Here is a 43,299-nt window from a genome sequence, read left to right on the forward strand (position 1 = left end):
AAACAGAAATCGTCGATGAACTGTTAAGCTACAACGAAGAATTGCGAACAGCGTATCATTTTTGTCAATTATTACGCTATTATTTCGTTAAACGAGATACGGAAGGCTTTCAAGAAACCCTTAAAACAATTTCATCTACGTTACCTCAGTCGTTTAAAAAGAAATTCACGATCTTCCATCGCTACCAATCGGGCATTTCAAATGCCTTTAAAGTGTCCCACTCAAACGGTGTCACGGAGGGGCTGAATAACAAGATCAAGCTGATTAAACGAATTGCGTTTGGTTATCGCAACTTTTATAACTTTCGGGCACGGATCTATTTACAACAAGGTCTGATCTTTGAAAACTAAAAAAATATGCGGCGCACAGAACGCGCCGCATATCGGACTAAGTTTTATTCAAATTTGTCTTCACCAACACGATTTGACGAAGAGCCCGTTTTTTAAAAGCGAATATTTATTTACAAAATAATCACTAATATGAAAACAACTAATCTCTAAAGATGAATCGACGGAATCCATGATACTTTTTTTCAGCTTGAACTGGAGCGTTATCTGTAATCAAAAGGGCGATCATGACATAACCAATCCAACTATCACGGGAATAGAGTACGTATTTAGGTAGCCATTCATTGGCATATTTATCTTTGTATTCCTTTAGCCCACCAAAGGAATAAAAGCGGGAACCGAAATTATAAACTAAATAGGCAATTCGTTCCTGGGTGAAGCTTTTGCGGGAGGTTCCAACATTTGCTAACGGTGCCATGCCTAGGTCGAAGTATTCAATGCCCATTTCATCTCGCATATATTGGAACAGGTTGATGAAAAGAAAGTCCATCGTACCGCTTGGTGCCTCTTCTGGACTGTGGCGCATCAAGTCGATCGTGCCGATGCTGTTGGTATAAGTAGGCATGAAATTTGCGAAAGCAACAATCTTTTCATCGCTATTTCTAATCACCGCGATTGGCGCTCGTTGCAAATAATCTTCTGAGAAAAAACCTAAGGAAAAGCCTTTTTCTTTGCGACCTCCCAACCATTCATCTGAGACAGTTTTTAAAGCATAAATGGTTTCAGACGAGAAGGGTGGTGTGATCACGTCAAATTGATACCCTTCCTTAAGAACCTTGTTGAAGCTAGAGCGCTGACCTTTCATTTTCTTTCCGCTTAACGTAAAGTCAGGCAGGTGAACATGGGCTCTTTCACCGAATTTGATAAAATCATAGCCGAACTCGTGAAGAATCATGACCATCTCTTCGCTATTTTCATAAAAAACCGGTAAATAATTGTAGCGATCAACTTCATTAATCAGTGCTTCTGTAGCAGCCTCGAAGTCACTTGCTTTCCCCGAAGGATCGCCCATTACTAAAATTTTATTATTGAAGGTCGATAATTGGAAGAAAACTGTGTCTTCATCACCGTTGTTGTAGTAAAAGACCTTTTTATCCTTTAAAAAAACCAATTGACTGTCAGGATTACCGCCATATGTTGATAAAATGTGTTGGATACGAGACTCATCTAAGGCTTCTCCAATTTGAATTCGTTTATTTTTCAAAAAGCGGATTAATAATAGGATAATGAAAGCAACTATCAGGATAGCGATAAAACCAACGAACCAAATTCTTTCGCTTGGAAACAAGAAAAATTCTGGCAAACGATGACGATGATGAATGTTTGGACTATTGTAAACACCGATAATAATGTATAGAATTGCTAAACTGCCCATAATTATCCCATCAATCGTCATCCATTCAGCAGAATAAACTAGTTGTTCTCTAAATAACTCATTCTTTGAAAAAATAACAAAAAGCAACAATAGCGCAAGGAATATTCCGGTTGAGAAACGAAATCCTGCTAACAATGAGTATAGAAAAGTTAAGGTTACAATGATGATCGTAGGAATATAAGCTCTCTTCACTCGTGCAGAGGTTCCACGACCGGAAACAATCAATAAAAAGCCTAAAAGAATAGCTGGAAAGACTACAATTACACGGGAATGAATAGGATTCAGCCGTTGCAAGAAAGGCAACCGGATAAATGCTTCAGGAATTGTTGCTGATAAAACCAGCATAATTCCCGTAAAATAAAGTAGAATAACCTCGAACTTGTGTGCCAATTCTTTTAATAGACTAATTGGAATTCCTTTATAACGTGCATTAATCGTTGTACCAAGATTCTTGAAGAAGAAAATCAGGCCGATAGCAAAGGGAATCAGGTAATAGAAAAGTCGAAATAATAAAAGCCACGCGACAACTGTTTCGCGAGGAGTTCCCAGAGCTGAAAGACCGATAATCATCATCAGATCAAAACTGCCGAGTTCACCTGGTATCATCGAAGCAATTCCGATTACTGTCGCAGCAATAAATAACGGAACAACATCGCGAATACTCACATGGATACCCATCAACAAACCAATTGAAATGAAACTGACTAACGTCCCCGTCCACTCGAGAAAGGAGGTCGCGATCAATTCCAAACGATGTGAACTTTTCAGGTCGCCCAGATATTCTCCTTTACCGAAAAGACTTAAACAAAAGACAATTGGAAAATAGAGGCCACCACCAATTAACCAAATCCAGTATTGTCGTAGATATTGATTGTGGTCGTCGAACATAACTAAGAAAAAAGAAAGCAGTGCATAAATTGAAAGTCCTGACATTGTAAAGACTAAAATTTTTGATAATGCTTGAATAACTTTTTTCCCAGATGTTTGTTTGCCATAAAATTCAGAGCGTAATCCCGCACTAACGAAGCCACCAAAGCCAGCAATATTGTTTAGGGTATTAACCAACCAGCTTGTTTCAAAGATGTATAACTTCTTTGGTCTCTGTTCTAAGATGTTATTTAAGGTAAAATCGTAGCCGATCATTGGGACCACAGAAACTAATCCGATTAGTGCCATTAGCAAAATATTCCAGATGCTGATTTCGCTAAAAATAGTTGAAAGCTGATCAAAGGAAATTGTTTTTGCAATATTGGATAACTCGAACAAGACAATAATAATAACTGAAATCAAAAAGATTGTTTTAAATTTACTTAAATGTGTTTTTATCCATCCGATAAGATTTTCCATCGAATCACTCCTCACCAATTAAAAATTGAAGGACTTCTTGATTGAAACGCTTTGGATTTCTACGCGCGAACATATGTCCTTGTCCTGAAACGATTGCAAAACTCGCGTTTGGAATCGAACGAGCAATATACATTGAATGTTGCGTTTTAATTGAATCATGTTTACCCACGATAACCAAAGTAGGAGCCTGTATCTGGTTCAAGTCCTCAGTTGTCAACCCGATATCGCGGAAAAGCAGACGCAGAATGGGTAAGAAATTTCGCATACCTGTATCTACAAACGCCCCGATCCAAACGATCGCGTATTGTACATAACTCAAGAGATGATAAAGCGTTCGAACACCACTAGGAACCGTATTTCCAGCATTCAAAACCAGATGATCCACTTTTTCAGGAAAAAGTCGCGCAAAAACCATTGCCAAATTTGCACCATCACTAAAGCCCAAGAGATCGGCATGATTAAGTCCTTCTTGTTTCATAATGGTTGCGAGATCTTCTGCCATTAAGTGAAAACTTGTTTCCTTTTGCGTATTAGTTGAACGACCATGTCCGCGGCTGTCAACAACATAAACGTTGAAATGTTTGCTGAAACTGTTTAATTGTTTTGAAAAGTATCGACCGCTTCCGCCGTTACCGTGAAGCAAAAAGAGCGCTGGCCCTTTTCCGTATTTTTCGTAATAAATTTCTGAACCATCGCTCATTTGAGCGATTTTTTTTTCATTTTTCACAACATCACCTACCAGTGTTAAGTATACCGATTTTTTTAAGTATTGCACATTAATTTAATCATGGAATAAAATGAAAACTTTAGAATGATTAATTAAATATAAAGCTATCATATTTTACTTTTAAAAGATTGATTGACTCTTGTAGTATGGAAAGAGAAAAAAGAAGACAGATGGGTAGATTTCATGTTAAAGATAATTGGAAAACTTTTGAAAATAATTATTATAGTTGCAATTCTCACGGTCCTTGTGGTCGGTGGATTTTTTGCAATTCGAATATATAAAAATACAAATACTGTCAACGGCTATCGCAACGATGTGCAAGTTTTGGCGGATCAAGCAGGGGTAGGAGATTATACGGACGTTATTTTAGGAATCATGTATACTGAATCAAAGGGTCAGGGGACGGACCTGATGCAAAGCTCCGAAAGTGCTTATGGAAGTCGTGGAAAGATTATTAGTCAACAAGAGAGTATCGAAAGTGGCGTTAAGCATTTTGCGGAAAGCTATAAGCAGGCGAAGGCTGCTGGATGCGACCTCGACACTGCAATTCAAGCGTATAACTTTGGAACAAAATATATTCAATATGTGCAAGAGCACGGTGGTAAAAATAGTGTGGAGCTTGCTGAAGAATACTCGCGAGACGTTTTATCCCCAGGCTATGGCAATGATCAGCAGCACACTTATCGTTATATGCAATTGCAATCTGTGTTATACAATGGCGGGTATCTGTATCAAAACGGTGGAAACATGTTTTATGCTGAAATCGTGCAAATGAATAAGCGTTTCATTACGATGTTTCAAAGGTTTCAAGATAGTTAAAATAATGAGCGGAAAGCTTGTAATAATAAAGAAATATGCTAAAATGATAGACGTATAAGTTTGTCTAAAAAAATCGCGCTGATCGAGAGATGAATTGGGGCGATTTTTTACGGCTGTTATCATATTTTTGGGAACTGGGGTGAGGTTTTTTTGGCGCAAAGAATTCCCCAACAAGTGATTGATGAGGTTCGTGAGAAAACAAATATTGTTGAAGTGATTGGGCAATATGTTCAATTAAAAAAATCCGGCAAAAATTATTTGGGACTTTGTCCATTTCACGAAGAAAAGACTCCATCATTTTCGGTTGCTGAAGACAAGCAGATTTTTCATTGTTTTGGATGCGGTAAGGGCGGCAATGTTTATACTTTTTTACAAGAGCTAGAAGGAATCAGTTTTCCTGAAGCTGTAAAAAAAGTTGCCGACATGGAACAAATTCCTTTAGGTATTGAGATTTCTAGTGAGCCTGTGAACCAAACGTCAACAGGGCAGCAACAATTAATTGCGTTGCATGAACGAACGGGAGACTTGTATCATCATCTGCTAATGAATACGAAGGTTGGTGAAGAAGCGTTAGAGTATCTTCATGAGCGCGGTTTAAGTGATGATTTGATCAATGAATTTAAGATCGGTTTTGCACCTAGTCAACGGGATTTCTTAGTTCAAGTGACACAACAAGACAAGGTGAATGCTGATTTGATGGAACGCAGCGGATTATTTATTCGTAGAGATGACGGTAGCTTTAGCGATCGTTTTTATCAGCGAGTGATGTTTCCTCTGAATGATTTTCGTGGGAAACCGATCGGATTTTCTGGACGTTTGTTGAAAACAAAGGATTTTCCTGGAGAAGATCAGCCGAAGTATCTGAATTCTCCTGAGACGGAGCTATTCAATAAACGGCAGGTATTGTTCAATTTTGACAAAGCCCGAAACGAAATTCGTAAACAGGGGGAAGCAATACTATTTGAAGGTTTCATGGACGTATTAGCTGCTTGGCAGGCCGGTATCAAAATTGGACTAGCTTCCATGGGTACAAGTTTAACGGAGCAACAAATTGCGACAATTGAGCGTGTGACTGGTCAAGTGGTAATCGCCTATGATGGTGATGATCCTGGACAAGCGGCGACGGAACGTGCATTAACAATTTTAGATGCACATAGTCGATTGAATCTGTCCACTGTTACTGTGCCGGAAAAACTTGATCCAGATGAATACTTGCGAAAATACGGTGAGACTGAGTTGCAGAATTTGTTGCAGCATGGTCGCCAGACTCCTTTTGCTTTTAAGATGCATTATCGGAAGAAAGGGTTGAATCTGGATAATGAAGCGGATCGTTTGAACTACTTGGAAGTCTTAATGCAAGATTTGGCAAAAGTCCAATCTCCAGTAGAACAAGATTTGTATTTGGGTCAATTAGCCAATGAGTTTCATTTGACGCGAGAAAGTTTGAAGCAACAATTGCAAATGGTTCGCCAAACAATCCGTACTGAGCGACGTCAGCAGCAAGCTCCGGTTTCTACGGCACCGACTCAATCGGTCAAAAGAGTATTGACCAAAGAAGAAAAAGCCGAACGAATGTTACTGTATCGGTGCATGAATGAAAGTTCGATCCGTGAACAATTAGTCCAGATGGAATTTCAATTTATCCACGATCAGTATCAAGAATTGCTTCTTTACTTAGATAGTTATATGATGGTTCATGGAAATTTTATTTTAGCAGACTTCCTGAACTATTTAAAAGAGGAGGAGATGAAGCAGCTAGTCATCGACATCTCTATGATATCCATGTCAGAAGATAGTAACGAACGAGAAATCTATGATCTGATGCGGGTAATTTCCCAATCTGGTATTGCTGAGGAAATCAAACAACGACAAGAAGAGCAGCTTGAGGCCAGAAAAAGTGGAAACCAGCAGCGGGAATTAGAATTAACCGTGCAAATTATCGAATTGACAAAACGCTTGAAACAAGCCTAGAAGTGAAAGGGGCATTTATTTTATGGCAGATGTAAAAAACAAAAAAGAGTACGAAAAAGCTTTAGCAGCCTTCATTAAGGAGAAAAAACCTTTAGGACAGGTGGTCTACGATGAATTAACCAATCGTTTGGCGACACCTTATGAATTAGGTGCAGAAGCAATGGATGAATTAATCCAAAAAGTCGAAGATGCTGGTGTTAGTGTCGTTGATGAAAATGGTGAACCTTCTAAGGCTAGCTTGAAACAAAATGAAGAAACTGCAAAAGCCGCACAAAAAGAAGATTTATCGGCCCCAACTGGCGTTAAGATTAATGACCCAGTTCGTATGTATTTAAAAGAAATCGGACGCGTTTCATTGTTGACTGCCGAAGAAGAAGTTGAGCTTGCATTATTGATCGAACAAGGGGATCAAGAAGCAAAACAACGCTTAGCTGAAGCGAACTTGCGTTTAGTTGTAAGTATTGCGAAGCGGTATGTTGGACGTGGAATGCAATTCTTAGATTTGATCCAAGAAGGAAATATGGGCTTGATGAAGGCCGTTGAAAAATTTGATTACCGTAAAGGTTTCAAGTTCTCGACCTATGCAACATGGTGGATTCGACAAGCAATTACTCGTGCGATTGCTGACCAAGCGCGTACGATTCGTATTCCGGTTCATATGGTAGAAACGATTAATAAGTTAATTCGTGTACAACGTCAATTACTACAAGATCTAGGCCGGGAACCAACACCGGAAGAAATTGGGGCTGAAATGGATCTGCCTACTGAAAAAGTTCGTGAGATTTTGAAGATCGCTCAAGAGCCAGTTTCATTGGAGACGCCGATTGGTGAGGAAGATGATTCACATTTAGGTGATTTCATTGAAGACCAAGAAGCGACAAGTCCAGCTGAACATGCGGCTTCAGAGATGTTGAAGGAACAACTAGAAGATGTCTTGGATACATTGACTGACCGTGAAGAAAATGTCTTACGTCTACGTTTTGGTTTAGATGATGGCAGAACACGTACATTAGAAGAAGTTGGCCGTGTATTTGGTGTTACCCGTGAACGGATTCGTCAGATTGAAGCGAAGGCTTTGCGTAAATTACGCCATCCATCACGTTCTAAGCAATTGAAAGACTTTTTAGAATAAAAAAACATTTAAGCTCCTCGAGGATTTCCTTGAGGAGCTTTTTTATGGCAAAAATACAGCTAAACTGCATGATTGTGCAATTTCCAAAAAGCATACGGAATTTATTATTTTTGATTAATTCGTTCGAAAATTGCTTGGAACATCCCTAAACATATGATAGATTAAAGCATATGATTGAAAAAAAGGAGCCGATTTCATTGCAAAAATGCCCTAACTGTGGTTATGAACCAGTCGAAGGATGCACAACTTGTCCGAAGTGTGGCTTTTCACTACAGTTAAATGATCAAGAAAATACCAAAGAAATCAATGATAAAAATGATACGATCGAATGGTCTGATCTAGCAGATATGCCAATTGAATCTGTGCAAAAAATGTTTAAGGATAACGAGGATAAAATGAAAGAAGAAAACTCTAAAGAATCAACGGAAGAAACTCCTGAAATGAATCCGATATTAGCGCAGTATATTCGTGAGCATAAAGAAGGCCAGGACAAACCCGAAAATAGTGAAACTGAAAATAAATCAGAGGAAGTCGATGAGACAGATTCTGTTAATATCGATGAAAATAAGATTGCAGAGACGAAAGAAGTAACAAATGACAAAGCTCCAGAGACTGACTATGAAGAAATTGCAGAAGAACAAAAGAGTGAAATGGACGAACCAATAGAAGAAACGGCTGAAAATGCAATTGAAGCAGAGAATGAATCGAAGGAAGCATATCTGTTAGATCCTGCAGTTCCTTATGACGAAGAAAACACAGAATCCGCTTCTGAAGAGATAGAAGAAACACCACTTGATTCAGAATCAAATAATGGAGCTATTCCGCCAGGAGATCAACAGTCTTCAGAAGAAAAACCCAAGAAAGGCCGCAAAAAGGTTTATATCACACTTGCGGCAATTGCCGTGTTAGGTATTGGTGGCGCTTATTACTATCAACACGAGAAGGAAGTTGAAGCGCAGCGGATTGCAACCGTTAAAAAAGAAAATAAAGTCCTTGACACGATTGAGGAAAGTATTGATAGTTATTACACGGACGATCAACACACATTTCTCGTTGCCGACAAAGTGAATCTTAACACGGGTAAAATTGATGAAGAATTATCCAAGTATAAAGATCACAAACGATACGATGAATTGAAAAAAGAGTACGATGAGTTATCGAATAAGCAAAAGGCTGAGCAATCTGTAAATCAGCTATTCACAAGCCCTGCGATCAATGGGAACAAACTAGCAGACAAACCATTATTGAAAACAGCCGAACCTGTGAATCTTACTGTTAATACAGGAGATAAAGAGTTTGATACTTTAATGAGTCAAGCCATCACGAATGCAAAGGATCAATATACCAAGTTTGAAGCAGCGAAAAAAGCGGCTGATAGTTTGTTAAAGGACGGCAACGTAATTGATTCTGTCAATCGTGATCAGTACAATAAGGCTAACGATGCAGTGAAAGCGGTAGCTAATCAAGAGCTAGTGCAGACTCAAAAGGATGAATTAACGAAGGTTGATCAAACGTTGAAGGATAAAGAGAAAAAAGCTGCTGAAGAGAAAGCAGCAGCAGAAAAAGCCGCTCAAGAAAAAGCAGAACAAGAAAAGGCAGCTCAAGAAGCCCGAGATAGAACTTCTTCTGATACTAGTCAGGCAGGAGATACAAGTAGTGATGCATACGCTTGGGCGCCAGGCGTCAGGGAGAAGGTTATACAAACATGTATTTCCCGTGGATATATCGTGGAAGGCGGATATAGCTTAGAACCAGTGAAAGTTGAAAATGGAGAAGGGTATTATAATTTATACGCCACTTCTAATCGTGCTTCATTGACAAAAGGCTACTCGGATAGCGACTTGCCAATGTACCTAGTAACGATCAACTGTAAAACTGGATGGTTCAAAGGAAACGGGCCAAACTAAAATAAAAAAAATAGAGGCTGGGAAGAAAGTTTTCTTTCCAGCCTTAGTCATGAGCTGTGGTAAAATAGGGGAGATAGTTAGTTTTAAATGGTGTGTAGAAAATTAGATGTAGTAAAATCAAAAGGAGCAGCAGGTATGAATGAATTATTAGGTCAAGTTTTTACAGGCTTGATCATTGATGAAAATGACATGATGTATTTAGTACAAAAAAATGGGGTAACGTTCCGTTTTTTGAAGACTGAGGATACCTCTTATAAAATCGGAGAATCAGTTGAAGGTTTTGGGTATGTGAATCAAAAGAAAGAGGCGATTTTTACCACAATAATCCCCCAAGTTCGGATTGGACATTATGCTTTTGGAGAAGTGACAGACGTTCGCAGAGATTTAGGTGCGTTTGTTAATATTGGATTACCTGACAAAGATATGGTTGTTTCTTTAGATGAAATGCCGAGTATGAAAGAATTATGGCCTAAAAAAGGTGATCGTTTGATGATCAGTTTACGTGTTGATGAAAAGGACCGGATGTGGGGTGTTTTAGCAGATGAAGCGATTTTTCATTCATTAAGCCGTTCAGGTACTGCTGAGATGCAGAATGAGAATAAAAAAGGAACGATTTATCGCTTGAAAGTTGCTGGTTCATATTTAATTACGGATGATTTTTATATTGGTTTTGTTCATCCCTCAGAACGTTATCAGGAACCACGCCTAGGAGAAGTCGTTGAAGCTCGTGTCATCGGTGTTCGTCCAGATGGTGTTTTGAATATGTCTTTGAAACCACGCAGCTATGAAATGATCAATGATGATGCTGCGATGATTTTGACTATGCTGCAAAGAAATCCAGACCACTCATTACCTTATTGGGATAAGTCTGCGCCAGAAGAAATCAAAGAGGCGTTTGGAATCAGTAAAGGCCAGTTTAAACGGGCAATTGGTCACTTACTGAAAGAAAAATTGATCGAACAAAGCGAAGGTCAAATTCGTTTGAAAAGCTAATTGAGAATGTCCTTGCATAAATAAAGGTGATAAACTATAATAATTCTAAGAAAAGCAGCAATTACTTAACTGTTAGTTTAGAATTATTCTAAAATAGATGAAGGAGGGTTCTCTTGAACGCAATCCTAGCCTTACAAAAGACCAAAAAGCAGCTCCACGATTCGGGATTCAAGTTGACACCTCAGCGCGAAGCAACTGTTCTCGTATTATTGGAAAATGAAAAAGATCATTTATCAGCCGAGGAGATATACTTTTTAGTAAAGAAAAAAAGTCCTGAAATCGGCTTAGCAACGGTTTATCGTACATTAGAAATTTTGACTGAATTGCAAATCGTCAACAAAATCAGCTTTGATGATGGTTTAGCTCGTTATGATCTTCGTAAAGAAGGAGCAGAGCATTTTCATCATCATTTATTGTGTCTTGAATGCGGAAATATTGAAGAGATTGAAGAAGACCTTTTAGGCGAAGTAGAACGTGTAGTAGAATCACGATATCACTTTTTAGTGAAGGATCATCGTTTAACTTTTCACGGCATTTGTCAAAGCTGTCAAGAAAAAAAAGAAGCGTAAGGCTTCTTGAGAAAAACGGATTAAGTTATAATTAATTTATATAGTCCCTTGCAAAGATACGTGCTATCATTTCAAGGGACTTTTTGTTATGATAAAGCGAAAGTGGTGAGAACATGGATGAACAAATAACGGAATATTTGCATTTTTTAACGATTGAACGTGGTCTTTCAGAAAATACTCGTGTCAGTTATCAAAGAGACCTTCACCAGTATTTGTCCTTTTTGAGTGAACAAGGGGTCACCGAATGGCAGGCTGTTGATCGTTATATAGTTGTGGCTTTTTTGGCAAATTTAACTGAAGCTGGGAAAGCATCAACTACGATCACGCGAATGATTTCCAGCTTGCGTCGGTTTCATCAGTTTTTACGTCAAGAGCGTTACACGGATCATGATCCGATGCAACATATAGATAGTCCGAAAAAAGCTCAAAAATTACCTCAGACGCTTTCATTAGCAGAAGTGGAACGTTTGATAGCCGCTCCGGATACGACGACAGACTTAGGAATCCGTGATCGTGCAATCTTAGAAGTAATGTATGCGACGGGGCTACGAGTTAGCGAACTGATTGGTTTGAAGCTTGGAGATATCCATTTAGAGATGGGTTTATTGCAAACTGTTGGGAAGGGCGATAAAGAACGCATTGTTCCTCTTGGTGATTATGCAATTCATTGGCTGGAACGTTATTTAACCGAAGTGCGTCCTTTGTTAACCAAGAAAACACCAAACGTAATGTTTCTATTCGTTAATAACCACGGACACGGGATGAGCCGTCAAGGGATATGGAAAAATCTGAAACAATATGTAATCAAGGCCGAGATCATGAAGGATGTCACTCCTCATACACTGCGCCATAGCTTTGCGACGCATTTGTTAGAAAACGGGGCGGATTTGCGAACTGTTCAGGAACTTTTGGGCCATGCTGATATTTCTACGACTCAAATTTATACCCATATTACTAAACGAAGAATGACCGAAGTCTACAAAGAATTTTTTCCACGGGCCTGATAGGAGGAAAGAAAATGCTTAGTCACTATCGAAAAAATCAACGAAAAATCGCAATGGGCCTTTTAAGTTTCCATGAAAGTTTGAAGGACCATCAGCACTTGCTAAAAGAAATTGATACCTATGAAGATAATGATCGTTATCAGCTTTATTGCTATTACGATGAACATTCAGATAATGTTCAAGGCGTCGTGGGAGTCAGCCAGCTTGAAGACCAAGAAATTGTTTTGCATGACATCAGCTTAAATCCTTCTTATCGAGGAGAAGGTGTGAGCCTAAAAATGATGGAAGAACTACAAGCGCTGTATCCAGATCAAACAATAATTGGAACACCAGCAACATCTGCTTTCTTAGCGAAGTGGCAGAAACATAAGCGAGGATAAAATGGAGACAATCAGTTTAAAATTAGATGTTTTTGAAGGGCCATTGGATTTATTACTGCACTTGATTCAGCAATTGGAAATTGATATTTATGATATTCCGATAGCAGCAGTTACAGAACAATATATGAATTTTATCCACGCCATGAAGACATTGGAATTAGAAGTGGCCGGTGAATATTTGGTTATGGCCGCAACCTTAATGTCAATCAAAAGTCAGATGCTTTTGCCTAAGCCTGAGGTGGCATTTGAGTATGATGACGAAGAAGGAGAAGATCCACGAGACGCTCTAGTTCAGCAACTTTTAGAATACCGAAAATATAAGTATGCTGCTTCGGTATTGTCGGAAAAGGAAGAAGAGCGTAGCTTGTTTTATACAAAAGCCCCCATGGATCTTTCCGAATATGAGGAAGAAATCTTACCTTTACCGAAAAATCAATTGAATACCATCGATCTCTTTTTAGCCTTGCATGATGTTTTACAACGAAAGAAAAGAAATCAGACAATCGAAACAACTGTAACCGCCGAGACGATTACGGTTGACCAAAAAGTGAATGAGATTGGTCGTCGATTAGAAAAATTATCTGAGAATGAAGGCTTACCACTAGAGTCTTTTTTTGTGCAGTATACCAAGGATGAAATGATCACAACTTTTATGGCGTTGTTGGAATTGATGAAAAAAGGTCAAGCTACTGCAACTCAGGAAGAAACATACGCACCAATTTTGATTTTTAAAGGAGTCATTGTATGAATCAATTAAGCCAGATTGAAGCGATGCTTTTTGTGGTAGGTGAAGAAGGGATTAGTTTAGAAGAACTGGCCTTTACTTTAAAACGCCCCACTCCAGAAATCTATCAAAACATTATAGATCTGAAGGAATCATATGAAACGAATGCTGCTTCCGCATTAACTTTGTTAGAGGTTGGAAATCACTTTGTTTTAAGCACGAAAAAGGAGTTTGCTCCTTTGTTAAAAGAGTTTGCACGTTCTCCAATGGCTAACCGTTTAAGTCAAGCAGCTCTTGAAACACTCTCGATCATTGCTTACAAACAGCCAGTGACACGATCAGAAATTGATGAACTGCGCGGGGTACAATCAAGCGGAGCAGTTCAAACATTAGTAGCACGACAGCTGATCGAAGAAAAAGGGCGTGTTGATGGTCCGGGTCGTGCAATTTTATATGGAACCAGCGCTTATTTCATGGACTATTTTGGATTAAAAGATATGGAAGAACTGCCGGATGTACAAAAGATGGAAGCAGATCTAGCTGATGAGGATGAACCATTAGATTTATTTTATGATCGCTTTAAAGAAGAGGATGGACAATAAATGGAAAGATTACAAAAGGTTATCGCCCACGCAGGAATTGCATCGCGTCGCAAAGCTGAAGAGTATATTACTGGCGGTCGGGTTAAAGTAAATGGTGAGGTTATAAAGGAGCTTGGAACAAAAGTAGGTAAGAAAGATATTGTCGAAGTTGATGGTGTACCAATCTATCAAGAGGAGCCCGTGTATTATTTATTTTATAAGCCTCGCGGTGTAATCTCAGCCGTTAGTGATGATAAAAACCGAAAAGTTGTGACAGACTATTTTGCAGCTGTTCCAGAAAGAATTTATCCTGTGGGACGTTTGGATTATGATACGTCGGGTATTTTAATTCTTACGAATGATGGTGACTTTTCACAACGATTAGCTCATCCAAAGCACCAAATCGACAAGGTGTATGTAGCTAAAGTAAAAGGATACGCAGAGAAAAGAGCTCTTTTACCATTGACCAAAGGTATCCGCATTGAGGGAAAGAAAACAGCACCGGCTCGTTTTGAAATCCTTTCAGCAGATAAAAAAGCCGAAACAAGTATCGTTGAATTAACGATCCACGAAGGCCGAAACCACCAAGTCAAAAACATGTTAGCAGCAGTTGGTTTGCCGGTTCAGAAATTAAAGCGAGAACGTTATGGTGATTTAACTTTACAGGGATTGCGTCCTGGAGAGTATCGTCGTTTAAATACAAAAGAAATCAATACGTTGTTGAATCAGTCAAAATAGAAAATCATTTACTTGTTTTTTGAAAGTAAACTTGTTATAGTTAATTCACAATAAAAAAATAATTTATGGTTCGTCTTCAGGGGCAGGGTGAAAATCCCGACCGGCGGTGATAGTCCGCGAACTGCGCAAGCAGCCGAATCGGTGAGATTCCGATACCGACAGTACAGTCTGGATAAAGAAGATAGAGCTTATTTGAGTGAGATTGTATTCAAGTAACTCTATGCTTTTTTCTGAAGCATAGAGTTTTTTTGTGTCAAGGTCTGGCTCAAATGGTTCGTTGAAGATGATTCCGAAACGGAGGATTTCATATGAAGAACTTACGGTTACAAAAAATGACGGCAGTGGCAGTGGCAGCAGCAATGGGATTAATTTTACAACTTATCGCATTTCCCATTCTCCCTATGTTTCCTTTTCTAAAGTTAGACTTTAGCGATATTCCAGTGTTGATTAATATGTTTATCTTTGGACCATTAACGGGGATTGCAACAGCTTTTATTCGTTCATTGCTGCATTTGACAATGACCGGTTTTTCGATCGATAATTTAATTGGAGACTTTGCTAGTTTCTTCGCCTCAACTTTATATACCTTACCGATTTTTCTAATGTTTAGAAAAAGAACAACTTCGAAACGGATTTTAGGTTTAGGATTAGGTATCTTGGCGATGACGATTTTTATGAGTATTGCAAATTACTTTGTGATTACGCCGCTTTATTTGAAGGCATTTGGACTTTCAGCCGGACAAATGCTAGGAATGGGATTAGGACGCTATATTTTAGTAGGGATTGTTCCATTCAATATTCTTAAAGGTATATCTGTCAGCGGTGTTTTCTTAGTCTTACACGCCAAGTTATTACCGTGGTTATCGAAAAAGACGATGACCTCGCAACATCATTCAGTATAAGTAAAAAATCTCAGACAAAATTGTCTGAGATTTTTTTGAAATTTGCTTGTTTTCGTGTACTTTTTTTAAAGTATGTTATCATTAATTTTGATATAAGATAGCATGAGACGGGCATCGTTTGGCTGACTGAATAACCGCCGCTTGTTGATCTTCAGGGATAAACTCGTGATTGGCTTCAGGCTCTCCAACAAATAGGACGAGACCGGCGTCAGTATAATCAAATATTTCTGGAGCGATCGTTTGGCATAACCCGCAAGCGATACAGCGCTCAGGAATGATTTCGCATTTCATTTTTTCACCTTCCACAGGAGATTTTACTATGACTTTTTTTATTCTAACGTTATTTCAATCTGGCTACAAGATAAGAACCTCGACTTTGTATCATTTATTGGTCGGAAAGCGAACAAGTTCTGTCTTGCTGCACGGTTTTTTTTATCATAATTTAATTTATTTAGGAGCGCTGCCAAATTTACAGGATGCTGACTTTCAGAGAGAACTTAAGAAATTAGTTGCTGCTGATTGGATTATCATCGATAAAGGCTTTGGGATGCTGACCTCTCGAGGCAAGAGGCAATTAGCTGAAAGAAAGTATGATCTTAATGGATTGGATAATTTACGTTATGGTCGCACACGGGAGAATTCTTGGCAACTGCTTCTATTTGCGGTGCAGGTCATTAGTCATTTATCTTATGGTAAAAAAGAATACATACCAATTGAAAATCGACCTTTCTATTTACAGCAGATCAAAAAATGGTTGGTGGGTTCTGGGCCAAATTTAGTCAAACACTTCCAGCAAGAATTACTGACGATTTTTCAACAATTGCCTTCTAAAGAAGCTGATTTTTTAGCTAATCAGTTTTCTGGCTATGATTTTCAAGGGAAGACAGCCTTTCAATTATTACCTGAAAAATATCAAAATACTCCATGGGATCAACTTTTTCGACAGCATGCAATTGATCTTTTTTTGGCTCAGGTTAAAAAAGGAGAGCTGGCTAGATTATTATCAGCGTTGGATCAGCAGAATCTTAATAAAAGTATGTTGAAAACCAGAGAATACTTTCTAGCTGGTAAAACAGAAGCTGAAATTTTACGACTTCGACATTTAAAGCAAGGTACGATTAATGATCATTTTATTGAATGGGCTTTGCTAGAGAAAGCATTTCCCTTTGAACGTTTCGAGCTGCTTGAATTTAACCAGTTAAGCAGTGAAGAGGTACTAGATCAACGATACCAAGAGTATGACATACCGTATTTAAATTTTCGTTTGTCACAAATTTATTATTTGAGGGAAAAACAATGGACTTAACACAATTATTAAGAGAAAAATTTCATCATGATCAGTTCAGACCTGGCCAGCAGGAAATTATTGAGACGATCCTAAATGGAGAATCAGTGTTAGGAATGTTGCCGACAGGAACTGGCAAATCATTGTGTTATCAACTGCCTGGTTATTTAATAGATGGGACAGTAATCATTATTTCACCGCTTATTTCTTTAATGGAGGACCAAGTAGCTCAGTTGCAGCGACTTGGCGAAAAAAGAGCTGTAGCGCTCAATAGCTTGCTTTCTTCTTGGGAGAAGCAATGGATTTTAAGTGAAATTCACCATTATAAATTTATTTTCATGAGTCCAGAAATGTTTTTGAGTAGCGAGGTCCAAAAGGCTTTACAGGCTGCCAGATTAGCGTTGATCGTGGTGGATGAAGCTCATTGTATCTCTCAGTGGGGAATCGATTTTCGACCAGAATATCTGAAAATAGCCGATGGTACTAAATTCATTGGCGGCCCTTTAGTTTTGGCATTGACAGCAACGGCTACACCGGCAGTTCGAATGGATATTCAAAGGCTATTGTTTAGAGAAAATCAAGCAAAGGAATTTATTTTTTCTGTTGACCGTCCTAATATCAGTTACTTTGTCTACCAAGAGACTAAATTGGAAAAGCTACAAGAACTGATAACGACCTTAGAGGGTTCCGGTATTATTTATTGTGCTACTCGAAAAAAAGTTGAAGAACTGTATCAAACGTTTAAACACCAGCACGCGATTGCCTATTATCATGGTGGTTTAAGCGGTCAAGAACGACGAATGCTTCAGCAGCAATTTTTAGCAGACGATTTACGGATTTTGATTGCAACGAATGCATTTGGTATGGGGATTAACAAAGAAAATATTCGCTTTGTAATTCATTATGATTTGCCAGATTCGCCAGAGAACTATTTACAAGAGGTTGGTCGTGCCGGTAGAGATGGTCAGCCAAGTCAAGCAATTTTGTTATATGAAGCAGGTGATGAGTATATTCATCATTTTCTTCAGGAGCAAACCGATCAATCCAAAAAATTATTTGAGATCAAGCAACGAATGACTGATTTGGTCTTTGAAGATCCGTTAATAAAAAAATGGGAGCAATTTTTCCCCAACGAAAGCTCTCGCTTAATGGATTTATTAAGCCAACGAGGTAAGACTAAAAAAATTCAACTACAAAAAATGTTGGATTATATTTCGACAAAGGAATGTCGTCGAGCTTTTTTGATCGCTTATTTTGGTGAAACATCCGCTGGGGAAAATCATAATTGCTGCGATAATGATGGTGCTTTATTGAAGGCGAAACCAGTGAAACAGTTAAACAGTGAGGCCCACCTTTCTTGGGAAAAAATTATTCAAAAAATTTTTAAAAATGATGAGAAAGATTGAAAATTGACGCCACATTTTCAAGAGCTATGGTATAATACATGGCGATAGCATTTAGGAGGTTAGAGAAATTGAGTAGAAAAGATCGCTATAACGATACGAACAACGAACCGTGGGATCAACATATTTACGAATCTGATAGTGAAGAAGAAACCTATTCACGCAGCCAGTCTCGTCGTAGTGGTGGTGGAAACAAAGGTGGCGGAAATACGAAATTCTTGACGATTCTAGTCGCATTATTATTAGCCCTTATTTTGATTCCAGCTGGTGCCTTTTTCTGGATTACTCGTGATAACGACAAGCCAGCAGCCTCTCCTGAAAGTACGACTCAGGTATCAAAGGTTTCTTCAACAGAAAAGTCAAGCACCGAAGAAAGTAGTACAGAAGAAAGCACATCTTCAACTGATTCAGAAGCAAATCAACAAGAGCAGCAACAAGCCGCTGATCAGCAAGCACAGCAACAAGCTGCAGCTGAATCTCAGGCAGCCGCAGAGGCACAAGCGCAAGCAGAAGCATCACGTTCTGCAGCCGCAGCGCAACAAACAACACCATCTTCAAGTACAACGAATGATGCAAACGCACAATACGGTACAGTTCAAGCAGGTGAAGGTCCACAACAAATTGCTGGACGCTATGGCTTGAGTGTCGATGAATTTTTAAGACTGAATGGGATGGATAGAAGCAATTTCTATTTTGATCCAGGTCAACAAGTGCGTATTAAATAATTTGAATACTTTGCCGTAATCGCTAGCGATTACGGCTTATTTATTGAAAAGAGGCAGAAACATGGAAAAAATTTCAATTGCAATCGACGGTCCCGCATCGTCTGGTAAAAGCACCGTAGCAAAAATTTTAGCGAGTGACTTTCATTTTATTTATGTGGATACGGGTGCGATGTACCGAGCTATAACTTTTTTAGCAATCAAACACAATATTGCATTTTCAGATGAAGATGGTTTAGCCGAATTAACAAAAAAGTATCCAATCACCTTCAAGCAATCTGCTCATGGACAACTTGTCTTCGCTGATGATGAAGAGATCACACAGGCAATTAGACAGCCGGACGTGACGGGGGCTGTTTCTGAGGTATCCGCTCATGGAAAAGTTCGTGAAGAATTAGTCGAAGCGCAAAGAAAGCTAGCTCAAGTCGGCGGTGTTGTCATGGATGGTCGTGATATTGGTACAACCGTACTGCCGCAAGCAGAAGTGAAAATTTTTCTAGTCGCAAGTGTTGACGAACGAGCACAACGTCGATATAAGGAAAATCAAGAAAAAGGAATAGAGATGGATTTTGAAGCGATTAAAGAGGCCATTGCTAAGCGAGATTATTTGGATTCGCATCGGGAAGTTTCGCCTCTTATTCAGGCAGAAGATGCTGAATTGGTCGATACGACTGGAATGTCGATTGAACAGGTAGTAACGAAGATTAAAGAGGTAATCCAGTCAAAAGGTTTCTAAATTTTGGATAAAAACGATAAATAAAGCGAATTTCTTTCAATTTTTTAGAAAAAAAGAAGAAATCGCTTTATTTTTCATGTGGATTCATCTAAAATAGGATATGTAGTGCAGTTTACGCAGAATTGTTGGTAAGGAGGACAAACGACATGACAGATTTAGAACAAAATTCGATGGATAACGAGAATGTTTCCATGGAAGCAGCAATGGAAAGTGTGAATGAAGTTCAAGTTGGCGATATTGTTAAAGGCGAGGTGCTTGCCTTAGAAGATAAACAAGTTATCGTTGGTATTGAAGGTGCGGGAGTAGAAGGTGTTGTTCCTGCTAAAGAGCTTTCAACTTTACCTGTTGAAGATATCAATGAAGAAGTCAAGGTTGGCGATATTCTTGATTTAGTCGTTATCTCTTCTATTGGAAAAGACAAAGAAAATGGAAGTTATCTCCTTTCTAAACGCCGCCTAGACGCGAAGAAAGTTTGGGAAGATATTGAGAAAGAATTCCAAGATGGAAAAATCATCGAAGCACCAGTAACCAGCAGCGTTAAAGGTGGTTTGGTAGTTGATGTAGGAGTGCGCGGATTTGTACCTGCTTCAATGATTGATGACCATTTTGTAGATGATTTTTCGGTATATACTGGAAAAACATTGAAATTTAAAATTATTGAAATCGAACCTTCTGAGAATCGTTTGATTCTATCTCATAAAGCAGTTGTTGAAGCGGAGAAAGCTGAGAAGAAAAAGGAAATCTTAGCAGACTTGTATGAAGGTCAAGTTATCAAAGGACAAGTTGCTCGTTTGACAGACTTTGGCGCGTTCATTGATCTTGGTGGCATCGACGGATTGGTTCATGTGTCAGAGATTTCTCACAGTCATGTGGCAAAACCTGCTGATGTATTAAGCGTTGGTGATGAAGTAGAAGTTCAAGTCCTTTCTGTTGATCCAGAAAAAGAACGGATTTCATTATCTATCAAAGCGAATCTGCCTGGACCTTGGACAGATATTGAAGAAAAAGCGGCTCCAGGTTCTGTACTTGAAGGAACTGTGAAACGTTTGACCAGTTTTGGTGCATTTGTTGAAATTTTCCCAGGTGTTGAGGGCTTAGTGCATATCTCTCAGATCTCTCACAAACATATTGCAACTCCTCACGAAGTGTTGCATGAAGGCGACCAAGTACAGGTGAAAGTTTTAGAAGTACATCCTGAGGACCATCGTGTGGCTCTTTCAATTAAAGCATTAGAAGAGAAACCAGAAGAAGCAAAACCAGAGCCGGTGGAAGAAGACTCATATGAGTTGCCAGAAGAAAATACTGGTTTCACAATGGGTGATATTTTAGGCGATGCTTTAAATGAAGATTCAGAAGAACAAGAATAGAAATCATTCAAGACGTGCTTTAGCACGTCTTTTTTGTCTGGTCCGTTTTCAGCATAAATGAATACCTTATATTTTAATGAAAATGGCTCCTTCTCTTGCAAGAAGGAGTTTTCTTAGTTAAACTAAAGAGAATTTGGAAAAAGCACCGGCATTTTTAGAATGTCGGGTATCTGCTGTATCTCTCAGATGATTTTTTTCTAGTAGAAAAGTAATTAATAGAAACGAGGAGTTAAATTATGTCAAATCCTACAATTGCAATTGTTGGTCGTCCAAATGTCGGTAAATCAACATTGTTTAATCGGATCGCTGGAGAGCGCATTTCGATCGTTGAAGATACTCCAGGTGTTACACGCGACCGGATCTATGCAAAAGGCGAGTGGCTAGACCACGAATTTTCAATTATTGACACCGGCGGAATTGATATTGGTGATGAACCATTTATGGAGCAGATTAAACAACAGGCACAGATCGCTATCGATGAAGCGGATGTCATTTTACTTGTTGCGAGCGGAAAAGAAGGCGTCACTGATGCCGACGAAGCTGTTGCTAAAATCTTGTATCGTAGTAAAAAACCGATTATCTTGATGGTTAATAAGGTCGATAATCCTGAAATGCGAAACGATATCTACGAATTTTATTCACTGGGTTTAGGCGAACCGTACCCTGTATCAGGAAGCCATGGGCTCGGCTTGGGAGATGTACTGGATGAAGCAGTCAAACATTTCCCAGCAGATAATGAAGAGGATGAAGACCAGTCAATCAAATTTAGTTTGATCGGCCGTCCAAATGTTGGTAAATCTTCTTTGATTAACGCTATTTTAGGTGAAGATCGTGTCATTGTTTCTGATATTGAAGGAACGACTCGTGACGCGATTGATACAAAATTTGTTGGTGAAAATGGCCAAGAGTTTACGATGATTGATACTGCCGGAATGAGAAAACGTGGGAAAGTTTACGAAAACACTGAGAAATATTCTGTGATGCGTGCAATGCGTGCCATCGATCGCTCAGATGTCGTTCTCGTCGTTTTAAATGGAGAAGAAGGCATTCGGGAGCAAGATAAGCGAATTGCTGGATATGCCCATGAAGCGGGCCGTGGAGTGATTATTGTCGTTAATAAATGGGATTTGGTAAAAAAAGATACCAATACCATGAAAGAATTTGAGGAAGAGATTCGTGATGAGTTTGCCTACTTAGATTATGCACCAATCGTCTTTGTGTCTGCTATAACGAAGCAACGATTGAACAAGATTCCGATGATGATTGAAGAAGTCAGCATGAATCAAAACTTACGAATTCCTTCATCTGTCTTGAATGATATCATCATGGATGCGGTAGCGATCAATCCGACACCAACAGATAAAGGCAAACGTTTGAAGATTTTTTATGCTACTCAGGTTGCGGTAAAGCCACCAACTTTTGTTGTATTTGTGAATGAAGAAGAACTGATGCATTTTTCATATGCGCGCTTTTTAGAGAATCAAATTCGAAAAGCTTTTGAATTTGAAGGAACACCGATAAAAATAATCGCCCGCAGAAGAAAATAAGGTATTTTATCATACTTTTATTTTGCTGACAACAGATTTCACTGAATGATAAAACAACCATGAATTTTATGCCATTAATCGCTAAAAACCTTGCTAACATAAGGTTCTTATGCTATCGTTATAACAGAATATTGACCAAATCAATATTTCTTTACTGATGACTGGACCACTCAGTTTATCAGTTGATGTTTTTAACATCAATACTCATTTCTCAGGAGGTGAATTCATTCATGGCAAACAAAGCAGAATTGATCGAAAAAGTTGCAGCAGCTACTGACTTAACTAAGAAAGACGCTACAGCTGCTGTCGATGCTGTATTTTCAACTATCCAAGACGCATTAGCTGAAGGTGAAAAAGTTCAGTTGATCGGCTTTGGTAACTTTGAAGTACGTGAACGTGCGGCCCGCAAAGGACGTAACCCACAAACTGGTGAAGAAATCGAAATTCCAGCAAGCAAAGTACCTGCATTCAAACCAGGTAAAGCGCTAAAAGATGCAGTTAAATAATTTTTGCTGCTGAAACCGTTGTGACTCTAAAGTCGCAACGGTTTTTTTCTCTAAAAATAGAACTAAGATTATTTGAATCTTATTTCCGCGAAGAATCGTTATTTCACTCAATTTTTAACTTATTTTTCATTTTACGAAAGGCTTTGCTTACGATAGAATAATAAAGAGGATTTAATGAAAAAGAAGAAGGTGGGTGAAGCGATGTCGAAGGAGAAATTGTACTATGTACCAAAAAATGATTCTTGGCATTCATATGAATTTCTTGCACAAAGACAAAATGATCCTAAGTGGCGACAAGCTTTTTTGGAGGCAGAAGCACAAATAGAAAGAGAAGATAAAAAGAGGAAGCGGCGCAACTTTATCATATTATTAATATCAGTTCCACTAATACTCATCGGTGTGATGGTTGGATTATATTTCTACGGGTCCTCCGATGATGAAGTTATTCCAAAGCGGGAAATAAGTTTAAATGATTCTACAGGTGTGTCAACAGAAACAACTGCTGAATCATCAACAGTTGATACGTCGAGTATTGGACAGGTATTGACTACACCTTGGGGAGAACAGGTAACGGTCCTGCGTATCTTGTCAAATGGTGAACGGGTAATTAAGGAGGGTTATTCGCCATCAGATTTAAATAACGATGGTGTGCTCACCTTTGAGGAATTGTCTCAGGTGGAAGAGCGGGCAAATCAACAACCGTATCAACAGACACCACAACAAGGACAGAATTATTATCAGCAACAAACACCGCAGCAGGGTCAAAACAATCAGCAACAACAGATCCCGCAGCAAGAACAAAATCAACAGCAAACGCCGCAAGGAAATCAAGGCGTTCAATCAAATCAATCAAATGGAGAACAAAACCCTTCGAATCAAGAAACGCCAGTCCAGGACCAACAGCAAACACCACAAAATCAATAAGTCATATAATTTATGTGTAGTGAGTTTTCAATCTATTCAAAAATATAGAAACTTGAAAGATTTTGAGGAATATCCTAGAAATAACTATCAGCCTTTCGCAGATTTGTTGCGGGAGGTTTTTTTGTAGTATAAAATGAAGTAAACGGGGTGAACGTGATGGAAGTAACATACCGAAACAAACTTCAGGAGACGCGAATCACGTATGGTGAAACCGTCGCTTCAATGATGCGCAAAAAAGATTTGGAAAATAAACAGATTCTATTTTGCGGCAACCAGCGTTATTATGATTTATACGCGGAAAAGTTAAGACAATTTATTCCAAAATCAAGTACACATGATTGGTTCATCACGCCGAATAATCGCTATTGCAATACTATGGATAATTTTCAAGAGCTGATTCACTTTCTGGAACGGTTTAGTCGGCAAAAGGAAACGATTTTTCTTGGAATTGGTAATGAAGGGGTAATAGAACTGTTAGGATTTACTCACCATGTGACAAACTTTGATACCGAGCTGTGCTTTTTACCAGTTTCGCTGAGATCCTTTGCTCAAAGTCTCTCGTTTGTTGATCAAATTCTCTCAGAAAAAAATTTAATGACAGTCATGGAGATTGAAGAGGTGCCTCAAAGCATCCTATTTGATCATACCTTAGCAGATCAGCAAAAAACCGGCAAAATGGTGGATCTATTGACGTTGATTCGCTGTGGAATCGTTTGTGATTACCCTTTTTTACAAAGTCTGTATGTAAATTTTCCTACCAGCGAGGCGCTTTTGCAGCAGTCATTCTCGGCGTTTAGCGAAAGACTGATCAATTATTATCAAACCAACAGTCAACAGCTCAATGATTTCGGGAAAACCTTTGAGAAAGCTTTTTTTCAAACGGAAAACGGCTCGCTGCTGTCAAATAGTATGAAAACAATGTTCGGTCTATTGTTTGAATTGGCATGGAATGTTTCAGCAAGTAATCTTCATTTCAATTTCAAAAATTTTATGATATGGTTGGTGCAATTAGGTTTTCCAATCATTGTACCAGAAGGCATTTCGCTGGCTGATTATGGTCAGCAGGTGATTGCACTAGCAAAAGAAAAACCACTGGCGGGATTAATTCAAGTCGGTGAAGTCGGAATGAAAAAGGTTCCGACGCAAAAAGAATTACTTCAAACATTTGAAATATATCAAAAAATCGTTACAGAGATCAGGGGAGAATAGATGTCAAGTTATAGTGAAAAAATGCTCGCAGCACTAAAAGATGAAGATTTAGGCGAGGCCAATCTACTGTTCGAAGAGGCCCTAAAAAATGACGAACCAGAAATACTGGCAAGTTTAGCAGAAGAACTTCAAGCATTGGGATTTCTAGAGGAAGCTAAACGTATTTTGGAGAAATTGTTAAAGGATTTTCCAGAAGAGGATGTCTTTTATCTTTCATTAGCAGAGATTGCCATCGAGAATGATGACATTGATGGTGCCTTTGAATATTTAGAAAAAATTGAACCAGAAAGTGATAATTATTTAGAAAGCCTACTAGTAACAGCTGATTTGTATCAGGTCTTAGGCATTCCAGAAGTGAGTGAAGCAAAATTATTACAGGCAAAAACGATTGCACCAGAGGAACCGTTGATTACCTTTGCTTTAGCTGAACTTCACTTTACAACCAATCAATTAGGAGAAGCCATCAATGAATATGGACAGCTTCAAAAACAAGGAGTCGACGAAATTGCCAACATCTCGATTGATGAGCGAATCGGTACAGCCTATAGTATGATGGGGGGCTTTGAAGAAGCCATTCCGTTTTTAGAACGTGCTTTAGAGCAGGAACATACCTCTGATCGTTTATTCCAATTAGGTTTTACTTACTATCAAATCCACGATCATCAAAAAGCGATCAACTATTTGCAAGAGCTGATTGCGCTTGATCCGCAATATCAAAGCGGCTATTACTATCTTGCTGACAGCTTGAAAGAAGAGGAGCTGCTAGAAGAAGCGTTGCTTGCCGCTGAAGAAGGGATCAAGGAAAATCCTTATCAGGTCGAGCTCTTGCATTTGGCTTCAGAAATTGCTTATCGTTTACGTGATAGCAAAAAGGCAGAGGAATTATTGCTGCAAGCTCTTGAAATGGGGGATAAAACGGATGAGTCCCTGTTAACCTTAAGTAATCTGTATTTAAATGAGGATCAGCCGGATAAGGCGATTGAAATGATTAGCCAAATGGAGGAAAAGGGAAATCCTTATGCCGCATGGAATTTAGCTCAGGCTTATAACGAATTAGAGGATTTCGCGGCTGCCGGTACGTATTATAAACAGGCTTATGAGGATTTAGCTCATGAACCAGATTTCTTAAAAGCTTACGGCATCTTTTTACGAGAAGATGGGCAATTGGAACCAGCCCGCGCTGTATTAACCAACTATTTGGAAATGGAATCAGGTGATTTGGAAGTACAATCATTACTAGAAGAGTAGAGAGGTGAGGAAAAATGATCGATGTAGGTGAAAAACGCGAATTTCTTGTTTGGTTGATCAACAATGTGAGTTTTCAACGGCGAGAAGTGATCTGGATTTTGAACTATCTAATTAATCATGAGGCGATTTTGCGAAATGTCCATATTGTGGAGCAAGCTTTAGAAACAGAACGTGGATTGGTTTTTCGCGATATCACTCAACGAGAAGAACCGATGGTATTTTCGATTGAAGGTCATCAGTTTTCTAATAGTGATCAAATTTTTCATGAGATTCGTCTGCATTGGCAACAGCCTTTATACTTGGAATGTGTGTTTCCGCATTCTTGGCAAAATGCCCAATACTTATCCGTGCTTGAGGACAATCCTGCTCTTTCATGGAATGACAATGTAAGTGAGGAAATTATTTCAGAAGTTGAGAATTTCTTGAAGTACCAGGAAAAAGAAGCTCAAATGAATCTACTCAAGAAACAAATTGATATGGCTCTAGAAGATGGTGATAAGGAAGCTTTTCTAACGTTATCAGATGAGTTGAATCGCTTGAAACTTAAGCTAAATAGTTAAAAGCATCGCACGACTGGCAATGAATGTCAGTCCGTGCGATGCTTTTTAATTGGAGCGTTTTAAAGTAAATCTTCGTCGCTGAGGCCTTAAGTAAGTAAATCCTTCACCCTCAACATCATGGACGTTACTAATTAGGATAAAGGCCTTTTCATCAACAGAGTGGATGATTTTTTTCACTTCATTTATTTCCTGTTGAGAAACCACAATATAAACGATGCGTTTTAATTCTGATGAGAAGCCACCTTCACCATGAAGATAAGTTACCCCTCGTTCCAAATGCGCCATCAATAATTCAGCAATTACATTGCTTTCGTTTGAGATGATCATCACACCCTTGGCTGCATAACCGCCTGAAGATAGTACATCCACGACTTTACTAAAGACAAATGAGACGATTAGTGTGTACATCATTCGTTTCAGGTCTAGGTAGGTTAATGAACAGATCAACACAACGATATCGAAAATCAGCAATGATTTTCCCATGGTGAAGCCGATCTTTTGTTCCAATATTCGAGCGATGACATCAGCACCGCCAGTTGTTCCACCATTACGATAAACCAAACCGCTGCCAAAGCCGGCAAATAACCCCGCCAAAATTGATACGATAAATAAATCGTGGTCCAAGTTAATCTGCAGAGGGATTCTTTGCCAGATCCACAAGAATACCGACAAGCAAACGGTTCCTAAAATGGTGTAATAAAAAGAACGTTTTCCCAAAATTTTTCCGCCAATCAAAATCAATGGAATATTGATGAGTAATGTTGTGTAGGCGGGATCAATGCCAAAAAGAGCGCGAATAATCAATGTAATACCAGTGACGCCGCCTTCTGCTAAATGATTCGCAATATTTAAATAGACGAGACCAAATGCATAAATCGCTGTTCCCACCACAATAAATAGAATTTCTTTGATCCGTGTAGTCATAGTCGTTTCCATACGACACCTCCTGTTTTTATTTGCTGATTGGATAGTGAGTAAAACCTGATTCTGTACAATTTCAGTCCTCAACCAACATAGCATGAAATTCAGATAGTTACAACAACATGATAGGAAACAAATCTGTTTTTTGATAAGATAGGTTTGAGGTGGTTTGATGAATGAAAAGACAATGAAAATCATGCAACAGGAAGTTGATGATTATATTCAACAATTTAAAACCGGTTATTTTTCCCCGCTTGGCCAAATGGCTCGTTTAACAGAGGAAGTTGGGGAGTTGGCCCGCGAGGTTAATCATTATTATGGAGAAAAGCCAAAGAAAGAAACAGAGAAGCCAAAAACAGTCGAAGAAGAACTGGGAGATGTCCTAGTTGTGACGATTATCATGGCGAACTCTTTAGGGATTGATTTAACAGAGACCTTCAATCGCAATATGGCGAAGTTTAACCAACGCGATCGTTTTCGTTTCGAGCGCAAAGATGGTTTGACGGAAGGGGAGACACAATGAGATTAGAAGCTTTTCCATTAGAATTTCAAGGTGCGATGCCGATTCTGCGTAAATTGCAAGAAGCAGGGTATGAAGCTTACTACGTTGGAGGCAGCGTGCGGGATATTCTACTGAATAAACCAATCCATGATGTTGACATAGCTACCAGTGCTTTTCCGGCAGAAGTTAAGGAATTGTTTCACCGTACAATTGATGTGGGCATTGATCACGGGACGGTGATGGTAATTACAAAAGAAGCTACCTATGAAGTGACGACATTTCGAACGGAGTCGACCTATCAGGATTATCGTCGTCCGGATCATGTGGAATTTGTTCGTTCGCTAAAGGAAGATTTAAAGCGTCGTGATTTTACCATTAATGCGTTAGCCGTGGGAATCGACGGAACGGTGATTGACCTGTTTGATGGATTAGACGATCTGCGAAATAAAGTTTTACGGGCAGTGGGAAATCCCTATGAACGATTTCACGAGGACGCTCTGCGGATGATGCGTGCTCTACGATTTGTCAGCCATTTGGGCTTTACATTAGAGCCTAATACCTTCGAGGCGATTCAAGAATATCATTCACTATTAGCTAAGATATCTGTGGAACGGATCAACGTAGAATTTGTCAAACTAATGATGGGTTCCTTCAGAGAAGCAGGCTTGCGTTCTTTTGTCGAATCAGAATGCTATATTTATTGTCCAGGGCTGCGTGATTACGGCACTGCGTTATTAAATTTTTCTGAGCTTCACGGGCCTGCCGTTCCAACTGAGCGACAAGCATGGACGCTTTTAATGATCATGTTGGATATGAATATCACAGATATCCGCTACTTCATGAAGGAATGGAAATGTTCTAATCAATTGATTAGAGAAGTAACTGAGATGGTACCGGCTCTACAATTCCGTTTGAAATTTGAGTGGGATAATTGGACATTATATCAACTTGGCAGAGAATTGGCATTGTCTGTAGAATACTTACTTTATTATTTTGATCGCGAACCAAACCTAGCAAAAATTCGTTTGCTTTATCAATTTTTGCCGATCTATTCATTGAAGGATTTAGCTTTAAAGGGCAATGAAGTGAAGGATCATTTTGATTATCCTCGCGGACCTTGGATCAGTATGACTTTAAACAAATTGGAGCAAGAAGTTGTTGAAGGGAATTTGAAAAACGAAAAAGAAGCATTACTTGCTTTTGCAGAAGATTTTTTAGAAAAGGAGATGTCATGAAAAAATTAATCCAGCTTTATCAAGTTAAAGAAGAACAAACAGCGTTAAAAATGGGTTCAGGTGATTTAGAAGTGTTGGCGACCCCAGCCTTAGTAGCGATGATGGAGAATTGTGCTAAGCAGCTCTTAGCACCCGAACTCTCTTCTGAGCAGACCAGTGTTGGCTTTAAAATGACGTTAAAGCATTTAGTACCGTCTACTGTGGGAGCAGAGGTAAAAGTTGAGGCAGAAATGCTTGAAAATGAAAGAAACAGAGTGTCATTTTCCATTAAAGCCTTTGACGGAAAGCAATTGATCGGGGAAGCTGATCATCAGCGAGTGATTGTAGAAACAGCAGCTTTCCTAAAAAAAGTGAAGTGAGAGCACAACATGTGACCGTTTACTCAAGGTATGCTAAACTTGTTTTAGATTAGTAGTGAGGAGAATGTAGAATGGCAAGAGAAATGACAGCGTTAAAATTCTATTTTCGTAATGGCGAAACATGGACGATTGATCGTCGTTACATTGGCGATTTGTGGATTAAACAAATTACCACTAGCTTCGGAAGAATTCATGGAAGTGAATTTGTAGAAATTCATCCATGTGCGGGATTCAAGATCGAAATTTATCAAGAAGGCGACCATGTTCAAACAACAGATATCAACTTAGGCGGACTAGAGCTAGGAATGTTTGAACGTGCACGTAAATTCGAAGACATCGAACGGATGGATATTATTTATCGTGCAGGGCATCCTGATTCTGTGTATTTCCCTTATAAGGACAAAGACACTGAAGGTCTTGACAATGTATACCAATCAACAAAAGTTTCTGAAAAAACAAAAAGCTTATATATCGTAATTGATCCAATGAAAAATGTGGATGATGTATATGGCGATCAATTTTAAAAGATATTTAAGACAAGCATTCAATTAAGGATGCTTGTTTTTTTGTCACTTTTTTGTGTTGGTGTGACCAGAAAAAGAATTCCCTGAATTTCGAACTAACTTTACAATTAGTTTATCATTTGAAGCAGATTTCTAAAGAAATTACTAAGGTACCGGAATAATTTTGGGTACTTCCTTGATATATTGTTCAGGTACCTGTATTATATAAATGTAAGGTACCTGAACAAAATAAGGAGAGATTATTATGGAAAATCAAATGAATGAACAATTTATGAAGCTACAACATGACTTACGACGTTATTACCATCGTCAAATGGCAAAAAATCAGGGTTACGGTCCACATCGAGGTCAAGGAAGGGTACTAGCATTATTAAAGATGAATCCAGAGATTAGTCAAAAAGATTTGACGTTCGTCCTTGGCATGCGAGCTCAATCAGTTGGAGAATTATTGCAAAAGCTAGAGGATAAAGAATTGATTACCCGCGAAGCCTCAGAACAAGATCGTCGTGTGATGATCATTCGTTTAACTGAAAAAGGTCGCGAAGAAGCTGAAAAGATTTCTGATGCGCCAGATTTTGGAGAAGAGTTATTTGCTGATTTTAGCGATGAGGAGAAGGCAGAATGGACACGATTAGTTGAGAAATTAAATGAAAGGTTAAAAAATGAGTTAGGCGAAGAAGATTCAGAGGAATTCTTTGGTGGAGGTAGAGGCTTCGATGGTCCACGACCACCGCATGGACATGGTCCACACGGAAGAGGTCCGGCTCATTCACGTCACTTCTTGGATTTTGCTGATTTTAATTGGTAAGAATTAAGAAAGGCTTCGCGAACTTGCTCAGCTTTTGAGCACCAAGTAGGTACTGTTCCATATCAGCTTTGCAAGCAGTCGCTGTGTGTCTCAGCAATAAGACCAAAATATTTCTAAATATTTTTGCTTATTGCCGAAAAAACTATTTTGTGAAGCCGGATATGGATATGTCTCCTGTAAAGCGATATACTCTTCTAAAAATTTTATACTTTTTTTATAGTTGAGAAAGCCGTAAAGGAAAAATTTCCTTTACGGTCTTTTTTTGTTACAATAACGTAGAGAAATTTGAGGATGGTTTGAGATGAAAGAATTAAAAGTAACAGAGCTATACAAAACATTTGGAGATAAGACGTTATTTGATCGTATTTCCTTTTTAATTCACGAAAAAGATCGAATTGGATTGATCGGAGTCAACGGAACTGGTAAATCCAGTCTGCTAACAATTCTAGCCGGTAAAGATAGTGGAGATGGTGATGTTTCGGCAATCGAAAAAGCGAGCGATTATCGGATTGGCTACTTAGCGCAGGAACAGACTTTTACTGAAGAATTATTGGTTTTGGATGTTGTTTTTCAAGGGAATAATCCACTGATGCAGACAGTCCGTGACTATGAAAAGGCTTTACTAAACTTATCTCATGAGAATACTGCAGACCTTCAGCGACAATTTAGTCTAGCCGAAGAATCGATGAACAAGCAAGACGCTTGGACAGCTGATAGTGAAGCGAAAGCGATCTTGAACAAGTTAGGGATAGATACATTGAATAAGCGAATCGGAGAGCTTTCAGGGGGACAAATCAAGCGTGTCGCATTGGCTCAAGTTCTGATTGACGCACCAGATCTCCTATTGTTGGATGAACCAACGAACCATTTAGACTACGATGCGATTCAATGGTTGGAAAGTTATTTGAAAAGCTATACAGGCTCACTGTTGATGGTCACTCATGATCGCTATTTCTTAGATCGAGTGACAAATCGCATTTTTGAGCTTTCTTTTGGTAATCTTTATGAATATCATGGAAATTATGAAGCGTATCTAGTTGAAAAGGCTGAACGTGATCGGATCGCCATTGAACAGGAAGGTAAAAGAAAACAGCTGTACAAACAGGAACTAGCCTGGATGCGTGCGGGTGCCAAGGCTCGAACAACCAAGCAGCAGGCGCGGATCAACCGGTTTGAAGACTTGAAAGAGAATCTAAATCAAGTCAAGACCGATGGACAGCTTGAGATGAACATTGCGACGACTCGACTTGGTAAGAAGGTTTTGGAAGTAAAGCAAGCTTCGTATGCGATCGAAGGGAAAACAATTCTGGATCAGTTTGATTTACTAATTCAAACGAGGGAACGTTTAGGTATTACTGGAAAGAACGGGGCAGGAAAATCAACCTTGCTCAACCTTTTAGCTGGAAGATTACAAGTAGACAGCGGTGTTATTGAAATTGGTGAAACCGTTCGTTTGGCTTATTACACCCAACAAAATGAAACGCTTGATCCCAATAAACGAATGATCGCCTATTTGCAAGAAGCGGCGGAGGAAGTCAAGCAGCGAGACGGTTCACAAATTAGTGTAGCGGAAATATTAGAGCGTTTTTTATTTCCTCGATTTATGCATGGAACACTAATTGGAAAATTATCAGGTGGCGAAAAAAGACGACTTTATCTATTAAAATTGCTGATTCAACAACCGAATGTTTTATTACTGGATGAACCTACGAATGATTTGGATATCGCCACGTTGACAGTATTAGAGGATTATTTACAGGAATTCTCAGGCGCTGTGATTACTGTTTCTCATGATCGTTATTTTTTAGATAAGGTAGCTGAGAAATTATTGATCTTTGAAGGAGATGGGAAAATTGTTTCTTATTTTGGCTCGATTATGGAGTATCTAGATCAGCAAAAACCAGTAAAAGAAGAGAAGGCTGTTAAGGCAAAACCTCAACCAAAAGAGCGCAAGAAGAAACTTTCCTATAACGAGCAGAAAGAATGGGAAACAATTGAAGATGATATCGCGTTGTTAGAAAGTAAGATCGACGAATTGACGGAAGCGATGAATCATCAAGGCGATGATTTTACAAAATTACAGGATTTACAAAAAGAAATTGATCAGACGGAGCAGGATCTGGATGAGAAAATGAACCGCTGGGAGTATCTGAGCGAAATTATTGAGGAAAATTAAAATTTTTATTATGTGGTAGGAGGAACGGTATGTTAATTGCAATTTGGGCGCAGGATAAAAATGGTTTGATTGGTAGAAATAATCATTTACCATGGCACTTGCCAAATGACCTGCGATTTTTTAAAGAAACAACGATCAATCACGCTTTAGTCATGGGACGGAAAACCTTCGAAGGAATGGGAAAACGACCACTACCAAATCGTCAAACGATTGTCTTAACACGAGATAAGAGCTATCAGGCTAAAAATGTGGTGGTGATGCATTCTTTGGAGGAGGTCTTGGCATTTTCTCGCGAGAATGACGGAGAGACCTTTATTGCTGGTGGTTCTGCGATTTATACAGAATTTCTGCCATACTGTGAGAAAATTTATCGGACTTTTATCGAAGAAAGCTTTGAGGGCGATGCTTATTTTCCAGAAATCGAATGGAGTAAGTGGCAGCTGACGGAGCGAAATCAAGGTCAAAGGGATGAAAAGAACCCGTATGATTATTATTTTGAAACTTATCAAAGAACTGATTCGTAAGGACGCGGTTCTTTCAAGAATTTTAAAGAAGTAGTTTCAACAATGATTTATTTCGTTAGTTTTGATATACTGAAATTAATTTGAAACTAGGTATGGAAAGAAGGATCAGAATGCCAAATGTTAAAATTGTAACCGACTCATCTTGTACGATTGAACAATCGGTTCGAGATGAATTAAATATTACTGTTATCCCTTTGTCAGTGATGATTGACGATGTGGTCTATCCTGACGATGATGAATTAACAGGCGAGCGCTTTATGGAGATGATGGCGCAGGCTAAAAATCTACCCAAAACAAGTCAACCACCGATTGGCTATTTTGCAGAATTATATGATGAATTAGGAAAAGATGGAAGTCCTATCGTTTCGATCCATATGTCACATACTTTAAGCGGGACTGCCGAAGCAGCGCGTCAAGCAACGTTTCTTAGCGGCAGTAATGTAACAGTTATTGATTGCGGATTTATCGACCAATCACAAGCCTTTCAAGTAATTGAAGCAGCTAAGCTAGCACAAGAGGGTGCATCGTTAGAAGAAGTTTTAGCTGGTGTTGAAAAAGTGAAAGATCACAGTAAGCTATTTATCGGTATTTCTTCACTCGATAATTTAGTTAAGGGCGGACGAATTAGTCGTGTAGCTGGAGTTATTTCCAGTGTATTAAATATGCGAGTAGTGATGGAGCTGGAAGATGGCGAATTGTTGCCGATTACGAAGGGGCGCGGCAAAAAGACATTTAGCAAATGGTTTGCGGCTTTTAAAGATGAGTTAGCAAAAGTTAATGTGAAACAAATCGGGATATCTTACGCTGGAAAGCTCGATTTTATTGACGAGGCTAAGCAAGCTTTACAAGAGATGTTCCCGGATATGCATATTCCAGTTCTGCACACAAACCCAATCGTGGCTACCCATACGGGACCTGGTGCTTTTGCTATCATGTATTATACAGATTAGATGTCCCTGCCTCTAGAGATAGAGGCGCTTTTTTTACCAAAGAGAACCTTTCTAATCAAAGGTAATCTATAACGAGCTATGAATCAGAAGAAGGAGCAGATGAATGAAACGATTTTCAATACTACTGATTCCATTGGTAGCAGCAGTTGCTACTTTGACTATTCTTTTTTTAACTATTCCTAAAGCCGAGTCGCGAATCCGCGTAGTTCGAGATGAAAGTCAGAACTATAAGAAATCTGTTCACTTCGTTGCAGTAGGTGATTCACTGACTGAAGGAGTAGGCGATGAGACAAAACGCGGTGGATATGTACCTTTAGTGACCGATGCGCTGCAACAAAAATATGAATTGACTTCGGTTGAAAAAGACAACTATGGTGTTTCGGGCGAACGCAGTGATCAGATTTTAAAACGTGTAAAAAAGGATTCAGACTTACGAAGCAGTCTTGCCAGTGCGGATCTAATCACCATGACCGTTGGCGGGAACGATCTTTTCCAAGCCTTTCAAAAAAATCTCACCGCAAAAACAGCTAAGCAGTTCAATCGTCCAATCAAAAAATACGGCGAGTATGTGACCGATATTTTAGCTGAAATGCGAGAGCTTAATCCGAAGGCTCCAATTTATGTCGTAGGAATCTACAATCCTTATTACTTGAATTTCCCAGATATCAAGGCGATGCAGACGGTTGTAGACAATTGGAATAAAGAGACCGAGCGATTGACCAAGGAAATGTCGAATTGCTTCTTTGTTCCCGTCAATGATCTGCTTTATAAAGGAATCGCCACGAAAGATAGTGCTGAGACATCGACAAGTTCTACCTCAGAAGTGAAGAATGATGCACTATACGACGAAGATAACTTCCATCCGAATAATTTAGGCTACCAGTTGATGGCGACAGCGATTCAAGAGAAAATCGTCGATACGAAGGATTTATGGTTAACAAAGGAGCGTAATTAATGACAGAAAAGGAAGAAAACAAAGAAATCGAAGAACATAAAGATACTAAGAAAAAGGCAGAAACAAGAACAACGAAAACCGTTCATAACAAAATCAACGGTTGGAAAATCGCGTTTCTCGTATTGGTAGGCATCTTATTAGGCGGAATTATTTTCTCTACCGTCCGTATATTTACAGCCAGAGAAACAAACTTGCCACCTAGCAGTGAAACAACGGTACCAAAGGGTTCACCAGTTTTGACGATGAACACAAATAAAAAGAAATTAAACACCGTAATGGAATACTTTTTGAATGATTTGCAAAAAGGTTCGGATGTGAAATATGAGTTCTACTTGGAAAATCAAGCAATGCTAAAGGGCGAATTCAAAATATTAGGTGCAAATGTTGATTTTTATCTTTACTTTGATCCGTTTGTTATGGATAATGGCAATATTCAATTAAAAGCGCGAGATTTATCCATTGGTTCTTTAAACTTGCCAGTTAGTCAAGTAATGGCAACAGTAAAACGCGGCTATAAATTCCCTAAATGGGTAGCAATTGATCCTAAAGATCAAACGATTGTGTTGAAGTTAAACGAGTTCAAACTAGAAAATGGCATGTTTATTAAAGCGAACCACATTGATCTTGTTGGTGATGACATTCAATTTAGTCTGTATTTACCAAAAGAAAAGAAAGCCAATGATTAATCAATAAAACGTACAACAATCATCGAGGTGAATCAATTGAGAAGAAGCTTTTATCATTATATCTTGACCCAACGTGGACATAATCCCCATGATTCAGTCGAGGCATTTGCTGGAGCAGTCGCTAAGGACATTATGTTTCCTAAGCAATCGGAGGATTATCACGAGGTTGCTGATTATCTAGAATTGAGTGTCGATTATTTAGACTCGATGGATCTGTTTGATCAAGTTTGGGATAAATACTTAGAAAATAATAAATAATTCAAAAGGAAAAGTTGTTGAAGGCTTTTCCTTTTTTTTCTAGCATGCTATCATGAAAAAAAGGGTGAAAGGAAAATGCGCCTTGCAGAAAAAAACGTTACCAGTATCGATTTTTGTCGTATCGATCATATGTACTATCGTGATTACTGCGGTAGTGACTCATTTTATTGAACAAAAACAAGCAATGGATAATGATTCAGTCGTTAAAATAACTCGTAATGATTTGGATGACGTTCAAGACTTGTATGATTTAATCAGTACAAATTATGTTGAAAAAGTAGACAAAGAACAGTTGATTCAAGGTGCTTTGAGAGGTATGACGGAGTCCTTGCAAGACCCTGAATCAGAATTTCTAACCGCAAAGGAAACCAAAGAATTGAATGCGAAAGTGGCCGGAAGTTTTGAAGGCATCGGAGCAAATCTACAGTTAGAAAACCGGCTGCCCGTGATTGATCGAGTGCCTGTGAAAAATTCTCCCGCTGAAAATGCTAAATTGAAAGCCAAAGATATTATTTTGGAAGTAAACGGCAAAACAACTAAGGATAAATCACTAGATCAAATTGTAAGTATGATTCGAGGTAAAAAAGGTACACAGGTAAAATTACTGATTCAACGAGGTAGTGAACAATTTGAGGTATCGCTGGAACGAGATGTTGTTCCTGAAGATACAGTGAAGGGCAATGTTGATAAAGATAATCCGACGGTTGGCTCAATTCAAATCGATAATTTTCGTGAAACAACGGCATTAGAATTTCGCACGATTATTGAACAGCTCCGTAAAGACGGCGCGAAATCATTTGTAATCGATCTTCGTCAAAATTCTGGGGGGCTAATCGCTGAGGCAGAACGGGTTGCCAGTTATTTTTTAGACAACGGTGATACAATTGCTCAGTTTTCGAACAATAAAAAGGTGATATCAATTGACAAAGCGGGTAAAAAAATTGATCAGGGCTTCAAAGTGAAAGAACCCACTGTTTTTCTAGTAGATCAAGAGAGTTCATATGGTGCAGAATTAGTAGCAGCGGCAGTTAAGAATAAAAATTATCCGATTATCGGTGTGAATACTTTTGGAAAAGGCAGTGTTCAAACACTCAGTCCAATCGGTAAAGATAATTTCGTTCAGCTGACGATTATGAAATGGTTTGCTCCAGACGGTTCTTCTGTTGAAGGAAAGGGTGTGTCACCGACGATTGAAGCCGATTATCCTGAATACGCCAAGTTGCCACCTATCTCCAAGCAATCAAATTGGCGTATTGGCGATACAGACGATACGATCAAAAATCTCAATACCATGCTAAAAGCTTTAGGTTATCCTACAGAAGGAGATTTGTTCAATGAAGCAACGAAGGATGCAGTAATAGAAATTCAGACGGAAAACAATTTGTCTGCAACTGGGGCATTGGATGATAAAACAGTTGATGCTATTCAAGAAAAGGTATTTGCGCTTGTCAAATCCAATGATGTTGCTTATGCTAAAGCTATAGAAACGTTAAAAAATAACTAACAGATTCATTCTGTTGGTTTTGATTGCGAGGGGAAAAGCAATTGAAAAATTTAGTTACAAAATCACATCTATGGTTAGGTGTTAAATATCTCTTGATTTCCCTCTTTTTTGGTGTAGTTATTCGTGGATTCCTCTTGATTCCTGTTCCTGTAACTGGTAATTCGATGGATCAAACATTATCACAGGGTGATATGATTCTGATGGAGAAATTCAGTAAGGTCAAACGATTTGATGTGATTGTGTTTCAACAGGCAGATGGAACGATCTACATCAAGCGAGTGATTGGACTGCCTGGAGATGATATCCGCTATGAAAAAGATCAGCTTTATATCAATGGTGAAAAGATCGCTGAGTCGTTTTTGACGAACAACCGTAGTCATGATCACCAGGTTTCTCCTTATACAACAGATTTCAAATTGGATGAATTGATTGGGGAAAAGAAGTTACCTAAAGATGAGTATTTTGTTTTAGGAGACAATCGAAGGATTTCAAAGGATAGTCGTTCATTTGGCACAGTTCAAAGTAAAGATATTTTAGGCAAAGCCCAAGCAGTCTATTATCCACTAACCCATATTAAGATTATTTCGTAAAAGATGGAGAAATCCATCTTTTTTTTCAAGCCTCAGCGTGATTAGAAAGATGATATGCGTGACGAGAATAAATTCTTTTATCATTTTTCGAAGCATCCTTTGCAAATCCTGATTCAAAAAAATTGAGAAAAGTTCTCATTTTATTCAATTGAAGTAAAATTTTTATTGAGTTACTCTTGAGATAGGAAGTCGACTCCTAATTGAAGATGAAGGAGAAAATGTATGTATCATGCAAGATTCAATGGAACACATTATGCAATTGGAAAAAAATGGGGAATGCTGCTCAGTAAAAATGGTAAGCAATTGTTAGACAACATACCTTTTGATATTACAAAAGAAATGAAGGAATTTGCACAGCAATGCTATCCTGTGTATGAGGAATATTATCCAGAGATCATTGATGAAATCAAAGGCATTGCGGATGGTCAAAAGATTAAACCAGATTCTCTGTATGCTATTCTCTTTTCGATGTATGCACTTGTCAAAGTTACGAATTGCTCAAGCTTCGTCATTAAGAATGAGCAGTCCTTTTTACTCGGCCGCAATAGTGACTTTTTGACAGAAATTGAAAAATTATATATGAATTGTTTGTATTCTTTTAAAATGTCTGATTCCTATGCATTTTCGGGTAACACGACGGCCTTTGTGGAGATGGAAGACGGTGTGAATCAAGCAGGTCTTACCATCGCCTTGACTTCCGTGTTTCCAGATCAGTTAAAGCCAGGAATCAATGTTGGAATGATTTTGCGCATGTTGTTGGAAAAATGTAAAACAGTCAAAGAAGCGCTTGAGCTTTTGAAAAGGATTCCTCGTTGTTCAGCTGGAACGTTAGTAATTGCCGATCTTTCTGGAGACGCCTGTTTGGTTGAATTTACAAATGATAAATTAGTTCATTCTACTTTGGAAAATGAAGGATTCCTTTGTGCAACGAATAGTTTTCATTTGCCAGAGCTGCTCTCAAGAAAAATAAACCTTGTCGATGATTGGTTTGCGGAAGAACGATATCAAACGTTGATGGACTATTTATCTTCTAATTTCCAACATATGGATTTGTCTGAGGCAAAGAAATTATTAGCAGGTGAGTTTGGCTTTTTATGTCAATACGATCGGAAGACGGGCAAAGATACTGTTTGGTCAGCAATTTATGATTTAAGCAATAAACGGGTTTATCGTTGCGAAGGCAATCCTAATCGGAAAAAATTTCAAGAAGATATGAGGTTTGATTTTTGATTGAGGACTATTTTTTCTTTTTGTAATGGTATACAATCACTTATCTGATTGGTGTCACTAAAATATTTTTGAATCAATTATAAACAGGAGCAAGCACATTCATCAATTAAAATTATTAGAAGCCAGCTACTGGCTTTATATAACTTAAAAAAAGAAAAAAGAAAAAAGCACTCAAGTCTGAGAGTTTTTTTCTTTTCTTTTTGAATTATTTCATTGATTCTATAAAAAAAGTGGATGGTTAAATGTGCATATAAAATAGAATCTTGTTATTTTATAAAGCGCCAATTTCCCTTGCGCTGAATGCTCTTGATTATGATTGTTCAAGTAAGTGTTGCTCTTTGTGAGTAAGTTATTATAGGAGGAAAATAAAATTGGCAGAATAGGTGCATGCAATAGGATTCAAATGATCAGCAGATCGGCTAACAAAAGATTTACTGCATGAAACTTTCGACTAGACATGAATACTTTCGAGAAGAAGTATCAAATTTTCATGTCATTAAAAACATGTGGCTAACGCTGAGAAAAAATAATTACTGCTTTTTTACACGACTAGTCGCAAATAAAAAACCACTGAACAAAGTCAGTGGGGAGGGTGTATCAAATGAAGGTCTTCAGTTTCATTGTTAAGAAAAGCTGAGAGTAGAGATCAAATGGATGCATACACCCTCCATAAATCATTTTAACACATTATAATCAAAAAATAACTTATTCTAACTTACCAAATTTCTTGAGTAGTTTCTTTTGAACTATATACCGGTTATATATTTTATGTTGTTTTTTGAAAATGTCTTTAATTATTTATTTAAATCATCATTAAAATAATTAAACTGATTAAAAGAAAATAGAAAAATGACTATAATAATCTGGATGCTTTAGCTAGAAATATGAGTAAATTTAAAGAGGTGACAATGAAGTGAAAATAAAGCTATTCATTTAGTTAGGCGTGTGTAATTGATATTTAAGCTGAGTTATAATTTCAATCTTTAGTGGACTGTAAGAAATGAAACCCTTATAATATCAACGGATAGATATTAAGTAAGAGGCATTCGTTCAGAGAAAATTTATAAAAAATTACTCTGTTGAGCCTATATCTAAAGAACGCCTAACGACTCCTAAAGGGAAAGTTGATAGGCTGAGGAGGAAATATCAACATGACGATTCAATGGTTCCCAGGGCATATGGCGAAGGCACGTCGAGAAGTTTCTGAAAAATTAAAGTTTGTAGATATTGTTTTTGAACTGATTGATGCGCGTTTGCCTTTATCCTCACGCAATCCGATGCTGGATCAAATTGTACAGCAAAAACCGCGGTTGATTTTATTGAACAAAGCAGATTTAGCTGATCCAGCTCAAACTACTTTATGGGTAAATTATTTCCGTGAGCAAGGTCATCACGTATTGGCGTTAACAGCTAAGAATGATAAAAGTGTGAAGCAAATTGTTCCTGCTAGTAAAAAAGTATTGGCGGAAAAAATGGCTCGCGATAAAGAAAGAGGGTTAAAATCACGTGCGATTCGGGCGATGGTGCTTGGCATTCCGAATGTTGGAAAATCAACATTGCTAAATCATTTAGCAGGAAAAAAAATCGCTAGTACTGGTAACCGTCCAGGCGTCACTAAAGGGCAGCAATGGCTGCGTTTTGGTTCGCAATTAGAATTATTAGATACTCCAGGAATTTTGTGGCCTAAATTTGAAGATCCAGCAGTTGGTAAAAAGTTAGCGCTAACTGGAGCGATTAAGGATGATCTTTTGCATTTAGATGATTTGGCACTTTATCTGTTAGAAGTTTTTCGCCGCTTCTATCCATTGCAATTAAAAGAACGTTATAAATTAACAGAAGACGACTTATTTATGGAGTTGCCTGAGTTATTATTGCTGATATCAGAAAAACGAGGTTTCAAAGATGATTATGAACGTGCCAGTGAGATGCTGATTCTTGAATTGCGACAAGGAAAATTGGGCCGTTTCACCTTGGATCGCTACGAGGAGTTGAGTGTTTAATGGAAAAATTATCAATTAGTGCAATTAAAGCAGAGTTAAAAACAATCATTTCAGCAGATGATCATCGTTTGGCAGAATTTCGTCAGGATACACGTAAAGGTGTCCAATTGGCAATAAGCCAATGGCAAAGGCAGCAGGACAAGCAAGTTGCATTAGCGGAAAAATATCGAGAAATGTCGATTTTTGAAAATGAAAAGAAATCACAAGGTTTTCAGGCAATTTGCGGCATTGATGAAGTTGGTCGCGGACCTCTGGCTGGTCCAGTTGTAGCGGCAGCCGTGATACTGAATGATGAGCATGAAATTTTAGGTTTGAATGATTCGAAACAACTTTCGGCGCATAAACGGGAAGAGCTGGTAAAGGAAATTAAGAAGAACGCTCGGGCTATCGGCATTGGAGAAGCAACGGCCGAAGAAATTGATCAGTTGAATATTTATCAGGCGACGAAAGTTGCAATGCAAAGAGCAATTGATCAACTACAAATTACACCAGACTGTTTATTGATTGATGCAATGGTTTTAGATAATGGGTTACCCCAGGAGAAAATTATCAAAGGAGATGCCAGATCGGTTTCGATTGCGGCTGCCAGTATCATCGCAAAGGTCTATCGTGATGAGTGGATGGCTGAATACGGCGAAAGGTATCCGGCTTATGGTTTTGCTAAAAATGCTGGATATGGAACTAGAGAACATCTACAAGCAATTGAAGAACAAGGTATTTTACCGATACATCGCAAAACATTTGCACCAATTAAAAATTTATACTAAAGAAAATCCTTCTTTTTTTTGTATCTTTTTGATAAAGAAACTGAAAAGAGGGATTTTTTTGAAGAACGAATTTTTGTTACGATTGAGTTTAGTCGGCTCTTCGTCAAATCGTGTTGGTGAAGACAAATTTGAATAAAACTTAGTCCGATATGCGACGCGTTCTGTGCGCCGCATATTTTTTAGTTTTCAAAGATCAGACCTTGTTGTAAATAGATCCGTGCCCGAAAGTTATAAAAGTTGCGATAACCAAACGCAATTCGTTTAATCAGCTTGATCTTGTTATTCAG

At 38.5% G+C, this 43,299-nt stretch carries 45 protein-coding genes and 1 riboswitch; of the genes, 40 read left to right on the plus strand and 5 right to left on the minus strand.

Annotated features, from left to right (window positions below):
* A partial coding sequence (locus OMU_RS10700) for an ISL3 family transposase (protein ID WP_016179928.1) occupies positions 1–350 on the plus strand: 350 nt, incomplete at its 5' end.
* 139 nt (positions 351–489) lie between these two features.
* Here the strand turns inward: OMU_RS10700 and mprF are convergent.
* Together mprF and OMU_RS10710 are read right to left on the minus strand one after the other, a co-directional pair.
* Positions 490–3,069, minus strand: a complete 2,580-nt coding sequence (gene mprF, locus OMU_RS10705; protein WP_016179929.1) for a bifunctional lysylphosphatidylglycerol flippase/synthetase MprF — start codon at positions 3,067–3,069, stop codon at positions 490–492.
* A gap of 4 nt (positions 3,070–3,073) precedes the next feature.
* Entirely contained in the window at positions 3,074–3,796 is a 723-nt protein-coding gene (locus tag OMU_RS10710; protein WP_016179930.1) for an alpha/beta fold hydrolase, read from the minus strand.
* Positions 3,797–3,979: 183 nt separating this feature from the next.
* Between OMU_RS10710 and OMU_RS10715 the strand changes: the two genes are divergently transcribed.
* From OMU_RS10715 to OMU_RS10770, 12 genes are all read left to right on the plus strand, one after another.
* Positions 3,980–4,615, plus strand: coding sequence for a lysozyme family protein (locus tag OMU_RS10715; protein ID WP_016179931.1), 636 nt, complete (start codon positions 3,980–3,982; stop codon positions 4,613–4,615).
* A gap of 150 nt (positions 4,616–4,765) precedes the next feature.
* Positions 4,766–6,586, plus strand: coding sequence for a DNA primase (gene dnaG / locus OMU_RS10720; RefSeq protein ID WP_016179932.1), 1,821 nt, complete (start codon positions 4,766–4,768; stop codon positions 6,584–6,586).
* Positions 6,587–6,608: 22 nt separating this feature from the next.
* Complete coding sequence (rpoD, locus tag OMU_RS10725; RefSeq protein WP_016179933.1) at positions 6,609–7,718, plus strand: RNA polymerase sigma factor RpoD; 1,110 nt, start codon at positions 6,609–6,611, stop codon at positions 7,716–7,718.
* A gap of 197 nt (positions 7,719–7,915) precedes the next feature.
* Complete coding sequence (locus OMU_RS10730) at positions 7,916–9,625, plus strand: cell division site-positioning protein MapZ family protein (RefSeq protein WP_016179934.1); 1,710 nt, start codon at positions 7,916–7,918, stop codon at positions 9,623–9,625.
* Positions 9,626–9,760: 135 nt separating this feature from the next.
* Entirely contained in the window at positions 9,761–10,618 is an 858-nt protein-coding gene (locus OMU_RS10735; protein WP_016179935.1) for a CvfB family protein, read from the plus strand.
* Between the two features lie 113 nt (positions 10,619–10,731).
* Positions 10,732–11,187: a ferric iron uptake transcriptional regulator gene (gene fur / locus OMU_RS10740; protein ID WP_016179936.1), complete on the plus strand. Its 456-nt coding sequence runs from the start codon at positions 10,732–10,734 to the stop codon at positions 11,185–11,187.
* A 113-nt stretch (positions 11,188–11,300) separates the two neighbouring features.
* Positions 11,301–12,191, plus strand: coding sequence for a site-specific tyrosine recombinase XerD (gene xerD / locus OMU_RS10745; RefSeq protein ID WP_016179937.1), 891 nt, complete (start codon positions 11,301–11,303; stop codon positions 12,189–12,191).
* A gap of 14 nt (positions 12,192–12,205) precedes the next feature.
* Positions 12,206–12,571: a GNAT family N-acetyltransferase gene (locus OMU_RS10750; RefSeq protein ID WP_016179938.1), complete on the plus strand. Its 366-nt coding sequence runs from the start codon at positions 12,206–12,208 to the stop codon at positions 12,569–12,571.
* A gap of 1 nt (position 12,572) precedes the next feature.
* Positions 12,573–13,319: a segregation/condensation protein A gene (locus tag OMU_RS10755; protein WP_016179939.1), complete on the plus strand. Its 747-nt coding sequence runs from the start codon at positions 12,573–12,575 to the stop codon at positions 13,317–13,319.
* A complete protein-coding gene (gene scpB / locus OMU_RS10760) occupies positions 13,316–13,897 on the plus strand; it encodes an SMC-Scp complex subunit ScpB (protein WP_016179940.1) in 582 nt (193 codons plus the stop codon). The genes OMU_RS10755 and scpB overlap by 4 nt, the downstream gene beginning before the upstream one ends.
* Positions 13,898–14,614 (plus strand): pseudouridine synthase, encoded by a 717-nt coding sequence (locus OMU_RS10765; protein ID WP_016179941.1) that lies wholly within the window; start codon positions 13,898–13,900, stop codon positions 14,612–14,614. It begins immediately after the preceding gene.
* Positions 14,615–14,682: 68 nt separating this feature from the next.
* Positions 14,683–14,801, plus strand: a riboswitch (FMN riboswitch).
* Positions 14,802–14,922: 121 nt separating this feature from the next.
* Positions 14,923–15,516 (plus strand): ECF transporter S component, encoded by a 594-nt coding sequence (locus OMU_RS10770; RefSeq protein WP_016179942.1) that lies wholly within the window; start codon positions 14,923–14,925, stop codon positions 15,514–15,516.
* Positions 15,517–15,597: 81 nt separating this feature from the next.
* On the opposite strand, the gene OMU_RS10775 is transcribed toward OMU_RS10770, so the two are convergent.
* Positions 15,598–15,807 carry a ferredoxin gene (locus tag OMU_RS10775; RefSeq protein WP_016179943.1) on the minus strand — a complete coding sequence of 70 codons (210 nt, stop codon included), beginning with the start codon at positions 15,805–15,807 and terminating at the stop codon, positions 15,598–15,600.
* Positions 15,808–15,835: 28 nt separating this feature from the next.
* Here OMU_RS10775 and OMU_RS10780 point away from each other — a divergent pair, with 28 nt between their 5' ends.
* From OMU_RS10780 to OMU_RS10830, 11 genes are all read left to right on the plus strand, one after another.
* On the plus strand, positions 15,836–16,822 hold the full coding sequence (locus OMU_RS10780) for a YpbB family protein (protein ID WP_016179944.1): 987 nt from the start codon (positions 15,836–15,838) through the stop codon (positions 16,820–16,822).
* Positions 16,813–18,207 carry a RecQ family ATP-dependent DNA helicase gene (locus tag OMU_RS10785; RefSeq protein WP_016179945.1) on the plus strand — a complete coding sequence of 465 codons (1,395 nt, stop codon included), beginning with the start codon at positions 16,813–16,815 and terminating at the stop codon, positions 18,205–18,207. Before OMU_RS10780 ends, OMU_RS10785 begins: the two co-directional genes overlap by 10 nt.
* A 68-nt stretch (positions 18,208–18,275) precedes the next feature.
* The gene (locus OMU_RS10790) at positions 18,276–18,929 is read left to right on the plus strand and encodes a LysM peptidoglycan-binding domain-containing protein (RefSeq protein WP_016179946.1); all 654 of its coding nucleotides are present in this window, start codon (positions 18,276–18,278) and stop codon (positions 18,927–18,929) included.
* 61 nt (positions 18,930–18,990) lie between these two features.
* Positions 18,991–19,662 carry a (d)CMP kinase gene (gene cmk / locus OMU_RS10795; protein ID WP_016179947.1) on the plus strand — a complete coding sequence of 224 codons (672 nt, stop codon included), beginning with the start codon at positions 18,991–18,993 and terminating at the stop codon, positions 19,660–19,662.
* 146 nt (positions 19,663–19,808) lie between these two features.
* The gene (rpsA, locus tag OMU_RS10800; RefSeq protein ID WP_016179948.1) at positions 19,809–21,029 is read left to right on the plus strand and encodes a 30S ribosomal protein S1; all 1,221 of its coding nucleotides are present in this window, start codon (positions 19,809–19,811) and stop codon (positions 21,027–21,029) included.
* A gap of 236 nt (positions 21,030–21,265) precedes the next feature.
* A complete protein-coding gene (gene der / locus OMU_RS10805; protein WP_016179949.1) occupies positions 21,266–22,576 on the plus strand; it encodes a ribosome biogenesis GTPase Der in 1,311 nt (436 codons plus the stop codon).
* 230 nt (positions 22,577–22,806) lie between these two features.
* On the plus strand, positions 22,807–23,082 hold the full coding sequence (locus OMU_RS10810) for an HU family DNA-binding protein (protein WP_010744623.1): 276 nt from the start codon (positions 22,807–22,809) through the stop codon (positions 23,080–23,082).
* 174 nt (positions 23,083–23,256) lie between these two features.
* Complete coding sequence (locus tag OMU_RS10815) at positions 23,257–24,006, plus strand: hypothetical protein (protein ID WP_016179950.1); 750 nt, start codon at positions 23,257–23,259, stop codon at positions 24,004–24,006.
* Positions 24,007–24,162: 156 nt separating this feature from the next.
* Entirely contained in the window at positions 24,163–25,215 is a 1,053-nt protein-coding gene (locus OMU_RS10820) for a hypothetical protein (RefSeq protein WP_016179951.1), read from the plus strand.
* The gene (locus tag OMU_RS10825) at positions 25,216–26,463 is read left to right on the plus strand and encodes a tetratricopeptide repeat protein (RefSeq protein ID WP_016179952.1); all 1,248 of its coding nucleotides are present in this window, start codon (positions 25,216–25,218) and stop codon (positions 26,461–26,463) included.
* A gap of 14 nt (positions 26,464–26,477) precedes the next feature.
* Positions 26,478–27,023: a YpiB family protein gene (locus tag OMU_RS10830; RefSeq protein ID WP_016179953.1), complete on the plus strand. Its 546-nt coding sequence runs from the start codon at positions 26,478–26,480 to the stop codon at positions 27,021–27,023.
* Positions 27,024–27,068: 45 nt separating this feature from the next.
* On the opposite strand, the gene OMU_RS10835 is transcribed toward OMU_RS10830, so the two are convergent.
* A complete protein-coding gene (locus OMU_RS10835; protein WP_016179954.1) occupies positions 27,069–27,959 on the minus strand; it encodes a YitT family protein in 891 nt (296 codons plus the stop codon).
* A 157-nt stretch (positions 27,960–28,116) separates the two neighbouring features.
* Here OMU_RS10835 and OMU_RS10840 point away from each other — a divergent pair, with 157 nt between their 5' ends.
* From OMU_RS10840 to OMU_RS10915, 16 genes are all read left to right on the plus strand, one after another.
* Positions 28,117–28,467 carry a nucleotide pyrophosphohydrolase gene (locus OMU_RS10840; protein ID WP_016179955.1) on the plus strand — a complete coding sequence of 117 codons (351 nt, stop codon included), beginning with the start codon at positions 28,117–28,119 and terminating at the stop codon, positions 28,465–28,467.
* A complete protein-coding gene (locus OMU_RS10845) occupies positions 28,464–29,681 on the plus strand; it encodes a CCA tRNA nucleotidyltransferase (RefSeq protein WP_016179956.1) in 1,218 nt (405 codons plus the stop codon). The genes OMU_RS10840 and OMU_RS10845 overlap by 4 nt, the downstream gene beginning before the upstream one ends.
* Positions 29,678–30,040 (plus strand): thioesterase family protein, encoded by a 363-nt coding sequence (locus tag OMU_RS10850; RefSeq protein WP_016179957.1) that lies wholly within the window; start codon positions 29,678–29,680, stop codon positions 30,038–30,040. The genes OMU_RS10845 and OMU_RS10850 overlap by 4 nt, the downstream gene beginning before the upstream one ends.
* A 71-nt stretch (positions 30,041–30,111) precedes the next feature.
* Positions 30,112–30,564, plus strand: a complete 453-nt coding sequence (locus OMU_RS10855; RefSeq protein ID WP_016179958.1) for a hypothetical protein — start codon at positions 30,112–30,114, stop codon at positions 30,562–30,564.
* Between the two features lie 244 nt (positions 30,565–30,808).
* Positions 30,809–31,372, plus strand: a complete 564-nt coding sequence (locus OMU_RS10860; protein WP_016179959.1) for a MarR family winged helix-turn-helix transcriptional regulator — start codon at positions 30,809–30,811, stop codon at positions 31,370–31,372.
* Between the two features lie 301 nt (positions 31,373–31,673).
* A complete protein-coding gene (locus tag OMU_RS10865) occupies positions 31,674–33,548 on the plus strand; it encodes an ABC-F family ATP-binding cassette domain-containing protein (protein ID WP_016179960.1) in 1,875 nt (624 codons plus the stop codon).
* A 29-nt stretch (positions 33,549–33,577) separates the two neighbouring features.
* The gene (locus OMU_RS10870) at positions 33,578–34,072 is read left to right on the plus strand and encodes a dihydrofolate reductase (RefSeq protein WP_016179961.1); all 495 of its coding nucleotides are present in this window, start codon (positions 33,578–33,580) and stop codon (positions 34,070–34,072) included.
* A 110-nt stretch (positions 34,073–34,182) separates the two neighbouring features.
* Complete coding sequence (locus OMU_RS10875; RefSeq protein ID WP_016179962.1) at positions 34,183–35,022, plus strand: DegV family protein; 840 nt, start codon at positions 34,183–34,185, stop codon at positions 35,020–35,022.
* Positions 35,023–35,125: 103 nt separating this feature from the next.
* Positions 35,126–35,977, plus strand: coding sequence for an SGNH/GDSL hydrolase family protein (locus OMU_RS10880; protein ID WP_016179963.1), 852 nt, complete (start codon positions 35,126–35,128; stop codon positions 35,975–35,977).
* Positions 35,977–36,663 (plus strand): YpmS family protein, encoded by a 687-nt coding sequence (locus OMU_RS10885; protein ID WP_016179964.1) that lies wholly within the window; start codon positions 35,977–35,979, stop codon positions 36,661–36,663. The genes OMU_RS10880 and OMU_RS10885 overlap by 1 nt, the downstream gene beginning before the upstream one ends.
* A gap of 36 nt (positions 36,664–36,699) precedes the next feature.
* Positions 36,700–36,921, plus strand: coding sequence for a YozE family protein (locus OMU_RS10890; protein WP_016179965.1), 222 nt, complete (start codon positions 36,700–36,702; stop codon positions 36,919–36,921).
* Between the two features lie 82 nt (positions 36,922–37,003).
* Positions 37,004–38,425: a S41 family peptidase gene (locus OMU_RS10895; RefSeq protein WP_016179966.1), complete on the plus strand. Its 1,422-nt coding sequence runs from the start codon at positions 37,004–37,006 to the stop codon at positions 38,423–38,425.
* Between the two features lie 41 nt (positions 38,426–38,466).
* On the plus strand, positions 38,467–39,015 hold the full coding sequence (gene lepB / locus OMU_RS10900; protein ID WP_016179967.1) for a signal peptidase I: 549 nt from the start codon (positions 38,467–38,469) through the stop codon (positions 39,013–39,015).
* A 222-nt stretch (positions 39,016–39,237) separates the two neighbouring features.
* Positions 39,238–40,245: a C45 family autoproteolytic acyltransferase/hydrolase gene (locus OMU_RS10905; protein WP_016179968.1), complete on the plus strand. Its 1,008-nt coding sequence runs from the start codon at positions 39,238–39,240 to the stop codon at positions 40,243–40,245.
* Positions 40,246–41,396: 1,151 nt separating this feature from the next.
* The gene (gene ylqF, locus OMU_RS10910) at positions 41,397–42,245 is read left to right on the plus strand and encodes a ribosome biogenesis GTPase YlqF (RefSeq protein ID WP_016179969.1); all 849 of its coding nucleotides are present in this window, start codon (positions 41,397–41,399) and stop codon (positions 42,243–42,245) included.
* Positions 42,245–43,012, plus strand: a complete 768-nt coding sequence (locus OMU_RS10915) for a ribonuclease HII (protein ID WP_016179970.1) — start codon at positions 42,245–42,247, stop codon at positions 43,010–43,012. The genes ylqF and OMU_RS10915 overlap by 1 nt, the downstream gene beginning before the upstream one ends.
* 179 nt (positions 43,013–43,191) lie before the next feature.
* On the opposite strand, the gene OMU_RS22870 is transcribed toward OMU_RS10915, so the two are convergent.
* Positions 43,192–43,299, minus strand: a 108-nt coding sequence (locus OMU_RS22870; protein ID WP_155857590.1) for a transposase, incomplete at its 5' end; no start/stop codon positions are given.

The sequence above is a fragment of the Enterococcus avium ATCC 14025 genome (assembly GCF_000406965.1).
Lineage (GTDB): Bacteria > Bacillota > Bacilli > Lactobacillales > Enterococcaceae > Enterococcus_A > Enterococcus_A avium.

Excerpts from the sequence above, each read along its gene's own strand:
- mprF (WP_016179929.1), bottom strand. The coding sequence starts at position 3,069 with ATGGAAAATCTTATCGGATGGATAAAAACACATTTAAGTAAATTTAAA.
- OMU_RS10715 (WP_016179931.1), top strand. The coding sequence starts at position 3,980 with ATGTTAAAGATAATTGGAAAACTTTTGAAAATAATTATTATAGTTGCA.
- rpoD (WP_016179933.1), top strand. The coding sequence starts at position 6,609 with ATGGCAGATGTAAAAAACAAAAAAGAGTACGAAAAAGCTTTAGCAGCC.
- OMU_RS10735 (WP_016179935.1), top strand. The coding sequence starts at position 9,761 with ATGAATGAATTATTAGGTCAAGTTTTTACAGGCTTGATCATTGATGAA.
- xerD (WP_016179937.1), top strand. The coding sequence starts at position 11,301 with ATGGATGAACAAATAACGGAATATTTGCATTTTTTAACGATTGAACGT.
- OMU_RS10750 (WP_016179938.1), top strand. The coding sequence starts at position 12,206 with ATGCTTAGTCACTATCGAAAAAATCAACGAAAAATCGCAATGGGCCTT.
- OMU_RS10755 (WP_016179939.1), top strand. The coding sequence starts at position 12,573 with ATGGAGACAATCAGTTTAAAATTAGATGTTTTTGAAGGGCCATTGGAT.
- scpB (WP_016179940.1), top strand. The coding sequence starts at position 13,316 with ATGAATCAATTAAGCCAGATTGAAGCGATGCTTTTTGTGGTAGGTGAA.
- OMU_RS10765 (WP_016179941.1), top strand. The coding sequence starts at position 13,898 with ATGGAAAGATTACAAAAGGTTATCGCCCACGCAGGAATTGCATCGCGT.
- OMU_RS10770 (WP_016179942.1), top strand. The coding sequence starts at position 14,923 with ATGAAGAACTTACGGTTACAAAAAATGACGGCAGTGGCAGTGGCAGCA.
- OMU_RS10775 (WP_016179943.1), bottom strand. The coding sequence starts at position 15,807 with ATGAAATGCGAAATCATTCCTGAGCGCTGTATCGCTTGCGGGTTATGC.
- OMU_RS10780 (WP_016179944.1), top strand. The coding sequence starts at position 15,836 with ATGACTTTTTTTATTCTAACGTTATTTCAATCTGGCTACAAGATAAGA.
- OMU_RS10785 (WP_016179945.1), top strand. The coding sequence starts at position 16,813 with ATGGACTTAACACAATTATTAAGAGAAAAATTTCATCATGATCAGTTC.
- cmk (WP_016179947.1), top strand. The coding sequence starts at position 18,991 with ATGGAAAAAATTTCAATTGCAATCGACGGTCCCGCATCGTCTGGTAAA.
- rpsA (WP_016179948.1), top strand. The coding sequence starts at position 19,809 with ATGACAGATTTAGAACAAAATTCGATGGATAACGAGAATGTTTCCATG.
- der (WP_016179949.1), top strand. The coding sequence starts at position 21,266 with ATGTCAAATCCTACAATTGCAATTGTTGGTCGTCCAAATGTCGGTAAA.
- OMU_RS10810 (WP_010744623.1), top strand. The coding sequence starts at position 22,807 with ATGGCAAACAAAGCAGAATTGATCGAAAAAGTTGCAGCAGCTACTGAC.
- OMU_RS10815 (WP_016179950.1), top strand. The coding sequence starts at position 23,257 with ATGAAAAAGAAGAAGGTGGGTGAAGCGATGTCGAAGGAGAAATTGTAC.
- OMU_RS10820 (WP_016179951.1), top strand. The coding sequence starts at position 24,163 with ATGGAAGTAACATACCGAAACAAACTTCAGGAGACGCGAATCACGTAT.
- OMU_RS10825 (WP_016179952.1), top strand. The coding sequence starts at position 25,216 with ATGTCAAGTTATAGTGAAAAAATGCTCGCAGCACTAAAAGATGAAGAT.
- OMU_RS10830 (WP_016179953.1), top strand. The coding sequence starts at position 26,478 with ATGATCGATGTAGGTGAAAAACGCGAATTTCTTGTTTGGTTGATCAAC.
- OMU_RS10835 (WP_016179954.1), bottom strand. The coding sequence starts at position 27,959 with ATGGAAACGACTATGACTACACGGATCAAAGAAATTCTATTTATTGTG.
- OMU_RS10840 (WP_016179955.1), top strand. The coding sequence starts at position 28,117 with ATGAATGAAAAGACAATGAAAATCATGCAACAGGAAGTTGATGATTAT.
- OMU_RS10845 (WP_016179956.1), top strand. The coding sequence starts at position 28,464 with ATGAGATTAGAAGCTTTTCCATTAGAATTTCAAGGTGCGATGCCGATT.
- OMU_RS10850 (WP_016179957.1), top strand. The coding sequence starts at position 29,678 with ATGAAAAAATTAATCCAGCTTTATCAAGTTAAAGAAGAACAAACAGCG.
- OMU_RS10855 (WP_016179958.1), top strand. The coding sequence starts at position 30,112 with ATGGCAAGAGAAATGACAGCGTTAAAATTCTATTTTCGTAATGGCGAA.
- OMU_RS10860 (WP_016179959.1), top strand. The coding sequence starts at position 30,809 with ATGGAAAATCAAATGAATGAACAATTTATGAAGCTACAACATGACTTA.
- OMU_RS10865 (WP_016179960.1), top strand. The coding sequence starts at position 31,674 with ATGAAAGAATTAAAAGTAACAGAGCTATACAAAACATTTGGAGATAAG.
- OMU_RS10870 (WP_016179961.1), top strand. The coding sequence starts at position 33,578 with ATGTTAATTGCAATTTGGGCGCAGGATAAAAATGGTTTGATTGGTAGA.
- OMU_RS10875 (WP_016179962.1), top strand. The coding sequence starts at position 34,183 with ATGCCAAATGTTAAAATTGTAACCGACTCATCTTGTACGATTGAACAA.
- OMU_RS10880 (WP_016179963.1), top strand. The coding sequence starts at position 35,126 with ATGAAACGATTTTCAATACTACTGATTCCATTGGTAGCAGCAGTTGCT.
- OMU_RS10885 (WP_016179964.1), top strand. The coding sequence starts at position 35,977 with ATGACAGAAAAGGAAGAAAACAAAGAAATCGAAGAACATAAAGATACT.
- OMU_RS10905 (WP_016179968.1), top strand. The coding sequence starts at position 39,238 with ATGTATCATGCAAGATTCAATGGAACACATTATGCAATTGGAAAAAAA.
- ylqF (WP_016179969.1), top strand. The coding sequence starts at position 41,397 with ATGACGATTCAATGGTTCCCAGGGCATATGGCGAAGGCACGTCGAGAA.
- OMU_RS10915 (WP_016179970.1), top strand. The coding sequence starts at position 42,245 with ATGGAAAAATTATCAATTAGTGCAATTAAAGCAGAGTTAAAAACAATC.